At 60.8% G+C, this 57,150-nt stretch carries 47 protein-coding genes and 3 tRNA genes; 28 read left to right on the top strand and 22 right to left on the bottom strand.

Annotation, left to right across the window (positions count from 1 at the left end; translation table 11 throughout):
- The first annotated feature begins 294 nt into the window (after positions 1-294).
- The 6 genes from NW806_RS09475 to gatA all read left to right on the top strand — a co-directional run bounded on the left by NW806_RS09475 (position 295) and on the right by gatA (position 3,761).
- Positions 295-594: a ferredoxin gene (locus NW806_RS09475; protein WP_414395897.1), complete on the top strand. Its 300-nt coding sequence runs from the start codon at positions 295-297 to the stop codon at positions 592-594.
- Positions 595-731: 137 nt separating this feature from the next.
- A complete protein-coding gene (locus tag NW806_RS09470) occupies positions 732-1,007 on the top strand; it encodes a hypothetical protein (RefSeq protein WP_414410912.1) in 276 nt (91 codons plus the stop codon).
- Between the two features lie 70 nt (positions 1,008-1,077).
- Positions 1,078-1,716 (top strand): Uma2 family endonuclease, encoded by a 639-nt coding sequence (locus NW806_RS09465; RefSeq protein ID WP_414410911.1) that lies wholly within the window; start codon positions 1,078-1,080, stop codon positions 1,714-1,716.
- Positions 1,707-1,779 (top strand) — tRNA-Ala (locus NW806_RS09460). Before NW806_RS09465 ends, NW806_RS09460 begins: the two co-directional genes overlap by 10 nt.
- A gap of 76 nt (positions 1,780-1,855) precedes the next feature.
- Complete coding sequence (locus tag NW806_RS09455; protein WP_414410910.1) at positions 1,856-2,215, top strand: hypothetical protein; 360 nt, start codon at positions 1,856-1,858, stop codon at positions 2,213-2,215.
- Positions 2,216-2,261: 46 nt separating this feature from the next.
- Complete coding sequence (gene gatA / locus NW806_RS09450) at positions 2,262-3,761, top strand: Asp-tRNA(Asn)/Glu-tRNA(Gln) amidotransferase subunit GatA (protein WP_414410909.1); 1,500 nt, start codon at positions 2,262-2,264, stop codon at positions 3,759-3,761.
- Here the strand turns inward: gatA and psb28 are convergent.
- From psb28 to gyrA, 4 genes are all read right to left on the bottom strand, one after another.
- Positions 3,758-4,072 (bottom strand): photosystem II reaction center protein Psb28, encoded by a 315-nt coding sequence (gene psb28 / locus NW806_RS09445; protein ID WP_414395904.1) that lies wholly within the window; start codon positions 4,070-4,072, stop codon positions 3,758-3,760. The genes gatA and psb28 overlap by 4 nt on opposite strands.
- Positions 4,073-4,098: 26 nt before the next feature.
- Positions 4,099-5,271 carry a glycerate kinase gene (locus NW806_RS09440; RefSeq protein ID WP_414410908.1) on the bottom strand — a complete coding sequence of 391 codons (1,173 nt, stop codon included), beginning with the start codon at positions 5,269-5,271 and terminating at the stop codon, positions 4,099-4,101.
- A gap of 44 nt (positions 5,272-5,315) precedes the next feature.
- A complete protein-coding gene (locus tag NW806_RS09435; RefSeq protein ID WP_414395907.1) occupies positions 5,316-5,711 on the bottom strand; it encodes a DUF760 domain-containing protein in 396 nt (131 codons plus the stop codon).
- A gap of 166 nt (positions 5,712-5,877) precedes the next feature.
- Positions 5,878-8,409, bottom strand: a complete 2,532-nt coding sequence (gyrA, locus tag NW806_RS09430; RefSeq protein ID WP_414410907.1) for a DNA gyrase subunit A — start codon at positions 8,407-8,409, stop codon at positions 5,878-5,880.
- Positions 8,410-8,606: 197 nt separating this feature from the next.
- Here gyrA and NW806_RS09425 point away from each other — a divergent pair, with 197 nt between their 5' ends.
- Both NW806_RS09425 and NW806_RS09420 read left to right on the top strand, forming a co-directional pair.
- On the top strand, positions 8,607-10,298 hold the full coding sequence (locus NW806_RS09425) for a SulP family inorganic anion transporter (protein WP_414410906.1): 1,692 nt from the start codon (positions 8,607-8,609) through the stop codon (positions 10,296-10,298).
- A gap of 52 nt (positions 10,299-10,350) precedes the next feature.
- Positions 10,351-11,025 carry a DUF6671 family protein gene (locus tag NW806_RS09420; RefSeq protein ID WP_414410905.1) on the top strand — a complete coding sequence of 225 codons (675 nt, stop codon included), beginning with the start codon at positions 10,351-10,353 and terminating at the stop codon, positions 11,023-11,025.
- A gap of 626 nt (positions 11,026-11,651) precedes the next feature.
- On the opposite strand, the gene NW806_RS09415 is transcribed toward NW806_RS09420, so the two are convergent.
- The 6 genes from NW806_RS09415 to groES all read right to left on the bottom strand — a co-directional run bounded on the left by NW806_RS09415 (position 11,652) and on the right by groES (position 17,825).
- The gene (locus NW806_RS09415) at positions 11,652-13,232 is read right to left on the bottom strand and encodes an iron uptake porin (protein ID WP_414410904.1); all 1,581 of its coding nucleotides are present in this window, start codon (positions 13,230-13,232) and stop codon (positions 11,652-11,654) included.
- 285 nt (positions 13,233-13,517) lie between these two features.
- Positions 13,518-13,589 (bottom strand) — tRNA-Val (locus NW806_RS09410).
- Between the two features lie 38 nt (positions 13,590-13,627).
- Entirely contained in the window at positions 13,628-14,791 is a 1,164-nt protein-coding gene (locus NW806_RS09405; protein ID WP_414410903.1) for a GuaB3 family IMP dehydrogenase-related protein, read from the bottom strand.
- 27 nt (positions 14,792-14,818) lie between these two features.
- Positions 14,819-15,655, bottom strand: a complete 837-nt coding sequence (locus tag NW806_RS09400; protein ID WP_414410902.1) for a DUF429 domain-containing protein — start codon at positions 15,653-15,655, stop codon at positions 14,819-14,821.
- A 136-nt stretch (positions 15,656-15,791) separates the two neighbouring features.
- On the bottom strand, positions 15,792-17,423 hold the full coding sequence (gene groL / locus NW806_RS09395) for a chaperonin GroEL (protein ID WP_414410901.1): 1,632 nt from the start codon (positions 17,421-17,423) through the stop codon (positions 15,792-15,794).
- Positions 17,424-17,513: 90 nt separating this feature from the next.
- Positions 17,514-17,825 (bottom strand): co-chaperone GroES, encoded by a 312-nt coding sequence (groES, locus tag NW806_RS09390; protein WP_414393818.1) that lies wholly within the window; start codon positions 17,823-17,825, stop codon positions 17,514-17,516.
- Between the two features lie 210 nt (positions 17,826-18,035).
- Between groES and NW806_RS09385 the strand changes: the two genes are divergently transcribed.
- On the top strand, positions 18,036-18,848 hold the full coding sequence (locus tag NW806_RS09385) for a PhzF family phenazine biosynthesis protein (protein WP_414410900.1): 813 nt from the start codon (positions 18,036-18,038) through the stop codon (positions 18,846-18,848).
- A gap of 52 nt (positions 18,849-18,900) precedes the next feature.
- Here the strand turns inward: NW806_RS09385 and NW806_RS09380 are convergent, their stop codons facing one another.
- Positions 18,901-19,884 (bottom strand): apocytochrome f, encoded by a 984-nt coding sequence (locus tag NW806_RS09380; protein ID WP_414393822.1) that lies wholly within the window; start codon positions 19,882-19,884, stop codon positions 18,901-18,903.
- 153 nt (positions 19,885-20,037) lie between these two features.
- Complete coding sequence (locus NW806_RS09375; protein WP_414394364.1) at positions 20,038-20,556, bottom strand: cytochrome b6-f complex iron-sulfur subunit; 519 nt, start codon at positions 20,554-20,556, stop codon at positions 20,038-20,040.
- A 138-nt stretch (positions 20,557-20,694) separates the two neighbouring features.
- Here NW806_RS09375 and NW806_RS09370 point away from each other — a divergent pair, with 138 nt between their 5' ends.
- Positions 20,695-21,012: a DUF3067 family protein gene (locus tag NW806_RS09370; protein WP_414405649.1), complete on the top strand. Its 318-nt coding sequence runs from the start codon at positions 20,695-20,697 to the stop codon at positions 21,010-21,012.
- A 63-nt stretch (positions 21,013-21,075) separates the two neighbouring features.
- On the opposite strand, the gene NW806_RS09365 is transcribed toward NW806_RS09370, so the two are convergent.
- A complete protein-coding gene (locus NW806_RS09365; protein WP_414410899.1) occupies positions 21,076-22,317 on the bottom strand; it encodes an ATP-binding protein in 1,242 nt (413 codons plus the stop codon).
- Positions 22,318-22,566: 249 nt separating this feature from the next.
- Between NW806_RS09365 and lepA the strand changes: the two genes are divergently transcribed.
- The 5 genes from lepA (at position 22,567) to NW806_RS09340 (ending at position 27,101) form a co-directional block, all read left to right on the top strand.
- A complete protein-coding gene (gene lepA, locus NW806_RS09360) occupies positions 22,567-24,378 on the top strand; it encodes a translation elongation factor 4 (RefSeq protein ID WP_414393826.1) in 1,812 nt (603 codons plus the stop codon).
- On the top strand, positions 24,371-25,012 hold the full coding sequence (gene yqeK / locus NW806_RS09355) for a bis(5'-nucleosyl)-tetraphosphatase (symmetrical) YqeK (protein WP_414405651.1): 642 nt from the start codon (positions 24,371-24,373) through the stop codon (positions 25,010-25,012). The genes lepA and yqeK overlap by 8 nt, the downstream gene beginning before the upstream one ends.
- Positions 25,013-25,024: 12 nt before the next feature.
- The gene (gene rsfS, locus NW806_RS09350; protein WP_414393830.1) at positions 25,025-25,396 is read left to right on the top strand and encodes a ribosome silencing factor; all 372 of its coding nucleotides are present in this window, start codon (positions 25,025-25,027) and stop codon (positions 25,394-25,396) included.
- A gap of 435 nt (positions 25,397-25,831) precedes the next feature.
- Positions 25,832-26,152, top strand: coding sequence for a hypothetical protein (locus NW806_RS09345; protein WP_414393832.1), 321 nt, complete (start codon positions 25,832-25,834; stop codon positions 26,150-26,152).
- A 37-nt stretch (positions 26,153-26,189) separates the two neighbouring features.
- A complete protein-coding gene (locus NW806_RS09340; RefSeq protein ID WP_414410898.1) occupies positions 26,190-27,101 on the top strand; it encodes a histone deacetylase in 912 nt (303 codons plus the stop codon).
- Here NW806_RS09340 and NW806_RS09335 read toward each other — a convergent pair.
- The 5 genes from NW806_RS09335 to sppA form a co-directional block, all read right to left on the bottom strand.
- Positions 27,098-28,249: an NAD-dependent epimerase/dehydratase family protein gene (locus NW806_RS09335; protein WP_414393836.1), complete on the bottom strand. Its 1,152-nt coding sequence runs from the start codon at positions 28,247-28,249 to the stop codon at positions 27,098-27,100. The genes NW806_RS09340 and NW806_RS09335 overlap by 4 nt on opposite strands.
- Before the next feature lie 86 nt (positions 28,250-28,335).
- Positions 28,336-29,274, bottom strand: coding sequence for a spermidine synthase (locus NW806_RS09330; protein ID WP_414410897.1), 939 nt, complete (start codon positions 29,272-29,274; stop codon positions 28,336-28,338).
- A gap of 27 nt (positions 29,275-29,301) precedes the next feature.
- On the bottom strand, positions 29,302-29,760 hold the full coding sequence (speD, locus tag NW806_RS09325; RefSeq protein ID WP_414393840.1) for an adenosylmethionine decarboxylase: 459 nt from the start codon (positions 29,758-29,760) through the stop codon (positions 29,302-29,304).
- 225 nt (positions 29,761-29,985) lie between these two features.
- Positions 29,986-31,209 carry an alanine racemase gene (gene alr / locus NW806_RS09320; RefSeq protein WP_414410896.1) on the bottom strand — a complete coding sequence of 408 codons (1,224 nt, stop codon included), beginning with the start codon at positions 31,207-31,209 and terminating at the stop codon, positions 29,986-29,988.
- Positions 31,210-31,240: 31 nt separating this feature from the next.
- The gene (sppA, locus tag NW806_RS09315) at positions 31,241-32,248 is read right to left on the bottom strand and encodes a signal peptide peptidase SppA (RefSeq protein ID WP_414410895.1); all 1,008 of its coding nucleotides are present in this window, start codon (positions 32,246-32,248) and stop codon (positions 31,241-31,243) included.
- Positions 32,249-32,634: 386 nt separating this feature from the next.
- Here sppA and NW806_RS09310 point away from each other — a divergent pair.
- The 4 genes from NW806_RS09310 to NW806_RS09295 all read left to right on the top strand — a co-directional run bounded on the left by NW806_RS09310 (position 32,635) and on the right by NW806_RS09295 (position 37,740).
- A tRNA-Ala gene (locus NW806_RS09310) sits at positions 32,635-32,707 on the top strand.
- A 174-nt stretch (positions 32,708-32,881) separates the two neighbouring features.
- Positions 32,882-34,069: a hypothetical protein gene (locus NW806_RS09305; RefSeq protein WP_414410894.1), complete on the top strand. Its 1,188-nt coding sequence runs from the start codon at positions 32,882-32,884 to the stop codon at positions 34,067-34,069.
- Positions 34,070-34,080: 11 nt separating this feature from the next.
- Complete coding sequence (gene priA, locus NW806_RS09300) at positions 34,081-36,504, top strand: primosomal protein N' (protein ID WP_414410893.1); 2,424 nt, start codon at positions 34,081-34,083, stop codon at positions 36,502-36,504.
- A gap of 153 nt (positions 36,505-36,657) precedes the next feature.
- A complete protein-coding gene (locus NW806_RS09295) occupies positions 36,658-37,740 on the top strand; it encodes an isocitrate/isopropylmalate dehydrogenase family protein (RefSeq protein ID WP_414410892.1) in 1,083 nt (360 codons plus the stop codon).
- A 24-nt stretch (positions 37,741-37,764) separates the two neighbouring features.
- Here NW806_RS09295 and NW806_RS09290 read toward each other — a convergent pair whose 3' ends face one another.
- A complete protein-coding gene (locus NW806_RS09290) occupies positions 37,765-38,691 on the bottom strand; it encodes a D-isomer specific 2-hydroxyacid dehydrogenase family protein (RefSeq protein ID WP_414410891.1) in 927 nt (308 codons plus the stop codon).
- 408 nt (positions 38,692-39,099) lie between these two features.
- On the opposite strand from NW806_RS09290, the gene pheT reads away from it, so the two are divergent.
- The 3 genes from pheT to NW806_RS09275 all read left to right on the top strand — a co-directional run bounded on the left by pheT (position 39,100) and on the right by NW806_RS09275 (position 44,573).
- On the top strand, positions 39,100-41,571 hold the full coding sequence (gene pheT, locus NW806_RS09285) for a phenylalanine--tRNA ligase subunit beta (protein ID WP_414410890.1): 2,472 nt from the start codon (positions 39,100-39,102) through the stop codon (positions 41,569-41,571).
- A gap of 100 nt (positions 41,572-41,671) precedes the next feature.
- Positions 41,672-42,568 (top strand): acetylglutamate kinase, encoded by an 897-nt coding sequence (gene argB, locus NW806_RS09280; RefSeq protein ID WP_414410915.1) that lies wholly within the window; start codon positions 41,672-41,674, stop codon positions 42,566-42,568.
- A gap of 160 nt (positions 42,569-42,728) precedes the next feature.
- Entirely contained in the window at positions 42,729-44,573 is a 1,845-nt protein-coding gene (locus NW806_RS09275) for an ABC transporter ATP-binding protein (protein WP_414410889.1), read from the top strand.
- Here the strand turns inward: NW806_RS09275 and NW806_RS09270 are convergent.
- Complete coding sequence (locus tag NW806_RS09270) at positions 44,570-44,776, bottom strand: hypothetical protein (RefSeq protein ID WP_414393856.1); 207 nt, start codon at positions 44,774-44,776, stop codon at positions 44,570-44,572. The genes NW806_RS09275 and NW806_RS09270 overlap by 4 nt on opposite strands.
- A 171-nt stretch (positions 44,777-44,947) precedes the next feature.
- On the opposite strand from NW806_RS09270, the gene NW806_RS09265 reads away from it, so the two are divergent.
- The 3 genes from NW806_RS09265 (at position 44,948) to NW806_RS09255 (ending at position 47,371) form a co-directional block, all read left to right on the top strand.
- Positions 44,948-45,319 carry a hypothetical protein gene (locus tag NW806_RS09265; RefSeq protein WP_414393858.1) on the top strand — a complete coding sequence of 124 codons (372 nt, stop codon included), beginning with the start codon at positions 44,948-44,950 and terminating at the stop codon, positions 45,317-45,319.
- 70 nt (positions 45,320-45,389) lie between these two features.
- On the top strand, positions 45,390-46,901 hold the full coding sequence (locus NW806_RS09260) for an AAA family ATPase (protein WP_414410888.1): 1,512 nt from the start codon (positions 45,390-45,392) through the stop codon (positions 46,899-46,901).
- Positions 46,902-47,020: 119 nt separating this feature from the next.
- Positions 47,021-47,371, top strand: coding sequence for a DUF1257 domain-containing protein (locus NW806_RS09255; protein WP_414360780.1), 351 nt, complete (start codon positions 47,021-47,023; stop codon positions 47,369-47,371).
- A gap of 93 nt (positions 47,372-47,464) precedes the next feature.
- On the opposite strand, the gene NW806_RS09250 is transcribed toward NW806_RS09255, so the two are convergent.
- Complete coding sequence (locus tag NW806_RS09250) at positions 47,465-48,703, bottom strand: phosphoglycerate kinase (protein WP_414410887.1); 1,239 nt, start codon at positions 48,701-48,703, stop codon at positions 47,465-47,467.
- Positions 48,704-48,838: 135 nt separating this feature from the next.
- Here NW806_RS09250 and pds point away from each other — a divergent pair, with 135 nt between their 5' ends.
- From pds to NW806_RS09235, 3 genes are all read left to right on the top strand, one after another.
- A complete protein-coding gene (pds, locus tag NW806_RS09245) occupies positions 48,839-50,251 on the top strand; it encodes a 15-cis-phytoene desaturase (RefSeq protein ID WP_414410914.1) in 1,413 nt (470 codons plus the stop codon).
- Between the two features lie 74 nt (positions 50,252-50,325).
- Positions 50,326-51,213 (top strand): phytoene synthase, encoded by an 888-nt coding sequence (locus NW806_RS09240; RefSeq protein ID WP_414410886.1) that lies wholly within the window; start codon positions 50,326-50,328, stop codon positions 51,211-51,213.
- A gap of 50 nt (positions 51,214-51,263) precedes the next feature.
- Entirely contained in the window at positions 51,264-52,079 is an 816-nt protein-coding gene (locus tag NW806_RS09235) for an ABC transporter permease (protein ID WP_414410885.1), read from the top strand.
- On the opposite strand, the gene NW806_RS09230 is transcribed toward NW806_RS09235, so the two are convergent.
- On the bottom strand, positions 52,076-57,127 hold the full coding sequence (locus NW806_RS09230; protein ID WP_414410884.1) for a DEAD/DEAH box helicase: 5,052 nt from the start codon (positions 57,125-57,127) through the stop codon (positions 52,076-52,078). The genes NW806_RS09235 and NW806_RS09230 overlap by 4 nt on opposite strands.
- Between the last annotated feature and the right edge of the window lie 23 nt (positions 57,128-57,150).

The raw sequence follows: 57,150 nt of genomic DNA, 5'->3' as shown, positions 1-57,150 counted from the left end.
TGGGAGACGCATACACGCCTGTTCGGCGCTTGCTCTAGCTACTCCGTAAATCATACCGTCAGATCTGCCCAACTTGGCAAGTCTTGCCCTTTTTTTCTGGGATCCCTGAGGGCCTGGCCAAGGCCGAGCCCTGCCCCCACAGAGTGGCCCTGCCGAAGGAAGGCTCTGGAGGGGCGGGTGATCCCTTTGTAAAAAATCCGAAGATCTGCCTACTTCCTTACCAAATAGTGCTTGATCCGGGGCAGAAGGGTGGCAGGATGAGGAGTGGACGTTTTTTCTGGAGACCCAAGCAGGATGGCTGTCTACAAAGTTCGGTTGATCAACGAAGAGCGGGGCCTGGACGTCACCATCGATGTGCCGGACGACGAGTACATTCTGGACGTGGCGGAGGAACAAGGGATCGACCTGCCCTACTCCTGCCGCGCCGGAGCCTGCTCGACCTGTGCTGGCAAGCTGGTGAGCGGCACCGTGGATCAAAGCGATCAATCCTTCCTGGATGACGACCAGATCGCCCAGGGCTATGTGCTGACCTGCGTAGCTTACCCTACTTCTGACTGCACCATCATCACCCACCAAGAAGAAGCCCTTTACTGATCGAGCTTGAGTTTCCGTCCCTACCCTTGGCCCCTCTTCCTAAGGAAGGGGGGTTTTGCTTTGAGCAGCCCCTCTCCCAGAGCGAGAGGTTTAGGGCGGTATGATTTCTGTAGCACCTCAACACCCGCTAGCGATCGATGACACCTGAGCAAGAGCAGTGGCTAATTTGTGCCGTCCAAGAGTTGCAAGCTGCCCAGCAAAACCAGCAGGTTTTGATTCAAGAGCTGCGGGAAGGTCAGGCGATGCTGGCGCAGTTTTTCCGCGAGGCCCTCGACCGGTTTGACGAACGCACTCGCGCCATTGAACGCCGCACTGAGGCTTTGGAGCGCCGCACTGACGAGATGGCGAAAGAGATGAGAGAGATGCGGCAAGAGATCCGGGATCTGCGCCGCGACTTTTTGGAACGGCGGTAGCCCAAGCGACCTCTAGCCCTTCTTCCTAAGGGGTTTTATTTTGGAAGTCTAGGATGACAACAGAGAAGTTATGGCTCTGGCCATGGGATCCGTTTCCGCACCCCCAACAGCTCGCCTGAGCTTGGCGGAATACCTTGCTTATTCAGATGGCAGCGACAGCCGCTATGAGCTGGTGGCGGGGGAGTTGGTTCCTATGGCCCTTCCAACCGGACGGCATAGTCAGATCGTAGATTTCCTCAACACGGCTTTTCGAACCGAGATTCAGCGGCAAGGTTTGCCTTGGACATCGCAGCAGATGGCCATTGGGATCCAGTCGCCGCGGGGCAACCGCTGGGATACGGTGCGGATCCCGGATGTGGTGGTGCTGCCTTTGCAGCAGTGGCAGGAGATGGGATCCCGAGAGGCGTTGATTCGTCTAGAAGACCCGCCGCCGCTATTGGTGGTGGAGGTGGTGAGCGAGTCCAGCCGGGCAGCAGACTACCGGGCCAAGCGGGCGGAGTACTGCGTCTTGGGGATTGGTGAGTACTGGATTGTGGACCCTTTGGAAGAGAAAGTAAGCCTGCTGCTGCTCTATGAAGGCTGGTACGACCTGCTGGAGCTAAAGGGATCCGAGCGGGTGCCCTCAAAGGTTTTTGTAGAGCTAGAGTTGCAGGCGGGGGGGATCTTGGCTGCCGATTCAGGTTATCCTAGTAAAGGCACGGGGAGTTAGCTCAGTTGGTAGAGCGCTGCGATCGCACCGCAGAGGTCAGGGATTCGAGTTCCCTACTCTCCATCGCCCTCACCCCTGGCCCCTCTCCCAGCAAGAGAGGGGTGGTAGGATTTCCTTATTCCGTAGTGCTTCAGTAACCATGACACCTGAGCAAGAACAGTGGCTGATTCAAGCCATCCAAGAGTTGCAAGCCTCCCAAAGAGAGCTGCAAGCCTCCCAAAAAGAGTTGCAAGCTGCCCAGCGGGAGCTGCGCCTTGTCCAGCAGAACCAGCAGGTTTTGATTCAAGAGCTGCGGGAAGGACAGGCGATGCTGGCCCAGTTTTTTCGCGAGTCAATGGATCGCTTTGACGAGCGCACCCGGGCTATTGAGCGCCGCACCGAGGCCCTGGAGCGCCGCACGGAAGCGCTAGAGCGCCGCACTGACGAGATGGCGAAAGAGATGAGAGAGATGCGGCAAGAGATCCGAGATCTGCGCCGCGACTTTTTGGAACGGCGGTAGCCCAAGCCCTCCAATTGGCATTTGCCCTTCCTTTACGAGTTGGTCCATGTCTGTCATCCGCACCCTCCACCGCCAGTTGGTAGCCAAAGAGCGCTCTGCCGAGGAGATTGCCCGCGAATACCTAGATCGCCTGCACCAACTGGAGCCGCAGCTTAAGAGCTTCATTACCGTCACGGAGGAGCTGGCCCTGCAACAAGCTAGAGCCGTGGACGCCCGCATCCGCGCCGGGGAGGAGATCGGCCCTTTGGCCGGGATCCCCTTGGCTGTCAAGGACAACCTCTGTACCCAAGGGATCCGCACCACCTGCGCTTCCAGGATCCTGGAGGGGTTCATTCCACCCTACGAGTCGACGGTGACGGCGCGGCTGGCAGCAGCCGGCATGGTGATGGTCGGCAAGACCAATCTGGACGAGTTTGCCATGGGCAGCTCCACGGAAAACTCGGCCTTTCAGCGCACGGCCAACCCCTGGGATCTGACGCGGGTGCCGGGGGGATCCTCGGGGGGGTCGGCAGCAGCGGTGGCGGCAGACCAAGCGGTGGTGGCCTTGGGGTCCGATACGGGGGGATCGATCCGCCAGCCGGCAGCTTTTTGTGGCGTGGTCGGCCTTAAGCCTACCTATGGGCTGGTCTCCCGCTATGGGCTAGTGGCCTTTGCCTCGTCTTTGGATCAGGTGGGGCCCTTTGGGCGCACGGTGGAGGACGTGGCCCTGCTGCTGCAGGGGATTGCTGGCCACGACCCTCTGGACTCCACTAGCCTTAGGGTGGAGATCCCGGACTATAGCCAGGCCCTGATCCCCGAGATCAAAGGCTTCAAGATCGGAGTCATCCGCGACCTGCTGGGAGAAGGGTGTGGGGAAGAGACGCGCGCTGCCGTGCAAGCGGCCATCCAACACCTAGAGGAGCTGGGGGCCGAGATCCTGGAGATCGACTGTCCTAGCTTTCGCTATGGCCTGGCTACCTATTACATCATTGCCCCTTCGGAAGCTTCTTCCAATCTGGCCCGCTACGACGGGGTCAAGTACGGCCTGCGGGAGCCTGCCGACTCCCTCTTGGCTATGTATGGCAAGACGCGCGCCCGTGGCTTTGGGCCGGAGGTGAAGCGGCGCATTATGCTTGGCACCTATGCCCTCTCAGCCGGCTACTACGACGCCTATTACCTAAAAGCTCAAAAGGTGCGCACCCTAATCAAGCAGGATTTCCTCAGGGCTTTTGAGAAGGTGGACGTATTGGTCAGCCCCACCACCCCCACGCCAGCCTTCAAAGCGGGGGAGCGGGCGGATCCTTTGAGCATGTACCTGTGCGACCTGATGACAATCCCCGTCAATTTGGCGGGCTTGCCAGCGCTAAGCTTGCCCTGTGGCTTTGCCGACGGCCTGCCCATTGGCCTGCAGATCATCGGCAACGTCTTGCAAGAGAGCAAGGTGCTGCGGGTGGCCTATGCCTACGAGCAGAGCACTGACTGGCACAAGCGCCGCCCCCCGCTAGCGCGGCCCTCGGTTGAAGAGGCGAAGGGATTCAAAGCCCAACACCAGCCCAGCAGAATTTAGGCCCTGCCCATCTGGTGAGTTGCCGAGAAGCGCTCCATAAAGCGCAGGAAGCGCTCCCACTCGGCTTCGGTTTCCATGTCGTAGACTACCTCCAGGGCTTTGAATTCCCCGTTGAGGAACTTGGCCGTGATGTTGCGGGTAGTTAGCTCCCCCTCTTCGTCAATCATCCGCATGCCGAGGATGTTTTGCGTATCTGTCTTCAACTCCTCGAAGCGAAAAATGGCAGATCCCCGGCTGCCAGTTTTGGATTTCAGCAGCCGTACCTGGGTGGGTACTTCCTCGATGCCGGGAGAAAACTCAATTCTGGCCATGGCTTCCTAGAGTTACGATTCAAGCATTATAGCTGGCAAAAGGCCCGCAACTCTTGAGCAGCCAGCTGCTCTAGGTAATGGCTGGCCTGGCGCTGGGCTTCAGCTACATCCGGGATCCAGTCACAGAGAGCGCCTACCCGGATGGGGTGGGACTGGACTGCCAAGTTGGCTCGGGCGGCAAGGGAGGCCTGGCCACAGAGAATCAAGAGAGGCTTCTGGGCTGCCCTAGCCTGCTGCAGCACCACCCCTACCACTTTGCCCATGGTGCTTTGTTCGTCAAAGCGGCCCTCGCCGGTGACCACGAGATCAGAGCGGCGGATGCGCTCCGCCAGGTTCAACTGCTGAGCCAAAAGCTGGATCCCGGACTCGAGGGTGGCCCCCAAAAAGGCCACCAGCCCTGCTCCTAACCCACCGGCAGCGCCAGCACCAGGGATCCCCTCCACCGCTCGACCCAGGTCGCGCTTGACCACTTCAGCCCAGCGCTGTAGCGCTTGCTCCAATTGCTGCACCTGCTGGGGGGTGGCTCCCTTCTGGGGGGCAAAGACGGCGGCTGCCCCCAGCGGGCCGGTGAGGGGATTTTGCACGTCGCAGAGGCCGCGGATGCGCTTGCCCTGCCAGACCGGCTGCTCAGGTGGCTCGATGCGTGCCAGCCGGGCCAACTCTCCCCCGCCCCAGGCAAGAGGATCCCCCGCTTCATCCAAGAGGCGATAGCCCAAGGCCTGGGCCATGCCTGCTCCTGCATCCACGGTGGCGGATCCCCCCAGGCCTATCCAGATCTCGGCAACGGGCTCCCGACAGGCAACCCGCACCAGCTCCCCCAGACCGTAGGTGGTGGTGCGGGTAGGATCCCGCCGCTCGGGAGGCAGTAAGGTTAGGCCCGCCACCTGGGCTATTTCCAGCAGCGCCCGCTTCCCTGCCACCCCGTACTCGGCCCAGACGGGATCCCCTAGGGGGCCAGTAACCCATAGGCCTTTCTTCTCGCCCCCTAGCGCCGCTAGCCATACTTCCAGCGTGCCCTCTCCCCCATCGGCTAAGGGGAGCAGCTCCACCTCCGCCTCGGGCAAGACCTGGCGGAGGCCCCGGGAGATGCTCTCTGCGGCGGCCTTAGCCGTCAGGGATCCCTTGAAGCTATCCGGGCAGACTAAAATTCGCCGCAGCGGGCGGCTGAGCTGGGATACCTTGACTGTCCTTGGTGGCACCAGAGGGTGGACTGGGCTGCAGGCCGACAAAGCCTAGCCCCCGGCTACTGAGCGCTTTCGCCTTCTGCTGGCGAAGGTTGATCCGCGCTGGAGGCCTGGGAGGCGTCGATGGCAGCGGGTGAGTTGCCCAAAGACTGCTCCAGGGCCAGGCGCTGCTCCATCACCCGCAGAAAATAGCCCCCCATCATCGCTCCAGAGAGCATCTTTGCCAAACTTTCACGGTTGGTAACGATTTGAACGCCAAATTGGTCGGACGGCAGACTGCCCAGCAGGCTGCGGATGTTATAGCCCAAGATCTCTAGCACTTCTGGAGAAGAATTGCGGGCAATATCCTGAAAAACGCTGGGATCCTGCGCCTGCAGGTATTGCCAGAGCCGGTTGTTGGGGCTAGGCGTTGGCACAGCCTCAAAGCCAGGAATGAAGTTGATTGGGCTGGACATGGAGTTACCAAGCTCCCCAAACACAGCAACTAAAGCCCAACGGGATGGCTTGCCTGATCCGTCAGGCTCTTGCCGCTCCCCCAATTTGGGCTACGCCCAGCTTACCACCTACACCTTGCCGCCCTCGGTACGGGATCCCACCCTTTTGAGGCGGCAAATGCCGTACCTAAGAGCAGCCGGAGCTTAAGGGCGAGGGATCCCCGACAAATGAGGCCGGCACCACGGTTACCCCGACGATGTTGTCCTCGGGATCCAGGCGCTGAACCAGCACACCCGTTGCCTCGCGCGACTGGGCAGGAATGGCCTTGGCCAGCTGGCGCATGACCATGCCCCTGGCAGTAACCAAGAGGATCTCGTCCTCGGCATTGACGATGCGCAGAGCCGCCAGCTCATCCGACGCCTGGCGGAACTTGGTGGCGATCACCCCCTTGCCGCCACGGTTTTGCTGGCGGAAATGGTCAATGGCCAAGCGCTTGCCCCGACCTTCCTTGGTGATGACCAGCACCCAGGGATTGGCTAGCCGCTCTCCCTCTTGCTCAGCAGCCCTCACCGACTCGGCAGAGAGAATATCCATGCTGACGATGGCGTCGCCGGCGTTGAGGGTAATGGCCCGCACACCGCGAGCCGGCCGCCCCAGGGGACGCAGTTGCTCGTCGTCAGCCCGGAAGCGAATGCCCATGCCCTGGCGAGTTGCCATGACCACGTCGTCAGCCGGGCGGGCACGGCGCACCCAGCACAACTCGTCACCTTCTTCAAGAGAAATGGCAATCAGGCCATTGGAGCGAACGTTGGCAAAGGCGCTGAGGGCCGTTTTTTTGATGTACCCCCTGCGCGTGAGCATCACCAGGTATTCGTCCTCGCTAAACTCGCCTACGGGCACCATCGAGGTAACCCGCTCTTCCCGGCTCAGCGGCAGCAACTGGACAATGGCACTGCCACGGGCGGTGCGGCTCCCTTGGGGGATCTGGTAGGCGGGCAGAGTATAGGCCACCCCCCGATTGGTGAAAAAGAGAAGGGTGTCGTGGCTGCAACAGGCAAAAAATTGGGCAATGGCATCGTCTTCTTTGATGCGGGCGCCAGCCTTGCCGCGGGTGGCTCGTCCTTGCACCCGAAACTCTTCGAGATCCATGCGCTTGATGTAGCCCTGTTCCGTGAGGAAGATGACCGTCTCGCGGTTTTCGATGAGATCGGCCACCTCCAGCTCACCGTCCTCCAGGCAAAAGCGGGAGCGGCGCGGGCTCCCAAAGCGGGCTTTGAGCTGCAACAGCTCCTCGCGGATAATCTGCATCACCCGTTCCCGCCGGGTGAGAATGTCCCGCAAATCGGCAATTTGCCGCAGCAAGTCCTCGTGTTCGGCCTGGATCTTCTCGGCTTCCAGGGCCGTGAGGCGGCGCAGTTGCATTTGGAGGATGCCTTCGGCCTGCACTTCACTTAGCCCCAGTTGGCTCTGCAGCTCGGCGCGGGCGGTGGCAGGATCAGCTGCTTCCCGAATGAGAGCAATGACCCGATCCAGCTGCCCCAAAGCCACAAGGTACCCCTGCAACAGGTGAGCTCGCTCCTCGGCTTTCTGCAGCTCGTGGCGGGTGCGCCGCTCGATGAGCTCTACCCGAAAGTCCAGAAAAGTCTGGAGCGCGTCCCGCAACGTCAAGGTGCAGGGCCTGCCGTTGAGGATGGCCAGCATGTTGACCCCAAAGCTGGTCTGCAGGGGGGTCTGTTTGTAGAGGTTGTTGAGCACCACCTGGGGCTGGGCATCCCGCTTCAGCTCAATGACTACCCGCATGCCCCTGCGGTCGCTCTCGTCGCGGATGTCGGCAATGCCCTCCAGTTTTTTCTCATTAACCAACTCGGCAATTTTTTCAATCATGGCTGCCTTGTTGGTCTGGTAGGGCAGCTCGGTGATGACAATGGCCTCTCGCGCTGGCCGGCCCGGCTGCTCGAGGGTTTCGATGGTGGCCACGCCGCGCAGCGTGATGGAGCCGTGCCCGGTGGCGTAGGCTTCGCGGATGCCCTCCTGGCCCAGGATCAGCCCGCCCGTGGGAAAATCTGGCCCGGGGATCCACTGCATTAACTCCAGGCTGCTCAGGTTGGGGTTTTCGATGAGGGCAATCAGGCCGTCCACCAGCTCTCCCAGGTTGTGGGGGGGAATGTTGGTGGCCATGCCCACGGCAATACCGGAAGAGCCGTTCAGCAGCAACTGCGGGATCCGCGCCGGCAGCACCAGTGGCTCCTGCTGGGATCCGTCATAGTTGTCGACAAAGTCAACGGTGTTGGCGTCGAGGTCCTGCAGCAGGGCTTCTTGGGCAAAGGCCGTGAGGCGGCACTCGGTGTAGCGCATGGCCGCTGGCGGATCGTTGTCAATGGAGCCGAAGTTGCCGTGTCCATCCACCAGGCGCTCCCGCATGGAGAAATCCTGGGCCATGCGCACCAGGGCCTCGTAAACCGCCTGATCCCCGTGGGGATGGTATTTCCCGATTACATCCCCCACCACCCGAGCGCACTTGCGAAAGGGCCGATCCGCCGTCAGGCCCAACTCGTACATGGCATAGAGGATGCGACGATGCACCGGCTTGAGGCCATCCCGCGCGTCTGGCAAAGCCCTCCCGACAATAACGCTCATGGCGTATTCCAGGTAGGACTGCGTCATCTCCCGCTGCAGGTCAGTGGAGATGATGCGCGCGGCCAACTCGTTGTCGCTCATGGGGTGGGAAGAATGCCAGTTAGCTTGACGCAGGCAAGGTAGCCCTACTCTCAGTCTACCATCGGCCTTGTGAGGAGCTTCCCGCCGGGGCTGCTCGGGGATCCCTGAAGAAGTTCATAGGTAAAAGTCTATTCTCTAACTTAGCCTTAGGGTAACCCTCAATGATAGGCTGCCTATAGCGTTGAGAGTGGCAAGGTATGGTACAGGCTGGCGGAGGCAATCTTCTAAGGGGCTGGCGTCAGCGTCTAAGTCTAGAAAACTGGCGCGGGGATCTCTTCGGTGGCCTGACGACGGCAATTGTGTCCTTGCCAATGGCCCTAGCCTTTGGAGTGGCTTCCGGGGCGGGGCCAGTGGCAGGTCTTTACGGGGCGGTGTGTGTGGGCTTTTTTGCGGCCCTGTTCGGCGGTACCCCCACCCTCATCTCCGAGCCCACCGGGCCGATGACGGTGATGATGACAGCAGTCATTGCCAAGGTTACCGCCCGCTATCCCGAGCAGGGGCTGGCGCCGGCCTTCACGGTGGTCATGCTGGGGGGCCTGTTTCAGATCTTGTTTGGATCCCTGAAGCTGGGCAAATACATTACCCTCATGCCCTATAGCGTTATCTCTGGCTTTATGTCGGGGATTGGCTGGATCATGATTTTGCTGCAGATCCCGCCGCTGTTGGGCCACGCTAGCCAGGGGGGAGTCATTGGGGCCGTGCGGAACCTGCCGACCTACCTGCTCAACCTCAAGGTGCCGGAACTGGGGTTAGGTCTGCTAACGCTGGCAATCCTTTTTGGCTATCCCAAGCCTTGGCGGCGGGCGGTGCCGCCCCAGCTGGTGGCCCTGGTGTTGGGAACGTTGGTGGCCAGCTTGTTCATGGCGGATTGGGATTTGCGGCGCATTGGCCCCATCCCCACCGGCTTGCCGCAGGTGCAATGGCCCCAGCTGCCCTTTGCTGCCTTGGCCAGCCTGGTGTTGGACGGGGTGGTGCTGGGCATGCTGGGCTGCATCGATACCCTCTTGACGGCGGTGATTGCCGACAACCTCACGCGCACCCGCCACGACTCTGACCAAGAGCTGATTGGGCAGGGAATTGCCAACCTGGTCTCTGGCTTCCTGGGGGGCTTGCCGGGGGCCGGCGCCACCATGGGCACGGTGGTAAATATCCAGTCGGGGGGACGTACTCCCTTGGCCGGTATCCTCCGCGCCCTCATCCTTTTGATGGTGGTGCTGTTTGCCGCTCCCCTGACCCAAGGGATCCCGATGGCCGTGCTGGCGGGGATTGCTTTCAAGGTGGGGGTGGACATCCTCGACTGGAGCTTCCTGAAGCGGGCCCACCGCCTCTCCCTCAAAGGGGCAGCCATTATGTACGGGGTGATGTTCATGACCGTGTTTGTGGATCTCATCGCCGCCGTGGGAGTGGGGGTGTTCGTGGCCAACTTGCTCACCATCCAGCGCCTGAGCGAGCTTCAGTCGGAAGAGGTGAAAGCCATTACCGATGCGGACGATGCCGTAGACCTCACCCCGCGGGAAAAGGAATTGCTGCGCCAGGGCCGCGGCCAGGTGCTGTTGTTTTACTTGAGCGGCCCGATGATCTTCGGGGTTTCCCAGGCCATTTCCCGCCAATATCAGGCGGTAGCCTCCTGCCAGGCTTTGGTGGTGGACCTATCAGATGTGCCGATGCTGGGGGTTTCGGCGACCCTCTCCCTGGAAAATGCCATTCGCGAGGCCCTAGATCGCGGCAAACAGGTGTGGATTGTCGGCGCCAGAGGCCGCATCCGGCAGCGCTTGGAAAGCCTACGTTTGCCCCTGCCGGCGGAGCGGTTTGTGGAAAGCCGAGAGGCCGCTTTGGCCGAGGCCGTCGCCCACTTGGGCTTGGCGGCAAAACCCAGCCCCCTAGTTTGAGCCATCTCGACTTGCCCAAGGACAAAAGCTGTAGGCTTTTTGCAGCACCTCTATGGACTGGAAGGTTCGGATTGCCTACTTGGCAACCCTGCATCGCAAAGAGGAGGTGACTGCCCCTCTCTTGGCCGAGCATCTGGGGATCCAGGTGCAGGTGATACCTCTAGACACCGACCAATTCGGCACCTTCTCGCGGGAGCGCCCCCGGCCAGGGGATCCCCTTCACACCCTACGTCTAAAGATCGAGAGAGCCCGCCAAGCTTACCCTGCCCCCTTGGTTTTGGCCAGCGAGGGATCCTTCGGCCCCCATCCCCAGATCCCTTGGATGCCTTGGAACCAGGAATGGGTCATGCTCAAGGTTTTTGAATCCGGCGCGGATCCCTTGGAGCTGGTGGGCTATGCAGAAAGTACCCCAACCAATTTCAGCCATCGCTGGGTGCAAAGTTTTGCGGAAGCGCTTGACTTTGCCCAAAAAGTCGGTTTCCCCGAGCATGCCCTGATCGCCCTCGACCAGCCGGAAAACCCCCAAGTTATCCACAAAGGGATCCAAGACGAAGCAACCCTGAGGCAGGTGGTGGAGGAGCTGCTGGCCCGGCAGCAGGGGCTGCACCTGGAAACCGACATGCGGGCCCTGTACAACCCAACCCGCCTGCAGGTCATCGCGGCAGCCACCCAAAACCTCATTGCCAAAGCCCAAAGCCTCTGCCCAGCCTGCGGCACTCCCGGCTAGGCGCATCCGCCCCCTGGCAGGCTTGCCCTGCGGCCAGTGTGGCGCTCCTACCCCTGTAACCAAGGCATGGGTGTATGGCTGTGCTCGCTGTTCCCACACCCACACCGAGCCTGTGGCAGAGACCTGGGCAGATCCGGCTTAGTGCCCTTTTTGTAACCCCTAGCTTCCCGGCGCCCCCTCCAACTTCCTCAATGGATCCCAGGGCGAGGGCTCTCCTCTAGTCCTTGATTCACTGGACAATCAGCCACTTTGTGGCATGACCAACCTCCTGCCTTGACGGAGATGGGCTGAGCTAGTAGGCTTGCGAGTACATCTTTTCTGGTAGGCACTTTGCCTAGGCTAAAGTTGGCTCCGTCTTTAGCCGGTGTGCCTTATGGGGGCAAGGAGCACCTACCTGCAGCTCGCGGGGAAGTGACGCCTGTGGAGATCCCTCTGGCGGGGTGGTAGGGGTAAACTCTGCCACTAGCTACGGGTCGTGGAAGCAGGAAGAAAGCGTCAACCTGGAGCAAAAGTCCGCTTTTGTCCAGCGTTGTATAAGTCTTTCAGAGCGGCAAGGCTTGGGAAGCAAAAAAGGGATCCGCCACTGCGGATCCCTAAATTTTTAACCTAGGCAGGACAGCAAGGGGTTAGAAGGTAAACACTGCCCGCAGAGCGCCCACACCAATGGTTGGGTCGTTGTCTCCTGGCCTGCCGCCGTTGGGGTTGCTTACAAAATAGGCAGCAGGTGTCAAGGTAATGTACTCATTGACCGGGAAGCTGTAGTAGACGTCCACTACGAAGGGGCGGGTATCCCAGACGCCAGAATTGTCAGTGGTCACGATTGGCTGGCCGAAGACCACACCACCTTTGGCACCCTCCACGAACAGATCCGGGAAGACAAAGCCAAACAGCCAGCCGTTGAAGCTTTCGTCACCTGGATCGATAGTGCCAGCTGGTACCACATTAGGCAGGTTGTAATCGACATTGCCAGCGGTGAACCAGCCGGACACCGTAATCCGTGGACTTACATCCCACTTAGCGGCCACCGTAAAGGCATTGACCCGCGCAGAGGTGGTTACCTCATTCCGGCGCAGCGGCCCTCGGAAGAGGTTACTGCCGGTGGCCAAGAAGCTGGGGCCTTTTGTAGCATCCTGCAGATAGGTGGTAGCAAACTGCAGGTAGAACTCCAGCTCTTTTGTAGGCAAAAAGCCCAGCTCCACCGTGTGAGCGCTGTCGTTGCCCGTCAAACCGCTGTCACCAAAGCCTCTGCCTAAGTCCTGGGCGCCGCGAGTGCTGTAGGCGTAGGCTAAGCGAAGCTGGTCGCTGAGACGAGAGCGGAAGCCAAACAGCGTTCCACTGGGCACATCTCCCGTGGATTTGGGAAGGTCGGCAAAGTCAGAAAGGGCCTCGAAGGGAACGCTGTATTGAAGGACGCTGGACACCCCTGTGCCCGTGATGCCGGCGTAGATGGTGGCAGCGCGGTTAAAGGCAGGGAACTGATAGACCAACTGGGCCAGGGTGAAAGTGCCACCGCCACCACCGCCAAAGCCAACGCCTGGATCCCCAGAGAAGAAGGCGGTTACCGCATCGCGAGCCTGCAGGCGGATGCGCAAACGGTCGCGGCCAGCAAAGGAGGCGTCGAAGTTCAGCCGCACCCGATAGGGCAGGGTCATGTTGGCTTGGTTCTGCTCAGCCACAACCCTTCCCCCAACAACCCGATCTTCTGTCAGGGCGCTGCCCAGAATAGCTGTAATCACCTCGGCATTCAACTTGGTAACCGGGTTGAAGACCTTGCCTTTGAGGTCGTTAATATCAGCCTCTGCTGCCTCTACCCGCCCCCGTAGAGCCGCCAGCTCAGCCGCAAACTCCTCCTGCAGCCGCTGCAGCGTAGCCAAGTCCTCTTTGGAAACCTTGTCGGCTAGCCCAGCAGCGATCAGCTCGTTGATGCGATCCAAGCAGGCGTTCATCCCAGCGGCAAACTCATAGCGGGTCATGGCCCGGTTGCCGCGGAAGGTGCGGTCGGGGTAGCCGGCAATACAGCCGTAACGCTCGACCAGAGATTGCAGCGCCTGGAAAGCCCAGTCAGTAGGCTGCACATCCGAAAGTTCAGAGATGGAGGTGACAGGCCCCGTCGCTTGGGCATAGGCCACCCCAGGGGTCAAGACTGCCGCTGCACCTAGAGTCCCAGCCAGCAGCGTTTTCCAGTAGTTCGCGTGTTTTGCGGGCATGTTTCTCTCCTTGTTCTCTGTCCTCACACCTATCTTGGCTGTAGCAGTGCCTTCTAAAAGTAACAGGCCGTCTACCTCGAGAGCGAGCCTGACAATTGCGGACTTTAGAAGAACAACATAGTACAGCCCCAGTCCATACCGTCTACCACTTTACACACTTTTTGAGCCAGACTCAATGCGAGATCCCCAGGGCTAGATAATTCAGGCTCCACACCCATTACTCTACCCCAGGGATCTGGCCCTGGCTAGCGGGTGTATCCCCCAAACTGCCAGCCTGGATGAGGATGGGCGGTACCGGACTCGAACCAGTGACATCCTGCTTGTAAGGCAGGCGCTCTACCGCTGAGCTAACCGCCCTTGGGGATCCCGGCTACTGAGTTTAGCATTGGCGGGCGCTATCTCCCCATGCCCAGGCTCTGGGCTTTCTGGTACACCTTGCCCTCGGTGAGCAGGGAAGGGGCAATGCAGATCTCCACCTGCTGCATTTCCTTGAGGTTGGCAGCGCCCAGGGTAGCCATGCTGGTGCGCAGAGCACCCCAGAGGTTGTGGGTGCCGTCATCGAGGCGGGCGGGGCCGCACAAGATTTCTTCCAGGGTGCCGGTGCATCCCACGCGGATGCGGGTGCCGCGGGGCAAGACGGGGCTGGGAGTGGCCATGCCCCAGTGAAAGCCGCGACCGGGGGCCTCATAGGCGCGGGCCAAAGGGGATCCGATCATCACTGCATCGGCCCCACAGGCAATGGCCTTGCAAATGTCGCCACCGGTCACCAGGCCGCCGTCGGCGATGATGGGAACGTAGGTGCCGGTTTCGGCCAGGAACTGGTCGCGGGCGGCAGCACAGTCGGCAATCGCGGTAGCCTGTGGCACCCCCACCCCCAGCACGCCGCGGGAGGTGCAAGCGGCCCCCGGGCCGATGCCCACCAGGACCCCCGCTGCTCCTGCTTGCATTAGCTCTAGGGCCACCTCGTAGGTGACGCAGTTGCCCACCACTACGGGAATGGGCATGGAGCGGCAGAACTGGGCCAAATCGAGCTTTTGCATACCCTCAGGCACTTTGTGGTGGACGGAAACCACAGTGGCCTGGACGAAAAACAGATCCCCCCCCGCTTCCGCGACCAGGGGACCGTATTGGGCAGCGTGGGCGGGCACACAGCTAGCGGCAGCAATGGCGCCGGCAGCTTTGATCTGGCGAATGCGCTCTTGGATTAGCTCTGGCTTGACCGGCTCGCTGTAGAGGCGCTGCATCAGGGGGACGAACTCGTCTTTGCCAACTGCGGCAATCTGCTCCAGCACCTCGTCGGGATCCGCGTAGCGAGTTTGGATCCCGTCTAGGTTCAGCACTCCAAAAGCCCCCAGCTTGGAGAGCAAAATCGCCATCTTGACGTCCACCACGCCATCCATGGCGCTGGCAATGATGGGGATGGGTCGTTGGATCCCTCCTATAGTGAAGTGGGTATCCACCAGGCTGGGATCCAGGGTTCGCCTGCCCGGCACCAGCGCAATCTCATCCAGTCCGTATGCTCGTCTTGCCTGTCGATTGCGGCCCAGTTGGACGTTCATTTCTTTCCTCTTTAGCAAGAGGATCCCTTAATTAATCATGCCGCCAAGGAGGTCTCTAAAGCCAGAGAAAGTTTTGGGGTCGACTAGCCTCTTGGGCAGGGGTGTGAAGATGTGCCCTTCCTGCAGACTTCCGAAGCTGTGGCAGCGCTGGGATCCCCAGCGGAAGCCGTAGAGGGCGATGTAGGCGCACATCAAGGCATCGACTTGGTCTTCGTAGTTTTTGAGCTGGCGGCCTCTAAGGGATCCCACCTCCACTTGGAGCAGGGGCTCGTGGCCCTGCAGAGAGGGATCGGTGCTGGCCAAGGCGCGCAGATGTTGCTGGTACAGCCGCCAGGCCTGTTCTCGCTCCTGCCAGCTGCGGCGGGGACGCGCCTTGTAGGGGAGGCTGCGGCTAAGGCCAAACAGGCTCACGATGGCACTGTGGGGGAAGACTTCAGTAACTTGACGGGCCAAGCGCCCCTGCTCGATGCTGGCCTGCTCCTGAAAGCCATAGCGGGCGAGGGCTTGCACCAGCGCTTCTCCTCGCACCTGGCCATTTCTTTCTAGAAGCCGGCGGTTGGCCGGGTGAGCGCCAGCAGCGTAGGGTCGAAACACACGGTTGAGCTCGGCTTCTGCCTGCCGCTGGCCCCTCAAGTTAGGAACGCGCAAGGGGGCATCCACTGCCACCAGGCAGGGATCCCCTCCCGCTTGGGCTTGGATGTAGTCCACAATTTCCTCATTGGTCCCCAGGAGGCGGCTGTCCAGCAGGCAGCCTGTCAGGTTTTGAATGGCGGGATCCAGAATCTCCACCTCCAGCGTCGCCACCCCCGAAGGGTTGCGGGCTGACCAGGCCAGATCTAGGCCAATGCAGACTAACCGTGCCACGCCGCCTTCTCCTCTGCGCCCCCTGGGATAAGGAAAAGGGATCCCACCTGGGATCCCAAAAGCAGTCAGCTTTGCCCTGGCAAGGCAGCAGACTCTCTGCTACCTGGAGAAGCCGTTGCCTCTTCGTGCCAGAGGATTAGTAGTCGTAGTCATCCGCGCCGCCGCCACCAGCCGGCTTGTTGTTCTTAGGCTCGGGCTTGTCCACCACAATAGCTTCGGTGGTGAGCACCATGCCGGCAATCGAGGCAGCGTTTTGCAGGGCAGAGCGGGTGACTTTGGCCGGGTCAACGATACCCGCTTCGAACATATCCACATAGGCGTCGTTCTGGGCATCGTAACCCACCGTGAAGGGCTTCTCTTTCACCCGCTCCAGCACAATCGAGCCGTTCTGGCCGGCGTTCTCGGCAATGCGGCGCAGCGGAGCGCCCAGAGCACGGGCCACCAGCATAGCCCCCACCAGCTCATCGCCAGACAGGTTGGCCTGCGCCCACTCCGTAACCACCGGAATCAGGTGGGCCAAGGTGGTGCCGCCGCCGGGGACGATCCCCTCTTCTACTGCCGCCTTGGTGGCGTTGATGGCATCTTCCAGGCGCAGCTTGCGATCCTTCATTTCCGTTTCGGTGGCCGCGCCCACTTTAATCACCGCCACACCGCCAGCTAGCTTGGCCAAGCGCTCTTGCAGTTTTTCTTTGTCGTAGGTGGAGTCAGTCTCTTCAATTTGGCGACGGATTTGCTCGCAACGGGCTTTCACCGCCGCTTCGTTGCCCTCCGCCACGATGGTGGTGTGGTCCTTGGTTACCGTGACGCGGCGAGCCGAGCCAAAGGACTCAAGACGCGCGTTCTCCAGCTTCAGGCCGCGCTCCTCGCTAATCACTTCGCCGCCGGTGAGGATGGCGATGTCCTCCAGCATGGCTTTGCGGCGATCCCCAAAGCCAGGCGCTTTCACCGCCACCACGCTCAGCACGCCCCGCAGCTTGTTCACTACCAAGGTGGCCAGGGCTTCCTTCTCAATGTCTTCGGCAATGATCAGCAGCGGACGACCAGCGCGGGCCACTTGCTCCAGAACCGGCACCAGGTCTTGCACCAGGGTAATCTTCTTGTCGGTGATTAGGACGTAGGGGTTCTCCAGAACCGCCTCCATCCGCTCCGTGTCAGTGACGAAGTAGGGGGAGATGTAGCCTTTGTCAAAGCGCATCCCCTCCGTCACTTCCAGCTCGGTGGTCATGGACTTGCCTTCTTCTAGGGAGATCACCCCCTCGCGGCCCACTTTTTCCATGGCCTCGGCAATCATGCGGCCCACTTCCTCATCGTTGCCAGCAGAAATGGCCGCCACCTGGGCAATGGCTTTGGAGTCTTCTACTGGGCGGGCGTGTTCGGCAATTTTGTCCACTAGGAACTTCACTGCCTTGTCAATGCCGCGCTTGAGGGCGATGGGGTTGGCGCCAGCAGCCACGTTCTTGAGCCCTTCTTTCACCATGGCGTGGGCCAAGACCGTAGCTGTAGTGGTGCCGTCGCCAGCGATGTCATTGGTCTTAGAGGCAGCTTGACGGATGAGAGAAACTCCCGTGTTTTCAATGTGGTCTTCCAGCTCAATTTCTTTGGCAATGGTTACCCCATCGTTAACAATCTGGGGTGCGCCAAATTTTTTCTCCAGCACCACGTTGCGCCCTTTGGGGCCAAGGGTAACGGCTACGGCCTCTGCCAAAATGTCCATGCCGTGTTCAAGAGCGCGACGGGCTTCTTCGCTGAAAATAATCGACTTAGCCATAGTCAACCTCCAACGGTCAGCCAACGAAGGATAAGCTAGAAGCTAGCAGCAGTTGATCTCTTTTACAGCACTTGCCGCCTCTTGCTAGAACTACTGAACAATGGCGAGGATGTCCCGCTCAGCTAGCAGCACATACTCCTCGGTACCCAGCTTCACCTCCGTGCCGGCGTACTTGGAGTAGAGCACTCTGTCGCCTACTTTCAGCTCTATTGGAATAACCTTGCCATCGTCATTGCGCTTGCCAGGACCGACCGCAACCACTTCCCCTACTTGGGGTTTCTCTTTGGCAGTGTCAGGCAAAAAGATCCCGCCTGCGGTTTTCTCATCCTGCTGGGCAACTTTCACCAGCACACGGTCGCCCAGCGGTTTCAGCGTAGAGACGTTCAGCGTTACTGCAGCCATACTAAGTGTCCTCCGTGATGCCTATGGCAGGAAGTCAAAGGGTGATTGAGGAGTCAACTAAACTTGCATCCGTTGAGGCTTTAGCACTCTCGGCTTCCGAGTGCTAGTTTATCAGCCAGCTCTGCAGCCTGACAATAGCTGCAACGACAGACGAGGCGGTTGGGTGTGGATCTCCCGACTTCCTCTGCGCCTTTTGGGGGAGGAGAGGCGGTGCGAATTCCCTTGTTTCAGGTGGATGCCTTTACGGCAGTGCCCTTTAGGGGCAATCCGGCAGCGGTTTGCTTGCTGTCCCAGGAGCTGCCGCAGGAGCTGTTGCAGGCAATTGCGGCAGAGAACAATCTGTCGGAAACAGCTTTTTTGCTGCCCCAGGGATCCTGGGATGGCCTCCCCCACTACAGCCTGCGCTGGTTTACCCCCACAACGGAAGTGGATCTCTGTGGGCACGCCACCCTAGCTGCTGCCCATGTGCTCTTGAGCGAAGTTCACCCAGAAGCTCAGGAGGTGGCCTTCTCCACCCGCAGTGGCCAGGTGTTGGTGCGGCAGCAAGGAAAGCGGCTAGCGATGGATTTCCCCTCCCAGACTCCCCAACCTTGGCTGGAAGCGCAAGAACAGGTGGCGGCGGCCTTGGGGATCCCTCCTCTAGAGTTGTACCGCGGCAGCATGGGGGTAGCGGTGCTGGCTTCGGCGCAGCAGGTGCGGCAAGTCCAGCCGAATTGGGCTCAGGTGGAGGCGCTCTCTGTCTCCGGGTTAATCGTCACCGCTGCCGGAGCAGATTTGGAGGAGGGAGCGGATTTTGTTTGCCGCGTTTTCGCCCCCCGCTTGGGGATCTCGGAGGATCCCGTAACCGGCTCTGCCCAGTGTCTGTTGGCGCCCTATTGGTCGGAGCGGCTGGGTCGAACTGAGCTCAGGGTGCGGCAGCTCTCGAGGCGGGGGGGTGAGCTCTGGTGTCGCTATCTCGGCGCTCGGGTGGAGATTGCCGGGCAGGCAGTGCTGGTGATGGTGGGAGAGCTGAGGATTCCTTAGAAAAAACACCCCGGCTGGTTCCGGGGTGCTGGGAATGATGGGAAGGGTGGGGCTAGCCCAAAAGTTCTGCCGCCTGAATAAGTTCCACTTGCTTTTTCTTGAGTACCAAGAGGAGCTGAGTGATAGCCACTGCCGCCAGGAAGGCCACCATCCACTTCACCCGATCCGGGCTCTGCAGCACCAGATCCCGCTCCACTTGGCCAAAGCCGCCCACGTTGGGGTTGTTGGTAACCGGATCCCCTTCTTTGACGCTGTCGCCAATGTTAACCACCAACTCCGGCCCCGGCGGCACCACCAGATGCTGGATACCGTTCTCAGTTTCGAAGCTGAGCACTCGCGTGCCCGGCAACTCGTATTCGGGTGGCACCAGGGCGGCCAGCTCTGCCGGCAGGTCGCTAAGATCCGACTCGATAGTGGCGATGCTGGTCAGGCGGCCGGTGGCGGGAGCGCGGAAGACGTTGTTGTTGCTGAGGCTGCCATCGGGGTTGATCTGGCCACGGCCCCGGTTGGCGCCAATGTAAACCCGATATTTCATGAAAGCCACTGAGGGATCCTCTTTCGGGTCAGGGGCTACCACCGGGAAGACGATTTCCTGGTGCTGCTCACCGGGCAACGGCCCCACCAGGAGGATGTTGGGCTTCTGGTCACTGTAGGGAGTGATGTAGGTCTCAGCGGTCTCCTGCCGCTGCTTTTCGGTCATTTCCTCCTCAGTGGCCAGGCGGAAGCCCTCTGGCAAGATCACCACCGCGCCAACATTCAAGCCGCCCTTGCTGCCATCTGCTAGCACCTGCTGCTTGCTTAGGTCGTAGGGAATCCCAACTTTAATGGTGAACACCTGACCGGGGGTAACCGCCTGCGGCACTTCAGCCCGGACAGGCATGGCGTTCAGGTGGCAGTTGGCGCAGACAATTTTCCCCGTTGCCTCGCGGGGGTTATCGTAGGCCATCTGGGCATAGTAGGGGTAGGCTGCTGCTGGCGGAGATGCTACGACCATTAGCAGCAGCGCACACAAGGCCAAGAAAAAAATTCGCTTCATAAGCTCAACTCAAAATTGCAATTCCAATCTGCAAAAGCTCTGCAAAAGCTTTTTGCGCCCTCTCCTCGAGAGCCTGTGGACGCTCTGGCTAAGACCAACGCCGTGCCCTCTTCAGGCTTTCCTCTCGCCACCGCCAGCCCTGCAATGGCGCGTTTAGGCCTCGCGGAAATCGGGGCCCTGCCAAGGGCTAAAGCGAATGTTGTCGCCGTCCACCGTGGCGCTGACTAGCTCTAGCGAGCGGGGAGCCGGTCCCCGAATCACCTTGCCATTGGCTGCATATTGGGATCCGTGACAGGGGCACTTGAAGAGGTTTTCTCCTGCATTCCAGGGCACCACGCAGCCGAGGTGGGTGCAGACGGCGTTGAGGCCGTAGTTAGCCACCGCTCCATTGTCGATCACGATGTAGGTGGGATCCCCTTTCAAGCCCTGGGCCAGAACGCGGTCCGTAGCCGCGTGGGTAGCTAGCAGCTCGCTGACGCGAATTGGCCTGCCGAGGGCATCTTGGGCAATCACTCCCTCCCCTGTCCCACCGGCAGAGGGAGGAATGAAATACTTCACCACCGGGTAGAGGGCACCCACGACCACCACCCCCACCGAGCCGCTGAGAAGGGCGTTCAAGAGAACCCGCCGGCTCATGGGGGGCGCCTCAAAGTTGCTCATCGCTTCGGTCATAATGGTCAGGAAAGCCTGAGAAGTTTTAACGTTCGTTGACAAACGACACCATCCTAACCGAGCCCCCTAGCCAATTTCATTAAGAAATGCAAAGCTAGGAGCAGCTCGAGGGGGAGGCCGATGCATCCAAGCCAACCTATGAGGGGATCCGAGTTGCAAGCTTTGCTGCGGGAGAAGTGGGGCTGCTCCTACGACGTGCAGCTGCGCCGCTTGGGGGGTAGGGTGGTGTTGTTGGTGATGTGGCGCTACCTAGAGCAGCCCTCTTTCCCCTTGACGGAAGCCGAGTATCTGGCTCGCCTGGAGTCGGTGATGGCCCATCTGCAGGCTTGGGGTGTGTGGGAAACGGTGCGGCGAGAAATTGAGGCTACCCGCCAGAAACCTCGCATAGGCAAGGCGGTGGCCATTCCTCTGAATTTGCAAGGGGTGGGAGAGCGGGCCTGCGAGTGGCTGCTGTAGCCCGGATCTTCCTTGCAGGGCAGTTTGCCATCGCGGCAACGGAAAAAATCCACCGGCTTGGGGCTATCCAACTTCCACCAGGCCGGCCTGCAGGGCCTGCAAAAACTGGCGGGCGGTGCGACCGGAGAAGCCGTTCTGCTGCTGAGCCCAGATCAGCGCTTGGCGGCGCAAGGTATCTAAAGGCTGAGAGAGGCCCAGCCGCTGCGCCAAGTGTTCCACCGTAGCCAGATAGTCGGCTTGGCTAAAAGGGGCAAAGGTAAGGGTAAGGCCAAAGCGATCCCGCAGCGACAGCTTTTCCTGCACCGTATCCCAGGCGTGGATCTCTTGATCTTGGGGGTTGGGACGATCGCCAAAAAACTCGCGGATAAGGTGGCGGCGGTTGCTGGTGGCATAGAGGCGCACATTGGGCGGCGGTGGGACGAGATCTCCCTCTAGGAGCACCTTGAGCTGCTTAAACTCCGTTTCGTCCGCCTCAAAGGAGAGGTCGTCTACAAATAGGACAAAGGGCAGCGCCTGCTGTCGCAGCTCCGCCAAGATCTCCGGCAACTGCATCAAGTCTCTGGGTCTTAGCTCCAGTAGGCGCAGTCCCTGCGGGCCGTAGCGGCGCAACAACGCCTTCACCAGCGAAGACTTGCCGGTGCCCCGCGCTCCGTAGAGCAACACATGCAAAGCCGGATCCCCCCGCAGCAGCGCTTCGGTGTTGGCGGCCAGCTGCTGTTTCTGCTGTTCGTAGCCGTAAATCTCTTCCCATTCGGGCAAGTCGGGAGCAGGGATCCCTTCTAGCCCTGCTGGCCCCCAGCGAAAGGCCCAATAGCGGCCACAGAGCCCTGCCCCTGCTTGGCGGTAGTGGGCAATCAAGGCCTCCAGGCTCTGGCCCCAATCGGCCAAGGGGCGAGGATCCCAGCTAGAGCTGCTGCTGTTTTCATCTGGCCAGGAGATCCCTAGGCCCAGCGCCTGCATTTGCTCGGCGATCGTCTCCTGGCTATTGGCTATGAGCTGCAGGCAACGGAGATCGTGGCGGGCCGCTTGCAGAAGGGGTGCTGGGATCCCTTGCGGTTGCAGCGCCGCCCGCGAGAAAGGGTTATCGGCCCAGCGGATCTCCCGGATCAGCCACTCCCGCCAACTCAAGCCCTGCTGGGCCAGAAGCTCAAACCAACGCCCATAGGCTCTCCAGCAGGGCAAGGGATCCCCGCTCATCAACTGCTGAATGAGCTCCTGCCAGGCTAGGGCCAGGGGATGGGCGCAGATGTCCCGAAACACCAGCAGCCTAGCCGCCGCTTCCGCCGCTTCTTCTAGGGGAGTCATTACGGCCCGCTACCCCAAGCCTTGCGCAAAGAGGGCTGCCTCCAAGTAGCGCGAAGGGGCACCCTACTACCTACTATGCAACAAACCTTAACCCTGGTTTGTCAGCTAGCCTTCACCCCCACCCAGGTGGCTAAGCCCTGCTTGCGCCAGGAGTGCGGGCCACGGTGGTCAACCGCTGAATAAGCTTGGCTTAGCTAGAGGGACAAACAAGCTAGCATTGTAAAAAATCTTTGCCCTGACTTGGTTTCTATGACTGACGTCCCCGTCTCCCGCATTCGCAACTTTTCCATCATTGCCCACATTGATCACGGCAAGTCTACCCTTGCCGACCGGCTGCTGGAGGCAACCGGCACCGTCTCAGCCCGCGAGATGAAGCCGCAGCTTCTAGACAGCATGGAACTGGAGCGGGAGCGGGGCATCACCATCAAGCTACAGGCGGCCCGCATGAACTACCGTGCCCAAGACGGCCAGGACTATGTCCTCAACCTCATCGATACGCCAGGGCATGTGGATTTTTCCTACGAGGTCTCCCGCTCGCTGGCTGCCTGTGAAGGGGCGCTGTTGGTGGTGGATGCTTCTCAAGGTGTGGAAGCCCAAACCCTGGCCAATGTTTACCTGGCTTTGGAGAACAACCTGGAAATTATCCCCGTCATTAACAAAATTGACTTGCCTAGCGCCGACCCCGAGCGAGTCATTGCCGAGATCGAGCAGGTGATTGGCCTTGACTGCAGCGGGGCGATCCTAGCCTCTGCCAAAGTGGGCCTCGGTATCTCAGAGATTCTCGAGGCTATTGTGCAGCGGGTACCGCCACCGCAGGATACGGTAGCGGATCCCTTGCGGGCTTTGATCTTCGATAGCTACTACGATCCCTACCGGGGTGTGATTGTCTATGTGCGCATTGTGGATGGGGAGGTGAAAAGGGGGGACAAGATTTGCTTCATGGCCTCTGGCCGGGAGTACGAGGTTACTGAGCTGGGAGTGATGCGCCCCCACCAAGAGCCGGTTGAGTCTCTCCACGCCGGGGAAGTGGGCTACATTGCCGCTGCCATTAAAAGCGTTGAGCACGCCCGCGTGGGGGACACCATCACCCTCGTTCATCGCAGGGCTCCTGAGCCTCTGCCCGGCTACAAAGAAGCCAAGCCAATGGTGTTCTGTGGACTTTTTCCCAGCAACTCGGATCAGTACGCCGAACTCAAAGAGGCCTTGGAAAAGCTGAAGCTCAACGATGCCGCTCTCCACTTTGAGCCGGAAGTCTCCCCTGCCATGGGCTTTGGCTTCCGCTGTGGTTTCTTGGGCCTCCTCCATATGGAGGTGGTTCAGGAGCGGCTAGAGCGGGAGTACGACCTGGACCTGGTGATTACAGCCCCAACGGTGGTTTATCAAGTTACCCTCAACAATGGCTCGGTGCTCCGGGTTGATAACCCCAGCAAGCTGCCTCCTCCCAACGAGCGCCTTAGCATTGAGGAGCCCATTGTCCGCGTGGAGATGATTTTGCCGGAGGAATTCGTTGGCGCGGTGATGGAGCTGTGCGAGACTAAGCGCGGCATCTTTAAGGATATGAGGTATCTGGCTCAGGGCCGCACGACGCTGGTGTACGAATTGCCTCTGGCGGAAGTGATCACTGACTTTTTTGACCAGTTGAAATCTCGCACCCGCGGCTACGCCAGCATGGACTACCAAATGGTGGGCTATCGGGCTGACGATCTGGTGCGCCTGGATATCCTCATCAATGGCGAGCCGGTGGACGCTCTCTCCACGATTGTGCATCGGGACAAAGCCTTTCAGGTGGGCCGGTCTCTAGTGGCTAAGTTGCGCGAGCTGATCCCACGCCACCAGTTTGAGGTGCCCATCCAAGCGGCGATTGGCTCGCGCGTCATTGCCCGCGAAACTATCCCTGCGCTGCGCAAAAATGTTTTGGCCAAGTGCTACGGGGGAGACGTAACTCGCAAGCGCAAGCTGCTGGAAAAGCAAAAAGAAGGGAAAAAGCGCATGAAGGCACTGGGAACAGTGGATGTGCCCCAAGAGGCGTTTATGGCAGTGTTGAAGTTGCAAAATGACTAACCTAGCCTTGCGGCGCGAGGAGGTGTTGGCCTGGCTGCAGGAGCGGGTGCCTCCTCCCCGCCTGCGCCACATCTTGGGAGTCGAGGCAATGGCCCGGCAACTGGCGGCTCACTACGGATTGGATGAGGAGAAAGCCGCTTGGGCAGGTCTGATGCACGACTTAGCTAAGTCTTTCCCGGCGGAGCAACTGTTGCAGCGGGTAGCTCGGGAGCGGGAGCTAGACGAGATTGAACGGGCTGAGCCCCACATCCTCCACGCCGAGGTGGGCTCCCTGTTGGCGCGGGAACAGTTTCAGGTGCAGGATGCGGAGATCTTGGCGGCCATCGCCAACCACACCCTAGGCCAGCCCGGCATGGGTCCGCTTAGTTGTGTGGTTTTTGTAGCCGATGCTCTGGAACCCAACCGCGGCAGCAGCCCAGAGCTGGAGCAGTTGCGGCGCCTGGCTTTTGTAGATTTATCTAAAGCTGTGGTGGGGGTTTGCGATCTAAGCCTGAGATTTTTGCTAAACCGGAATCAGGTGGTTCATCCACGCACCCTCATGACTCGCAATTATTTCCTGCTCCATCCTTTGGATCAAAAGGATTTCCAGAGGTCTGCGTCTCCAGTTCTTTCCGTCGTTTCAGGAGGGTCTTAGTTGCTACAGCTCATGCCTGCCCGTGCCAGGGATCCCGTCTATCGCATGGCGCTGAGTGCAGCTCGCGCAGCGGAAGAAAAAAAAGGTGGCGACATTGTCCTGCTGGATGTATCTCGGGTTTCCACACTGGCAGACTACTTTCTTCTAGTCAGTGGCTACTCGCTGACGCAAGTGCGCGCCATTGCCCAGGCAATTGAGGAAAGGCTTTGGGAGGAGTGGCAACGGACACCGCAGCGCATTGAAGGTCAAGACTCAGGCTCGTGGATCCTCATTGACTACGCCGATCTCATCGTCCACGTGATGATGCAAAACGAAAGGGAGTACTACGACCTGGAGTCTTTTTGGATCCAAGCCGAACGGGTTGAGTTGCCTTTAGCCGGCTAGATCCCTAGCTCTGCGGGTCGACCTTTCAGACTGGGGCTTTGCCGGTTTTCCCCAGTCGGCTGTCAAGAAATATGTGAAGCACGTGAAGTTTTTAATAGTTCCACAGTTTCTTACATAGTTGCGTGCTAGCATAAACGCCGAGGAGTAGTAAGACCCTTGTTTCCAGGTGCAGAAGAGTTTCTATAGTCTTTGTTAAAGTTCCCACTCTGCACTTTCCAAAACGCCGATAATTTCCCGCTGGCGGTAATGCCAGCAGGAGCACAAGGTTAATAATTGACGACAGCTTCCTGCTAGTGAGGGAGTTGATCTACTTTGGCTTGAATGTCAAGCCTTTAGAGGAAAGTCCAGTGGCAAGAGCAGAGGAGAAGTAGGAGCTAGCGCCCTTTGTTTAATGCTTGTTTAAAAGCGGCCGAGATTCTTAGGAGGGAAGTTCTGATGGAAAAAATGTTGGTGAATATCATCGAGTACCTGGCATTGGCAGAACTGGAAACTTTACTCTGCACCGAGCACCCCCACCAGCAAGTGTTTCATGACGCCAAGGAGCGGGAATCCCTGCTGCAGCAGATTCTCAACCGGGTTCCCCCTGCTTATAGGTTGCTGGCTGCCGATGAATGCCCTAGCCGCGACCAGCTTAGCCCCTCAGAACTGGAGTTGCTCCGCTCGGTGGTGCGGGATGTGGTCAAGCAGAAGCTGCAACAGGACTCTTTTGAAGATCCCTACGTGGGAGCAGCGATGTCGGAGGTGTTCTACGGGTAGAAGGAGGGTTAGCTACACTGCGAAGGCGCTGCCTTAAATGCTGCCCGTTTACTATTCTGAAACTTTTCTTAGCCACAATACGGGTCCCTTTCATCCGGAACGCCCGGCCCGCCTGCAAGCTATTTCCAAAGCCCTGCGCAAGGCCCCTTTTGCCAACCAACTGGAGTGGCGGGATCCCCCCTTGGCTGAGCTGGGGGAGCTGGAGCGGGTCCACTCGCCTAGGCATATCCAACAGGTGGCCGAGCTGGCGGCAGCAGGTGGGGGTTACCTTGATGCCGATACAGTTGTCTCTCCAGGCAGCTTTGAAGCAGCGCGGCGGGCAGTGGGCGGCTGGATTGCTGCAGCGGCCTCGGCTTTGGCCACAGGACAGCCAGCTTTGGTGCTGTGTCGTCCGCCTGGGCATCACGCTGAGCCGGAGCGGGCAATGGGGTTTTGCCTCTTCAGTAACGCCGCCATCGCCGCCCTGTGGGCACTAGAGCAGTCAGGAGTCAGGCAGGTAGCCATTTTTGATTGGGACGTACACCACGGCAACGGCACCCAGGCGGTGGTGGAGCGCCATCCCCAACTGGCCTATGCCTCCATCCACCAGTTTCCTCTCTACCCCGGCACAGGACTGGCCGAGGAAACCGGGATCCACGGCAACCTCTGCAACGTACCTCTGCCTGCAGGATCCGACTGGTCGGCTTACGAAAAAGCTTTGCAGGAGAAGGTTCTGCCTTTCCTAAAAGCCTTTCAGCCCGATTTGCTGCTGGTGAGTGCCGGCTTCGACTGTGCCAAAGGGGATCCCTTGGCCGATATGCTGCTAGAGCCGGAAGACTTTGGTCGCATGACCCGTCTTTGCTTGAAAGAGGTAACCTCTAAGGCTGTCTTTGGCCTAGAAGGGGGGTATAACCTGGAAAACTTGGCCCGCGGCTGGCTAAGTGTAGCCCAGGCCTGTCTAGAAGGCTAGCCTCTCCATTTCACCTTAGGTAGAATCTGCCGCACGTCCACCCGGTCCTTGTACTTGAGGGCGAAGTTGAGCAGCGAATCCAGCAGCGAATCCGACAGGTAGTGAGGCTGAAGGCCCAGATCTAGAAGCTTGGTGTTCTTGGCGTTGTAGTAGTGCTCTTCCAGCTCAACGCGGGGGTTCTCCAGGTGTTGGATTTCCACCTTCAAGCCCATGGCAGCCGCAGCCTTTTGCACCATCACTGCTAGCTGCTCCACACTAAATTGTTCAGTGAACTGGTTCATCACCCGGAACTGGCCTGGCTCAGGAGGATTGGCGATGGCCAGCTCCACACAACGCACGGTGTCGCGAATATCCAAGAAGCCGCGCGTCTGGCCTCCTTTGCCGTAGACTGTTAGCGGATGGCCGACTGCTGCCTGAACACAGAAGCGGTTGAGGGCCGTGCCAAACACGCCATCGTAGTCGAGGCGGTTGATCAGGACCTCGTCCATGCCTGTTTCTTCCGTGAGCACGCCATACACCACCCCTTGGTTCAGGTCGGTAGCCCGCAGGCCCCAGACGCGGCAGGCAAAGTGAATGTTGTGGCTGTCATGGACCTTGGAGAGGTGGTACATGGATCCCGGCTGCTTGGGATAGGGCAGGGTATCCTTGCGGCCGTTGTGCTCGATGGTGATGTATCCCTCCTCGATGTCAATGTTGGGAGTGCCGTACTCACCCATGGTGCCCAGCTTCACCAGGTGGCAGTCGGGAAATTCCTCCTTGATGGCATAGAGGATGTTGAGGGTGCCCACCACATTGTTGACCTGGGTCATCACCGCATGTTCGCGGCTAATCATCGAGAAGGGAGCAGAGCGCTGCTCGCCAAAGTGCACAATAGCCTCTGGCTCAAAGCGGCGCATGCAGGAAATTAGGGCTTGGTAGTTAGTAACATCGCAAACAAAGATGGGAATATCCTTGCCAGTCAGCCCCTTCCAGCGATCCACCCGCTGCTCAAGCTGGGCAATGGGTGTCAGACTAGAAACTCCCAGTTGCAGATCCCAAAGCCGGCGGATATACGAGTCGAGGATGGCCACCTCGTAGCCCCTGTTGGATAGGTACAGGGCCGTTGCCCAGCCACAGTATCCGTCACCACCAATAACTAAAACTCTCATTGGGGAAGCGGAATTCGCCTGTTCACGAATCTACCAAGTTATGGCACCAAAGACAAATACCTCAGGAGCCCATTTTTACCAGCGACTTAGTCGACCTGAGGAGGGTTGTCTAGGGTGTAGACGGTGGTCTCAGCGGCAATGGCGCGGCGCACATAGACAGGAACCTGGTAAAGGCCCAGGAGGGCAGTGCCATCGAGGAAGCGCAGTTCCCCTCGACTGGGATCCAAGTGCTGAGCCAGAAGCTGGTCGATCTGTTCCGGCTCCGGCCTGGAGGGGATAGGAGCCTGAGCTGCTAGGGCAAATCCAAGAGGCCCGCCGTAGGTGGTGGCGTAGATGGCGTAGGGCTGCACAGCAGCAAACACGGTTTTGAGGGTGTGAACGATGCGGGTGTGCTGCTCCAACTCCAAGGGGCTTGTCGGCCCAGCCTGGAGGGCAAAAGCTCCACCGGGCTGCAACTTGGAGCGGATCTGGCAGAAAAACTCCTGGGTAAAGAGGCGGGCGGCAGGGCCAGCTTCCACGGGATCCGAAAGATCGGAGAGGATGACATCCCAAACCGGCTCTGTCTGCTGGAGGAAGTCGAAAGCGTCGGCAATCACTACCTGTGCCCGCGGGTCCTCAAAGGCCCCCTGGTGCATTTCTGGCAAGTGTTCCCGACAGGCCTCCACCACCTCTCCGTCGATGTCCACCATCACCGCCTGCTCCACCGAGCGCCAGCGCAGCACCTCCCGCAGCGTTGCCCCTTCCGCTCCCCCCAGTACAAGCACGCGCCGAGGGATCCCACCCCCCTGGACAACTTGGAGAAGGGCGGGATGGACGAGCGCCTCATGGTAAAGGAACTCGTCCAGCGTGGTGGACTGCCAATGCCCATCCAGCATCAAGCCCTTGCCATAGGCCCCCATCTCAGCAATCAGCATTTCCTGAAAGGGGGTCTTTCGGTAGGCCAGGATGCGTGTAATAGCAAAGGCAGTGTAGCTCCAGGGGGTAAAGTACTCCTGGGCCCAGAAGAAGTTCCTTGGCAGGTTCATGGGTAGCTTGGCAAAGGTGGTGCAATCTCAGCGCCTTCGTCTAGCTGTTTCACAACTAACTGCCTCAGGCAAGGGCGTCACTTCCTCAAGGGACGCCGGCTCCGTGGTTCGGCGAGGCAGCTTGCGCAGCGAATGCCGTCGCGCTTGAAAGACCTCAATCAAATATTCACAGGCTGCTTCAGGCCGCGTATGGCGCCCGCAGGTAAACACATCCACCGCTGCATAACCCACTTCAGGCCAGGTGTGGATGGAGATGTGGGATTCTCCTAAGAGGGCCAGCGCCGTGATTCCCTGCGGCTCAAAGGGATGGTAAAGCTCACCCAAAAGGGTGGAGTTGGAGCGTCTTGCCGCCTCCCGCAAGGCTTGCTGCACCAGGGAGACATCATCCAAGAGGTGGGCCGGGCAGTCGTACAGCTCTAGGATGCAGTGGATCCCGATTAGAGCCAGAGACCTATCCCCTAATTGGCCAGATAGCGTGTGTACCATACTATCCCCTAATTGGCCAGATAGACGACAAGAGCCGTGCAAGCAAAAGCACAGTTTTCTGATTGTCTCACAAATTGAGGCAGATTACAAGGAGCAGCGGCTTTCTTCTGGCCTTTCGAGCAAGGGGCGTGAGTTCTTCAAGCCAGAGGAAAAGAAGCAAGCTCAGGAAAAAGCCCCAGGGGACGGGAATTCTCTAACTGGTGGGAGCTTGCGCCAGTGGCAGGCTCAGGCGTTGACTAGCACCCTTGGCAGGCGAGCAGAAAGCCCGCAAAGCAACTCGTAGGGGATAGTGCCCAACTGATCGGCCCAGTTTTGGATCGATAAGCCCATGCTTCCCAGATGGGGGCCCAACAGCTCCACCACGTCTCCCACCTGGATATCCGGCCTCTCGGTAACGTCCCACATGCACTGATCCATGGTGATGGTGCCCACCTGCTGGATCAGGCCGCCACGCACCCACCCTCGCAGCCAGCCGGAAAGCCGCCTTGGGATCCCATCGGCATAGCCAATGGCCAGAGTGGCAATGCGGCTGGGACGGCGGGTGATGTAGCGATGGCCGTAGCTGACACCCGTGTGGGCAGGCACCGTTTGAATGTGGGTCAGCCGCGCTTTAAGGCGCAGGATGGGTCTAAGCCCAGGCACCTGCAGGTGAGGAGCAGGAGACAAGCCGTAGAGGACTAGCCCCAGCCGCACGCGGGAGTAGTGAAGGCAGGTGAGGGCGGCGGCGGAGTTATCCAGATGCAACGGCGGCAAGGGATCCCCGGCCTGGCGGATCTGCTCTACCAACTGGGCAAAACGGGCCTCTTGCTGGGCCATTGCCGGCGAGTTGGGCTCGTCTGCGGTTGCAAAGTGGGAGAATAGGCTACAGATCTCTAGCTCAGGGATCCGGCAGATCTGCCTCCAGACGGCGGCAGCCTCCTGCCAAGGGATCCCCAGGCGGGTCATGCCGGTATCGACATTAACGTGGACTGGAACGGGCCGCCCGGCCCAGGAGGCCACCTGGCGCAGCAGGGGGATTTGCTCGGCGCGGGTAAGGCTAATCTCCAGCCGCGCTGCCATGGCCTGCTGGAGCTCCGCCCAGGTATTCAAAGCGCCCAGGATCAGGATCGGCGCCTGTAGGCCTGTCTGGCGCAGCTCGATCCCTTCGGCCAGCGTGGCCACGCATAGCCCCTTGGCCCCTGCAGCCACCAGCAGAGGAGCCACTAGCTGAGCTCCATGGCCGTAGGCATTGGCCTTGACCACCGCCCAGATCTCGACGTTTGGGCCTAGGCGGGCTTGCAACAGCCTTAGGTTTTCTCGCAACTGGGCTGCGTCAATTTCCACCCACGCGCGGCTGGTTAGCAGCTCTAGCTCCGGGTTAAACGCCGTCCAGGAGTCTGTCCTTGCTCCCGGCACCGCAACCGCAGTCAAAGTAGAAGCGTCGTCCAACGTGGACACTTCTTGATCCACAACTCACCCTCACACCCGGCCAAGGTTAGATTTAGCGCAAAGTCCAGGCCGGCGCCATCCACAACAGCGGCAGCTCTGGGATCCCGCCAGCCTCCTCGTCTCCCAGCAGTTGACCCAGCCAGAAGCTTTGCCCTGCTGGAGGCAGCCCTTGGCTCAATAGCCGCCGCAGGGCGCGTTGGAACGGGTCTCTGGTTGCCGGCGACAGAGAGGGATCCCCGGTCATCCGCCGCAGATCCTCCACGGCTTCGGTATACCCCCCCAAGGCGTCCACTAGGCCCAGCTCCACCGCCTGCGCTCCGGTGAAGAGGCGCCCATCGGCCAACTGGCGCAGTCGCACCTCATCCAAACTCTGCCGCCGCGCAATCATCTCCGCATCCAGCACCTCTTCCGCCCCTTTTTCCGGCAAGTGCTGGCGCCCGCGGGCCACATCGCGAATAAACTGGTCGAGGGTATTCTCCACCAGCTCTTGCAGCAGGCGCCGCTCTTGGGGAGTGGCAGGGCGAAAGGGGGAGAGCATGTCCTTGTACTCGCCGGTTTTGAAGGTCTGCGGCTCTATGCCGTAAGTGTCGAGCAGCTTGCTAAAGTTAAGGCCTCTGATGAGTACCCCTAGGCTGCCAGTCAGGGTGCCGGGGTTGGCGTAGATTTTGTCGGCAGCACTGGCCACGTAGTAACCGCCACTGGTGGCAATGTCCTCCAAGACGGCCACCACAGGCTTGCCGGCTTCGCGCAGGGCGGTAACGGCACGGTAGAGTTCCTGGCTGGATCCCACGGCCCCGCCTGGGCTGTTGATGCGCAGCAGGACGGCTTTGACAGCGCTATCGTCAACCGCTTCCCGCAACTGCTCCAAAGGGGAGGTGGGCAAGCCCACCAAGCTTGAGCGGCGCAAGCCGCCGATAGGACCCTCGAGAGCGACCACCTCGATGCGACTTGCCCCTTGAGGAGCTCCCCCTCGAGCCAACTCGGCTGCAGGGCGTCTACTGCCGACAAGGGCCGCAATTAGGCAAACCACCAGCAAAGCAGCCGCCAAAATGCGGTTCAACTGGCTTTCCTGAGTCACAACCCCCCCGTTGTCACTGACTTTGTTCTATCACCCAGCAGGCTTTTGTAGCGACTGCATCCCCACTGCTCTGCAGGCGAGCGAGGGGAAGGGCAGTGCAGACGGGGGAGGGTTGTAGTATACTGGCAGTTGTCACCCAGGTAGCCTACGGCAGGGTATTGCCAGGGCTCGAGCCTGGAGAAGTACGGGCGGCTAAGGGCCCCCACTGCGGACTAGGGGACTACGTAAAGTCCTTGCCAGGCGTGGGGTAGAGATCTTCCAAAGCTGGAGAGAGGTCAAAAGTAGCTGGTACCTTTGGTCAGCAAGGCCGCTTCTTTTAAAATTAGGAGTAAGGCTGTTGTCCACACTTCTAGCTTCTAGTGGGACTTGGGGCTTTAGCTCAGTTGGTAGAGCACTTCAATGGCATTGAAGGGGTCAGCGGTTCGAGTCCGCTAAGCTCCATGACAGTAGTTAGGCTGGGGAGTGAGGGAGTTGAGAGGAGCAGAAAGCTAGGGCAGCTGCTTTGCCTAGCTGGGGGCCGGAGGGCATGGAGCTCTGCTCGCTAGCTTGAACCCCCTAGAAAATCTCCCTATACTTCAAGAAGCCTCGTCATTACCTCCACTGCTTCCTCTCCCTATGCAGGTTCCCTCCTCAGGCAAGCTGGACCCTACCCTTCCCGAGGCACAGGCTGGCCGTTCGGTCAAGGACTCTGTCTCGGAACCGGATCCCAAGTCAGAGCAGGCTTTGGCTCTGCAGCAGCAGTTGGAGGCCCGGCTGCTCAAAGCTGAAGCGGAACTGCAAGAGCGGCGCACCCTTCAGGAAAACCTGCAGGCTGAGGTACAAGCCCTGCGCACTCAGCTGCAGGAGCGGGAGCGCGCCCTGCACCAGCTCCAGCAAACCTTGGCAGAGCAAAAGGTTCTGCTCACGGAGCAAGAAGCTCAGCTGGCAGCACGACAACGACTCAACGAGCGGCAGCGCCAAGATATTGAGGCCCTGCAGGAGCAGCTTGAGCAGCTGCGGTTGGCCCATGCCCAGGAGCGCCGTCAGTGGGAACACCGTCAGCAGGAGCTCCAAGCCTCGCTGGTAGAAGCCCAGGACCTGGCTCAAAAACGGGTGGAGATGTTACAGCGTTTCAAGGCCGAGCTTTCTTTAGCCCGCACCCAACTGGCGGAAACGCAGGCAGAGCTGAGCAGACTGCGGGCTCTCTACACCGAGCAGCAGGCAGCTTGGCAGGGAGAGCGGGAGCGCCTTGAGGCGCGGCTAGCGGGCTATGCGGAGACGGAAGCGGAAGCGCAGCAGCGCTGGCAAGAACAACGACAGGAATTGGAGGCAGCCCTCTCCCAAGCCCAGGCAGAAATTGCCCACTGGCAGGAACAGTACGCCCAAGCTCAGCAGCGCATCGAGGCGTTGGAGCAGCAGCTTCAGGCGGCTTTGGATGAGCTTGCCGAGCAATCTGCCAAGCAATCGCAGCTGCGCTCTGCCCAGGTGGCCATTGCCCATTTGCAGGAACAAGCCGAAGCCTTGGAGGCGCAGGTGAAGGCTTTGCAGGCAGAGCGAGAGGCTCTTTTAGAAGAGAACCGATCCCTGAAAGAGAAGTGCGAGCAGCAACAGATGCATGTGCTTAGCCTCAAGGCGGCCCTGGAGCGCAGGGGTCTAGAGATCCCAGCTCGGGTTGATGGGGTTGCCAAAGGGGCTGACACACCCAAGGGAGCGGAGTCTCCTGCTTCCCTCCAAGCCGCCAAGCCCGCGCTTCAGCCGCGACCCCTGCTGGCTCGGGCCGGGAAGCGGGCGGTAGATCTGCCGCGGTTTTTGTCCCGTCCGTGAGGGATCCCGTTTTGCAGTCCGCTCCTCCCCGCTGGTTGGAGGTGTGGGTGGATCATCCTCGTTTGGGGGGGTGCTTCATCTACCGTGTGCCGGAGGGATGGGAGCCAGAGGCCGGCGACCTCCTCAGCGTCCCCTTTGGCCAGCAGGTAGCGGGGGCAGTAGCCCTGGGCTGGCGTGCCGAGTTGCCGGCAGGGGTAGAGCCCCAGTCGGTGCGGACAATTGAGGCAGTGGTGGCCAAAGGGATCCTGCCCAAGGAGTTCTGGCCCCTGCTGCAGCGAGTAGCCGATTACTATCTCACCCCCCTGGCGCAGGTGGTGCGCACGGTCTTGCCCCCTGGCTTGCTTAGCCGCTCCCAGCGACGGATCCGCCTGGTTCGATCCCCCCAAGGGGAATGTTCGCCGGCCGCCCAGGCTTTGCTGCGGCTGCTCCAGGAAAAAGGGGGGGAGCTGTCTTGGCGCTACCTCCAGCAGCAGGTGCCCGGCGCCGAGCTGGCCCTGCGGGAGCTGCAGCGGCGGGGTTGGGTGGAAAGTTTCTGGCAGGAGCAGCAGGGGGGTAGGGTAAAAACCCAGCAGGCAGCCACCTTGGTGGAGGACTCGCTGGAGGGGCTGAGCTTGCCCCAGCAGAAAGCGCTGCAGATCCTCAAGCAAAAAGGGGGGGAGCTGCTGCTAGTCGAGTGGGAGCGTCTGGCGGGGGTGAGTCGGTCGGTGTTGCAGAGCCTGGCCCGCAAAGGCCGGGTGCACCTCTACGAGCGGCCCCTGCTGCGGCTGGGGGAGGCCGACCGGCCTGTGGAGCAAGATCGGCCCAAGCCTCTGACGCCAGCCCAGGCCGAGGCAGTGGCGGCCATTGGCCAAGCTCTGGGGCGAAACCAACGCTTTCTGCTGCACGGGGTCACCGGCTCGGGCAAGACGGAGGTGTACCTGCAGGTCATTGCCCAGGTGCTGCAGCAGGGACGGTCGGCCTTGGTGCTGGTGCCGGAGATTGGCCTTACTCCGCAACTGACGGACCGCTTTCGGGCGCGGCTGGGATCCCGCGTGTGGACCTACCACAGCGGCCTCTCGGCAGGGGAGCGCTACGACCTCTGGCGGCAGATGGTGATCTCTGTTCCCCAGGTGGTCATTGGCACGCGCTCGGCGGTGTTTGCCCCCTTGGCCAATCTTGGCCTGATTGTCTTGGACGAGGAGCACGACGACAGCTTCAAGCAGGATCAGCCCCAGCCCTGTTACCACGCTCGACAAGTGGCGGAGTGGCGGGCTGAGCTGGCCAACTGTCCCCTGGTCTTGGGCAGCGCCACACCCGCAGTGGAAACCTACGCCGCCCACCTCCAGAATCCGCAGCGCTGGGTTCGTCTGGCCCTGCCCCAGCGCATTCCCCAGGCGGGGATCCCGGCCACCCTGCCCCAGGTGGAGCTGGTGGACATGCGCCAAGAGCTGCAGGCGGGTAACCGCAGCATTCTTAGCCGTCGCCTGCAACAAGCCTTGCACGAGACTTTGAAGAGGGGGGAACAGGCCATCCTCTTTGTCCCCCGCCGCGGCTACAGCACCTTTGTTTTGTGCCGCAGTTGCGGCTTTGTCCTCACCTGCGCCCACTGCGACGTCTCCCTTACCGTTCACCTAGAGGGCAGGCAGGAGCTGCGCTGCCACTACTGCAGCGCCCGCCAACCCCATCCCCAGCGCTGCCCTGCCTGTGGTTCGCCCTACCTAAAGCACTTTGGTACCGGCACCCAGAAGGTGGTGGAGGTGCTGCAGCAGCACTGGCCGCAGCTAGGGATCCTGCGCTACGACAGCGATGCCACCCGCCGCAAGGGATCCCACCGCAACTTGCTGGAGCAGTTTCGCAGCGGCAAGGCTCAGGTACTGGTGGGCACCCAGATGCTCACCAAGGGGCTGGATATTCCCCAGGTGACGCTGGTGGGGGTAGTGGCTGCCGACGGACTATTGCACCAGCCTGACTACCGCGCTGGTGAACGCACCTTTCAACTGCTCACCCAAGTGGCGGGCCGAGCAGGACGGGGATCCCTGCCGGGCCAGGCCATTATCCAGACCTATTTGCCAGAGCACCCCATCTTGCAAGCGGTGCTGGCCCACGACTACGAGGGCTTTGTCCAGGCCGAGCTGCGCCAACGCCAAGAGGGGGGCTACCCTCCCTACCGAGCCCTGATCTTGATCCGCCTAAGCAGCACCTGCTTGGAGGCACTGGAGCGCTATTGCCAGCGCGTGGGCGAACGCCTGCAAGGGATCCCAGCTGAAGTGCTAGGCCCAGGGCCAGCCCAAGTGGAACGGGTTGCCGGCCGCTACCGCTGGCAGATCCTGCTCAAACAGCTTCCCGGTCAGCCCTGGGATCGCGCCCAGATCGATGCCCACTTGCGCAGCGCCCTTGGACATATCCCCCAGGGGATCCGCGTCAGCCTCGATGTGGATCCGCTGCGGATCCTCTAGTTCTGTCCAGATTGGGAGGCTAAGGGTTAGCGGGGCAACATTCTCGGCCCCAATCTGTTCTATAGTCGTTTAAGCTTCGTTTAAGCTCAGGGGATCCCTGGCCGATTGCGGCCAAGGGGGCTCTTGTGGGGTGTCAACCAAGGAGAAGCACTTGTGGCCTATCGGGTAACGTTGATTCCCGGCGATGGCATTGGCCCGGAAGTAACCAAGGCGATGACCACGGTCTTGGAGGCCACCGGGGTGGAACTGGAGTGGATCCAGGTGGAAGCAGGGGTAGAGGTGATTGAGAAATACGGCACGCCTTTGCCGCCGCAGGTGTTGGAGTCCATCCGAGAAACCAAAGTGGCCATCAAAGGGCCCATTGGCACCCCTGTAGGCACGGGCTTTCGCTCCGTCAATGTAGCCATCCGCAAAGAGCTAGACCTCTACGCCAACCTGCGCCCGGCCAAATCTATCCCTGGCATCAAAAGCCCTTTTCAAAACATCGACCTAGTGGTGGTGCGGGAAAACACTGAAGATCTCTACGCCGGGATCGAGTTTGAAAGGGGGACCCCCGAAGCTGTGCAGGCGCGAGAGGAGATGATGCGCCTTTCCGGCAAGTTCATCCGCGAGGGATCGGCCATTGCCATCAAGCCCATCTCAGAGTTTGGCAGCCGCCGCATCGTCAAGTTTGCTTTCGAATATGCCCGCCAAAATGGCCGCAAAAAGGTAACGGCCGTTCACAAAGCCAACATCATGAAGTTTACCGACGGGCTGTTTTTGCAGGTGGCGCGGGAGGTGGCCCAGGAGTACCCCGACATCGAGTTTGAGGATCGCATCGTGGACAACATGTGCATGCAACTGATGCAAAAGCCGCAGCTCTACGATGTGCTGGTGCTCACCAACCTCTACGGGGACATCATCTCGGATCTGTGCGCTGGCATGATTGGCGGGCTAGGGGTGGCGCCGGGGGCCAACATTGGCGATGGCATCGCTGTCTTTGAGGCCATCCACGGCTCAGCACCCAAATATGCTGGTCAGAACAAGGTCAACCCCTCTGCCCTCATCCTCTCCGGGGCCATGATGCTGCGCTACCTAGGCGAGCGGGAAGCCGCCGCGAGGGTAGAAGCGGCAGTGCAGTCGGTCATTGCCGAAGGCAAATACGTCACCTATGACCTGGCCCAAGGGGAGCCTGTGGGCACTCAGGAGATGGCCGAGGCCATCGCCGCCCGCGTCCAGGAGCTCGCTCGCGTCTAAAGCCGCAGCTTCAAGCAACCCCGCTCAATAGCCCAGAACTGGATCCACCACTCCCAACAAAGGCTCCCCCAGCCGAAAGCGGCGCACGTTTTCCCGCACCCGCTCAGACAAAGCGGGGACAATCATGGCATCGGTAACAGCTGTGTGGGGGGTAACTAGGCAATTGGGCAAGCTCCAGAGGGGATGTCCAGGGGGCAGCGGCTCCGGGTCTGTAACATCCAGGGCGGCGCCCCGGATGATTCCTTCTTGCAAAGCAGCCACCAGGTCGGGAGTCACGATGTGTTTGCCGCGCGCCACATTGACCAGCCAGCAGCCGGATCCCATCTGCTCCAGCTCTGGCCGGGCGATGATCCCCTCGGTCTCGGGGGTAAGGGCCAAGGCCAGGATCACCACATCCGCCCCCGCCAGCACCGACTGCCGCTCTGCCAGCGTCACCACTCGGCCGGCTCCCGGCAAGGGATCCGCCCTGCGCCGCACTACATCGATGGCGCACTGAAAGGGCTGCAGCAGCTGGATCAGGGCCTGGGCAATGCCCCCTGCCCCAAAGATCACCACCCGCTTGCCCCAGAGGCTGGTGCCGGATCCCGGCTGCCAAGTCTGGGCCAAAGCGCGGATCTTCAGATCCCGTAGGCCGGCCAGGGTGAGGGCCAGGGCATGCTCGGCCACTGCCTGGGCGTACACCCCCTTGCCGCAGGTCCACACGTAAGCGGGATGCAAGATCCCCGCTTGGGCAAAAGGCTCCACGCCCGCCCAGGGCAACTGCACCCAGCGGATCCCTTGGCCCTCTGCCAAGCAACGCCTTAAACCTGGCACGTCGAAACCATCGGTCCAGACCAAGGCTTCTGCTTCTGAGAGGGGCACAATTTCGCCGCCCCCCGCCAGGACTGCTGCTTTCAGCCAGGGGCGAAGATCCGCAGGCTCGACGGCAATGCGCTTGCCTTGAATGCCCATTGCGGCTGTCGGAGAAGTTCTTTACCTCTTTTTGCCATCCTCCCCGCCCTAGAGGGTGGGAACTCTCGATGCCCTGCCCTAGGCTGCCTTGGTTGCCTACGGCCTGCCAAAGTACCCAGCAGGAGGGCAAAGCTTGTTGCGATTGGGGTCAGGACCTTGCTAGCCGGAAGAGATCCCAAACCGAGGGAGGAAAGGCAACTGGAAGAGTCTAGCCTGAAAAGTGATGCCTCTGCTTACCTCTGGCCTATGACGCTTTCCGAGTTCCTGCTCCTGATAGCCCTGCTCTTTCCAGGCATCTTGCTGTCATTGATCCTCATGGCCACCTTTGCTGCCGGGGGATAGGGAGTCTCTTGCCGGTTTTGGAGGGGGATCTGATAATGGGTGCGGCGTTGGCACCCTGGAGTAGCGATGCGCATCTCCTTGAAGTGGCTGCGGGAACTGGTGGATTTTGAGCTTTCCCCGGAAGAACTGGCGGAAGCCCTCACCATGGTGGGCTTTGAAGTAGAGGAGATTGAGGATCGCCGACGTTGGGCAGAGGGAGTGGTTCTGGGCAAGATCCTGGCTGCCGAGCCCCATCCCAATGCCGATAGGCTGCGGGTCTGTCAGGTGGATTTGGGAGGCGAACGGCCGGCCACGATTGTCTGCGGAGCTGCCAACGCCCGTCCTGGCCTGCTGGTTCCTGTGGCTACACCAGGCACCCATTTGCCGGCGGTGAACCTGACCATCGCCAAAGCGGAAAAGCGAGGGGTGCTCTCGGAAGGCATGATCTGTTCTCTGGCTGAGCTGGGCCTGGAGAAAGCTTCGGCGGGGATCCACGAATTTCCCCCCGATTTGGACCTCAAGGCTCATCCGCTGGGCTCTGATGTGCGCCCCCTGCTGGGCCTGGACGATGTGGTGCTGGATCTCACCTCCACCGCCAACCGGGCCGACGCTCTAAGCATGGTGGGGATTGCCCGCGAGGTGGCCGCTCTTACCCGCAACCCGCTACGCCTGCCACCCGTCCAGCCCCTGCAGGCTCTGCCCATCCCCAACTTCCAGTTGCGCATTGCCAATGCCAAAGCTTGTCCCGCCTACAGCGGCGTGCTGATTGAGGGGGTGAAGGTTGGCCCTTCCCCCGACTGGCTCAAACACCGGCTGGCCGCCGCCGGCATGCGCTCCATCAACAATGTTGTGGATGTTACCAACTTGATCCTGCTGGAATGGGGCCAGCCCCTGCACGCTTTCGATTGGGATCGCCTACTGCAGGTCATGGGCAAGGAGGAACCCACCATCGAAGTGCGCTTTGCCCAGCCGGGAGAAACCCTGAAAACTCTGGACGGCCAAATCCGTACTTTGCACGCTGAAAACCACCTCATCGTTGCCGGCAGCCGACCGGTGGCCCTGGCTGGCGTCATGGGAGGGGAGGAGACGGAAGTAGACGCAGCCACCACCAAGGTTTTTCTGGAGGCAGCCCTCTTTGACCCCGTGGTCACGCGCCGCTCGTCCCGCTTGCAGGGGCTGCGCACCGAAGCCTCGGCCCGCTATGAGCGAGGGGTTAACTTGGCTACCCTTGAGCTGGCGCGGGATCGGGCGGTGCAGTTAATCTTGGAGCTGGCTGGAGGCGCGGTGGTGGGCCTGACCACGTTTGACCAGCGGCCACCCTTGGAGCGGACGCTCCAGCTGCGGCTGTCGCGGCTTATTGACGTGCTGGGGGACGAGGTGCGTCCAGAGGAGGTGGAGGAAATCCTGTCGGCGTTGGGCTTTCAGCTTTCCCGCTCTCAGGCAGTTGCCCCCAAGGCCGACCCCGCTACCGCGACGGCCAGCGTGGCTAGCTGCGTTTGGCAGGTATCTGTTCCCCCCCATCGCTTGCGGGATGTCGAGCGAGAGATCGACCTGATTGAGGAGTTTGCCCGCCTCTACGGCTACAACCGCTTCTCCGAAACCCTGCCCACGGAGCCGCTGGTGGGATCCCTCTCGACACGGGAGACTTTGACGCGGCAAATTCGCGAGGTGATGCGGGGCATTGGCCTGACGGAGGTGTACCACATCTCCCTTTGTCCAGCGGACGAGGACAGCTCCCTGGTCAAAATCGCCAATCCGCTTTCCCCCGAGTACTCCGCTGTGCGCAAGGCGCTGCTGCCTGGCTTGGTGGAGGCCTTCCGCTACAACTGGGCCCAGGGGAATGGCCCCCTGCAGGCTTTTGAAATTGGCCACGTCTTTGCCTATGCCCCTCCCTCCAGTCCTGAGCCCTATCAAGAGGCGGAGCACTTGGGGGGCATTCTGGGCGGGGATCTCAACCCCAATGACTGGCGGCACCACAACCGGCCCATGGACTGGTTCGAGGCCAAGGGGCTCTTGGTCTCGGCACTGGAGCGGCTGGGGTTTACCCCGGAATTTCGCCCGGATCCCCCTGAGGCGCAATCGCCGCTGTTGCACCCGGGTCGACAGGCTGGCATCTGGATTGAGGGATCCCGCCTTGGCCTATTCGGGCAGCTTCACCCCCGCCTTTGCCAGGAGAAAGATTTGCCGGAGGAGGTCTATGGGTTTGAGCTGGAGTTGGATCCCTTGCTAGCCAGCCTAGAGAGGCGGGGCCGGGTGCAATTTTCCCCCTTTTCCCCTTTCCCCGCCTCGGCCCGGGACATTGCCTTCTTTGCGCCGCTGGAGCTATCGGTGGCGGAAATCGAGGAGGTCATCCGCCAGGCGGCAGGCCCTCTGTTGCAGTCGGTGCAGCTTTTTGACGAGTACCGCGGCCAAGGGGTACCGCCAGGGCAGCGCAGTCTGGCCTTCCGGCTGGTCTATCGCGCTCTGGATCGCACGCTCACCGATGCCGAAGTGGAAGCTGCGCAAAACCAGGTGAGGGCACAGCTAGAAAAGCGCTTTCCGGTTACCTTGCGCAGCTAGCCGTCTGCTAGTTTCTAGTACGATCTTCGGGAAGTTTTACACGAGACTTTTGGCCGTGCAGAGCAACGCCTCTCTTTCGGCAGCAACCAGCTCTCAGGCTGTGGCCTGTGATCCCCTAACACGGGCGCAGATTCTCCTCGAAGCCCTGCCCTACATCCAGCAGTACCAGGGGCGCATCATGGTCATCAAATACGGCGGCGCCGCCATGGTGCAGCAGGAGCGCCGAGCTGAGGTGCTGCGGGATATTGTTTTTCTTGCCTGTGTCGGCATTCGGCCGGTGCTGGTGCATGGCGGGGGGCCGGAAATCAACAGTTGGCTCCAGAAGCTGGACATCCCTTTCAAGTTTGTCGACGGCCTACGGGTAACCGATGCCGCCACCATGGAGGTGGTGGAGATGGTGCTGGTGGGCAAAGTCAACAAACAGATTGTCCAGCTCATTAGCCTGGCTGGCGGATCGGCGGTGGGGCTGTGTGGCCGGGATGGCAACCTCATTAGAGCTCGCTCCCAGGGTCGAGCGGAAATTGGCTTTGTGGGGGAGGTGAGCAGCGTCAACCCGCGGGTGCTGCACACTCTGCTAGAGGGCAACCAGATCCCGGTCATTGCCAGTGTGGCCGCTGACGAGACCGGCCAAGCCTACAACATCAACGCCGACACCGTGGCCGGGGAGCTGGCAGCCTCTTTAGGGGCAGAGAAGTTAATCCTCCTCACCGATACCCCAGGCATTCTCAGGGATCCTGAGGATCCCAGCTCCCTGATTACGCTCCTGGATATCGAGACGGCCCGCCAGTTGATCCGGACAGGGGTGGTCAGAGGGGGAATGATCCCCAAGGTGCAGTGCTGCATTCGCGCCTTGGCCCAAGGGGTGCGCGCTGCCCACATCCTGGATGGCGGCTCCCCTCACTCCCTGCTCCTGGAGCTGCTGACCGATGCCGGTGTGGGCACCAAGATGGTCCCTTCTCAGTTCTCTGCCCAGGTGGGGAACGGAGCTTCCCTCTAGTCTTCGTTCGCGACAGCGGTGCGGCAATGGGATTTGCGCCCATGGCTGAGACATTGAACCACGGCTTGGCGGACCCTTGTCGGGTTTAGCTGTGCCCCAGCTCCTTGCTGGCGCGCGCCAATCTCCACGAGGTGTCATCAGCGTTCTTGGGTAGAAGTCCGTGAGCCTTCCTACCTCTTCCTCCGAGGCCGCTTCCTCCAGGGATCCCCGAAGCGATTGGCGGCTGCTGCGGCTGCTCTGGCCCTACGCCCGGCGGCACCTGAAGCTGTTGTTGGCTGCCTTGGCCTTCCTGCCCCCCCTGGCCTTGGCGGATGCGGTGCAGCCCTTGATCCTGCAGCGGGCTCTGGATGGCCCCATCGCCCAAGCCTTTGCCCAGGGGGATAGTAGGCCCCTTGCCGGCCTCTGGCCCTACTTGGGCCTGTTGCTGCTCACGCTGCTTGTCCGCTGGGTTTTTCAAGCCTTGGAAGGGTATACCAGCCAGAAGCTGGGGCAGTTGATAACCCGCGACATCCGCAACGATCTCTTTGCCCACGTTCTGGCCCTGCCGGCTCAGTTTTTTGACCGCACCCCCGTGGGCAAGCTGATTACCCGCATCACCAGCGACGTGGAAGCGTTGGGGGACGTGTTTTCCACCGGTGCGGTTGGCATTGTCAGCGACCTGTTTACCCTGCTGGTCGTTGCCACGGTGATGCTCAGCCAGCGCTGGGATCTGGGCCTGCTGCTCATCCTCCTCGTCCTGCCTATCAGCGCTTTGGTCGTCGAGCTGCAGCGCCGCTTTCGCCTTGCCGACTTTCGCGCCCGGGAAGAGCTCTCCAAGCTCAACGCCTGGATCCAGGAAAACCTCTTGGGCATTGCCGTGGTGCAACTGTTTTGCCGGGAGCGGCTCAACAGCAAGATGTTTCAAACCATCAATCGGCGCCATATCCAAGAGGTGGATCAGACCATCTTCTACGACGCTGCCCTTTCTGCCGTTTTGGAGTGGGTTGCGTGGTTGGCAGTGGCTGCTCTCCTCTGGGTAGGCGGGCAGCAGGTCATCGCCGCTAGTAAGAGCAACTGGAGAGGATCCCTGCCCCTGCTTACGGAGCCCCTGACCTTGGGCAGCCTCTACGCCTTTATCCTCTTTTCCCAGCGCTTTTTTAACCCGCTGCGCCAGTTGGCAGAAAAGTTCACTGCCCTCCAGTCAGGGTTCACCGCTGTGGAACGCATCGACCACATCCTCAGCCTGCCGGTGACCCTTCGGGATCCCGCCCAGCCGCGCCACCTGCCCCCCACGGCCAGAGGGGAGGTGCAGTTCGAGCACGTCTGGTTTGCCTACAACCCTGGCGAGTGGGTGCTCAAAGACCTCAGCTTCACCATCCGCCCCGGCGAAAAGGTAGCGCTCGTGGGGCCCACCGGTGCCGGCAAAAGCTCCATCATCCGCCTCCTTTGCCGCCTCTACGACGTCAGCCGCGGCTGCATTCGCATCGACGGGGTGGACATTCGCGACCTGCCCCAGGCTGAGCTGCACCGTCACCTAGGGGTCCTCCTGCAGGAGGGCTTCCTGTTTTCCGGGGATATCCAGCAAAACATCACCCTAGGTGAGCAAGGGGATCTGGCCGAGGTAGAGCGGGTTGCCCGCCAACTCCACCTGCACGAGTTCATCGGTAGCCTGCCCCAGGGCTATGCCACCCCTGTGCGGGAGCGGGGCAGTAACCTTTCCAGCGGCCAGAAGCAGCTCATCAGCTTCCTGCGGGTCATGTGGCGGGATCCCAAGATCCTGGTCTTGGATGAGGCTACCGCTAGCCTGGATGTGGGCACCGAGGCCCTCCTCCAATCCGCCCTGCAAACTCTGCTGCGGGATCGCACTGCCCTCATCGTCGCCCACCGTCTCTCCGCCATCCGCGATGTGGATCGCATCCTGGTGCTGCAGCGGGGGGAGCTGAAAGAAGAGGGATCCCATGCCGAGCTCCTGGCCCGCAACGGTCTCTATGCCAAGCTCTATCGGCTGCAAGGTCTGGGTAGCTAGCGGGTCGAGCCGAAGCGAGAGCGAATTGCCCTTAGAGTGGTGAAGCTGGCATCCGCCAAAGCAATGCGCGCCCTACAGAGGAGCAGGTTGCCGCTGTCTAGGGCCGTATCTTTCAGGCTGGCCAAACCGTCGCCGGCTTGCACCAGGAAACGACGGCCCCACGTGAAGAAGCTTTTGCTGAAGGTGGCAATGAGGCGTTCCATGGGGAATGAACTTCTGCATCTCCTACTCAGCCTACTCTGCCAGCAGGGGATCTCCACAAGCCAGGAAAGCCCCCAAGAAGATCGTTACAGATTGTTAAGATTTTGCCGTCAAGACGTCAGGCTGGCTATGATGGCTTGCAAGCCCGGCGCGTAACGAGAAAACAGCTAGCCATGAGTCAGCGGCCAGAGGTTGGGGAAGGCCCAGAGGCCAAGCAAAAGGTAACGCTATATCTCTCGCCTGAACTGCACCGCAGGCTGAAGATCCGGGCTGCCGTGGAGAGGGAGCCGATGTCAGCGGTGGCCGAAAAGGCGCTTAGCTTCTACTTGCTCCACCCAGAGATCATCGAGGGAGTTCAGGGCAGTACCTACCGAGTTCACCGCTGTCCCGAGTGCAGTCACCCGTTTGTCATTCGCAACGGGGAGGTGGTCTCTCTCCGCCAACAGTCTGCCGCTGAAGCCATCCTGGAAGCGGTGGAGCCAGGATATTGGGAGGCTGCCACAGGTTCAGGGGAAGAGCGCCAGGACGCGCTGGTGCCCTGCTAGGCCGCTTCCCAGTTAGCGCCCACTTGCCTCAGCCTTTTTCCCGTTTCCCTCCGCGCAGTTGGTGTTTTCCATGCAAGAGCTCAGCATCCTCATCCAAGCTCAATACCCACTGCTTTACCTGGTTACCTCAGAGGAGGAGCGGGCGGAGGCAACCCTGGCGGCGATTGCCCGTACTCTTAGGCCGCAGCGGCGCTTGTTTACCTGGACAGTTACTCACGGCATTGTTGAATACGGCAACCCCCGCAGCCTAACCCAGCACAACACCCAGTCTCCGCAGCCCGCTATCCAGTGGGTGATGGAGCACAAAGATCCTGCCATCTTTGTTTTCAAGGATCTGCACGACTTTCTGGACAACCCTGAGGTCAAGCGCTGGCTGCGGGATGCTGTCGCCAGCCTCAAGGGATCCCACAAAACGCTTCTCCTCATGTCGCCGGTGCAGGTAATCCCAGTTGAGCTGGAAAAGGATATCTGCGTGGTGGACTTCCCCCTTCCCGACATGGCCACGCTAGAGCGCATCCTCAACCGGCAGCTGGAGCAGCTTCCGCGCGGGGGATCCCTGAGCTCCGAAACCCGAGAAAAGTTGGTCAAGGCGGCCCTAGGGCTGACGCAGGACGAGGCGGAAAAAGTTTACCGCAAGGCGGTGGTGATGCATGGCCGCCTCAGCGAGGCGGAGGTGGACATCATCCTTTCCGAGAAAAAGCAAATCATCCGCCGCAATGGCATCCTTGAGTTCATCGAAGAGGACGAGTCCATCGACGCGGTTGGCGGCCTCGAGGAGTTAAAGCGCTGGTTGCTGCAGCGTTCCGAGGCTTTTACCGAGCGAGCCCGCGCCTACGGGCTACCTGCCCCCAAGGGCTTGCTGATCCTGGGGGTGCCTGGCTGCGGCAAGTCCCTGATTGCCAAGACTACCGCTCGTCTCTGGGGCTTGCCCCTGCTGCGCCTAGACATGGGCCGCGTTTACGATGGCTCCATGGTGGGGAAATCAGAGGCCAACCTCCGCAGCGCCCTGCGCACCGCCGAATCGCTGGCGCCAGCCATCCTCTTCATCGACGAGCTGGATAAAGCCTTTGCAGGAGCAGCAGGCTCTAGCGACTCCGATGGGGGCACCTCCAGCCGCATTTTCGGTTCCTTCCTCACTTGGATGCAGGAGAAGCGCGCGCCGGTTTTCGTAATTGCCACTGCTAACCGCGTGGATCGCCTTCCTGGAGAGTTCCTGCGCAAGGGCCGTTTTGACGAGATCTTCTTTGTGGATCTGCCCAACATCAACGAGCGCATGGAAATCTTCCGGATCCACCTGCAGAAGCGGCGGCGCGATATCAGTCGCTTTGACCTGCGCCAGCTAGCCGCTGCCTGCGAAGGCTTCTCCGGCGCGGAGATCGAACAAGTTTTGATTGCTGCCATGTATGAAGCGTTTGCCCAAAACCGTGAGTTTACCCAGTTGGACATTTTGGCAGCAACGAAAGCAACTCAACCGCTATCCCGCACCATGACGGAGCAAGTGGTAGCGTTGAGGGAATGGGCCCAGCAGCGGGCTCGGCCAGCAGCAGCTGCTGTAGCCGAGTACCAACGGCTGGAGTTCTAGTAAAAGGTTGAGGCCCACATCACTGCCGCATAGGTAGAGATGGCCTCAACCCTTCGCTAGAAGTTGCCCGTTGTTTCTGTTGACGTTCCAACCCCTACACAAAGGAGGAGAGAAACACCATGTCCCATTTTAGCACTCTGCGCACCAAAATCACCGACGGCCAAATCCTGATCAACTCCCTGCGCGATCTTGGCTACACCGTTAAGCTGAACGCCGAGGTGCGTGGCTACAATGGCCAGCGTGTTCGCGCTGACATCGTGGCCCAGTTGGAGGGCGACTACGATCTGGGCTGGTCCAAGAACCCTGATGGTTCCTACGACCTGATTGCCGATCTGTGGGGCGTGGCCAAGAAGTACAACCAAACCGAGTTGATCAACTCCATCAACCAGAAGTACGCCATCAACAAGACCTTGGCTGAGGTGAAGCGTCCCGGCTTGAACAACGCCAACGTTAAGGTGGTGGTGCACTAAGCCGGATCCTCTGTCCTCATTGCTGCAGCGATCTTCAAAAAAGGGGGCTGGGCCCAGCCCCCACTTTTTTGCCTTTAAGGGGCTGCGCAGAACCTACGCTTCGCTGAGGGCAGCAATGCCAGGCAGCTCCTTGCCCTCAAGCAGTTCCAGGCTGGCGCCGCCACCCGTGGAAATGTGGGTCATCTTGTCCGCTAGGCCCGCTTTTTCCACAGCCGCCACCGAGTCGCCGCCGCCAATGATGGTGATGGCCCCGGCCTGGGTGAGGTCGGCCAGGGTGCGGGCAATGGCTTCTGTACCTGCGGCAAAGCGGTCAAATTCAAAGACGCCCATCGGCCCGTTCCAGACTACGGTCTTGCACCCCTGTAGGGCAGCCTGGAAGGCTTTGACCGATTCCGGGCCAATGTCCAAGCCCATCCAGTCTTCGGGGATGGCGTGGATGGAAACCGTTTGGGCGTTGGCTTCAGGGTCAAACTTATCGGCTACCACCACATCCACCGGCAGCAGCAGCTCGACGCCCCGGGCTTTGGCTTTCTCCATCAGCGAGCGGGCTAGATCCAGCTTGTCAGTTTCCACCAAGGACTTGCCAGTTTTAATCCCTTGGGCCTGGTAGAAGGTGAAAATCATGCCGCCACCCAGAAGGAGCTTATCCACTTTTTCCAAGAGCCGCTCGATGACGCCAATCTTAGTAGAGACCTTGGAGCCGCCGATGATGGCCGCCAGGGGCCGCTGCGGATTCTCGATGGCGCCGGAAAGAAACTGCAGCTCCTTTTCCAGGAGATAACCAGCTACAGCAGGCTGGAGGTAGGCGGTGACGCCAGCAGTAGAGGCATGGGCGCGGTGGGCGCTGCCAAAGGCATCGTTGACGAATAGATTGGCCAGCGAGGCCAGCTTGCGGGCAAATTCTGGGTCGTTGGCTTCCTCTTCGGGGTAAAAGCGAACGTTTTCCAAGAGGGCCACCTGGCCGTTTTCCAGGTTGTTCACCACCGCTTCGGCCTCAGGGCCAATGCAGTCGGGGGCAAAGGCCACCGGCTGGCCCAAAAGCTGGGCAAGGCGGACGGCTACAGGAGCTAGGCTGTTGCCCTCGCGGGTAATGTGAACAGCGCCGGTCTCTTTGTCTTTTTTGATGGGGCGGCCTAGGTGACTCGTGAGGATGACCTTGGCCCCTGCCTGGGCCAGGGCCTGGATGGTGGGCAGGGAGGCGCGGATGCGAGTGTCGTCAGTGATGTTGCCCTGAGGATCCAGAGGGACGTTGAAATCCACTCGCACCAGTACGCGCTTGCCTTTGAGATCAAAGCCAGATGACAACAGAGATCCCAGTGTTTGCTTGGCCATCTTTGTCGCTCCCCCTGGATTTTCTTCCGTATCCTACCAGGGATCGGATCCCGGCGGGAAAGCAGGGCTCTCGCAGCCGCCAGCAATTGTAACGGTTTGCAAATAGAATGGTAGTGTTGCTTGAGCGTCACCGTCATGCGCGTTGCCATTGCTGGGGGAGGGCTGGCAGGGCTGGCCTGTGCCAAGTACCTCTGCGATGCTGGGCATCAGCCGCTGCTTTTTGAGCGGCGGGATGTGCTGGGGGGGCTAGTGGCCGCCTGGAAGGATGCCGACGGCGACTGGATCGAGACGGGGCTGCACAACTTTTTCGGCGCCTACCCCAACACCTTGCAACTGTTCCGGGAGCTGGGCATCTCGGATCGCCTGCAGTGGAAGGAGCATAGCTTGATCTTCAACCAGCCAGACAAGCCGGGCACCTACTCCCGCTTTGACCTGCCGGACATTCCCGCCCCCTTCAACGCCATTGTGGCCATCCTGCGCAACAACGACATGCTCACCTGGAGCGAAAAGGTAAAGTTTGCCCTAGGGTTGGTGCCGGCCATGGTGCGCGGCCAGCGCTACGTGGAGCAGATGGATCGCTACACTCTGCTGGAGTGGCTGCGGCGGCAGGGCATTGACGAGCGGGTTAACACGGATATTTTCATCGCCGTCTCCAAGGCGCTGGCGTTTATCAACCCGGACGAGATCTCGGCCATGGTGCCCCTGACAGCCCTCAACCGCTTTTTGCGCCAGAAAGACGGCTCCAAGATTGCCTACCTGGACGGTGCCCCGCCGGAGCGGCTCTGCCAGCCGATGGTGGACTACATCGTAGCCCGCGGCGGCCAGGTGCACTTGAACGCGGCGCTGCAGGCGATTGACCTCAACCCTGACGGCAGCGTGGCCGGCTTTCGCGTCGTCACTCCTTCCGGACCCCTGCAGGTAACTGCCGATGCCTACGTCTCGGCCCTTTCGGTGGATGCGCTCAAGGAGCTGCTGCCAGCTCAGTGGTGGGGGATCCCCTTTTTCCAAAAGCTGCGCGAGCTGGAAGGGGTGCCGGTGATCAGCCTGCAGATTTGGTTTGACCGCAAGATTACTCACATTGACCACTCCCTGTTTTCCCGCTCGCCTCTTTTAAGCGTGTATGCCGACATGAGCAACACCTGCCGCGCCTATGCCGATCCCCACCGATCCATGCTGGAGCTGGTGCTGGCCCCGGCTGCCGAATGGATCGAGCGCAGCGACGAGGAGATCTTTGCCGCCACCCTGGAGGAGCTGAAAAAACTCTTTCCCCAGCATCTCACCGGCCCCAACCCGGCGCGGGTGCGCAAATGGGTGGTGGTGAAGACCCCGCGCTCGGTTTACAAGGCTACTCCAGGCCGGCAGCAGTACCGCCCCACCCAAGTTACCCCCATTCCCAACTTCTTCCTGGCCGGCAGCTACACCTTGCAGCCCTTCCTAGGCAGCATGGAGGGAGCCATCCTCTCCGGCAAGTGGGCGGCTGAGGCTATCCACAAAGGGATCCCCTCCCCAGCGGCTGCTTGCTCACGTTTGGCACCGGCAGGGGTCTAGTGCCCTATCTTCCCGTAGTGTTGAGATGTGCCTTCCTTTCTCCCTCTGGCCCTGCGCCTCTGGAGACGAGCCCAATGAGTCCGCTTGAGCAGTCCTTTGCCCTCTGCCGCCAGATCACGGCTAAGCACGCCAAGACGTTCTATTTGGGGTCCCTACTCCTGCCTCGACCCAAACGGCGGGCCATCTGGGCCATCTATGCTTGGCTGCGGCAAACGGACGAGCTGTTGGATGGGCTAGAGGCCAGCCAAGTAGAGGTGGAAGTCACCCGCCGCAAGCTGGAGCAGTGGGGAGCTCATCTGGAGTCCCTGTTCCAGGGGGGGGAGCCGCAAGTGCCCACTGACCCGGCTCTTATCCACACCATCCGCACCTACCGCCTCTCCATTGAGCCCTTCCGCGAGATGTTGCGGGGGCAGAGCATGGATCTGGACATTCGGCGCTATGCCACCTGGGAAGAGCTGCGGGTCTACTGCTACCGCGTGGCTGGGGTAGTGGGCCTGATGTGCTCCGAGATCATGGGGTTTGTGCCAGGGCGGGATGGCCGCGAGGAGGCGGTGGCCCTGGGGATTGCCATGCAACTGACCAACATTTTGCGGGATGTGGGGGAAGATGCCCGCCGGGGTCGGATCTACATTCCCCTTGAAGATCTGCGCCGCTTCAACTACTCGGAGCGGGATCTGTTTAACCATGTTATCGACGAGCGCTGGATGGCGCTCATGGACTACGAGATCCGGCGGGCTCGAGAGCTCTATGCCCAGGCGGAACGGGGGATCCCCACCCTGCAGCCGGACTCCCGCTGGCCGGTGGCGGCTTCGTTGATGCTCTACCGGCAGATTCTCAACGCCATCGAGCGCAACCACTACCAGGTGTTTCGCACCCGCGCCTATGTGTCCACGCTGGGCAAAGCCTTGGCGCTGCCGGTGGCCTGGTGGCGGTCGCGCCGCTCCAACTACTACGGCTATTAGCAAGCCGTTGGCAGTAGCGGCAGAAAACCAAGAAATAGAAAGGAAAACCTATGGTCAGCCGTGCCCTGAGCCTACCCTATCGGCAAATCTGGGAAGACAGTTTAACCATCTTCTGGCGCGACTGGCTGGATCTGCGCGGGCGGGTCTGGCAGGTGGTGGCCTCGGGGCTGGTAGCCCCCCTTATCTACATCGTTGCCTTTGGGGTGGGGCTGGGCGGATCCCTACGCTCAGAAGCCCTGGCCGATGTAGCGGGATCCACGGCGGCGGGCTCTTACCTGCGCTTTATTCTGCCGGGGATGGTGGCGCTTTCCGCCATGACCATTAGCTTTGCCGGCACCACCTTCTCCATCTGTGGAGCGCGGCTATTTACCAAAAGCTTTGAAGAGTTGCTGCTTTTGCCTGTGCATCCGCTGGCGCTGCACCTGGGCAAGGTGTTGGCCGGCATTGCCCGGGGTTTGCTGACGGCTTTGGGCGTCTTGGCGGTGGGGGTGCTAGGTACGGGGGCCTGGGGCCTGCTTCACCCCCTGGCGCTGTTGGTGCTGCTTTTGGATTGCGCCGTCTTTGCCGGCATTGGGGTCATCGCTGGCTTGAAGGTGCCCAGCCTGGAGAGCGTGGGCGTGCTCACCAACTTTTTAATTACACCCATGTCCTTCCTAGGGGCCACCTTTTTCGATCCCAGTCAGTTGCCCGCCTACCTGCAGGTTTTGGTCTACTGCCTGCCCCTTTCCTACGCCAGCATTGGCATGCGGGCGGCGGCCTACCAGCCCCTCTCCCAGTTCCCCTGGTACACGGTTGTGGTGCTAGCGGGCCTAGCGGCCATCCTAGCCCTGGTGGGAGCCTACCTGTTTTCCCACCAGCAAGACTAGTTGCCTTGGCCAAACACCTCGGGGTAGCGAGCCAGTTGCTCCCGCAGATCCTGGTCGTAGCGCAGGACAATTACCCGGTAGCCCCGCCCCAGGAGCTGAGCTCGAATCTGGTGATCCTGCTCCACTTGGGGAAGCTGGTCGTGCACAGCGCCATCACAGAAGATGCAGACGTTGGGATCATAGAAGAAGTCGACAACACAGCGGGGATCGGCAATGGCTTTCTGAGCGTCGTCGGGAAGGCGATAACCCCCTGCTGCGAGGGTCTCCAGAAAGCGGCGCTCCAGTTCCGAGCGGGGATCGATGAGCTGGCGCAGCCACTCCAGGTGCTCTTGACGGGAGCGGCCCAGGGAGCGCAGCTCGGTGCGGCTGTTGGCCAGCGCCCCCAAGAGATCCCGAATCCTGTACCGGTCGAGTTCCAACGCCTCCCTTTGGTTGGCATAGCTGAGCAGGCACTCGTAGCAGGCTGCCCGGCACTCCGGTTGCCGATCTTGGATCCCCTCTTCCGAAAGCTGGAAGTGGCAGATCTCCAGAGCCACTTGGGCCACCTCGGCAAGGGCATGGGGCTCTTCCACCAGCCGCCGCAGGACGCCAGCTCCCCCTTCGGCGGTCTCGTAGAGGAGGATGGCGCGATGGGATCCCTGGCCAATAGACTCGGCAGCTAGCTCCGTCTCCTCCAGCTCAAAGGTCTCCTCGATGCCCCGCTTGAGGGCATAGCGCAGGGTCGTTTCTAGGGCCTGCAGATTCCCCAGGCTGGGCTGAACCAGCCGCACCAGCAAGAGGTTTTGGGTAGCGCGCACTGCCAGGCGGATGGGCTGCAAGGACATCTGGCTAGACGAGCTAGCCCTATTGCCTCCAAGCTGATCTCGAGAAGGGACTTCGCCGTTGTCAAAGTTGACCAGGAAACCTCGCCCCCCACTGCCCCGCCAGCCGGAGTTGATGCGCAGCAGCGTGGCGGCTGGGGCATAGCGCAACTGCAGCAGGGGAGTTTCGCCCCTTAGCACGTCGGCTTCCTGGACGCGGTAGCCTGAACTTTCGGGAGCAAACTGAAAGAAAGTCTGCAGCTCGTATCCCTGTCGCCGCCGCTCTTCTTCGTCGGCAGTAATGCGATCCCGGCGCCGCATGCGCACATTAGGCATTTCCAGAAGCTGCGTTAAAAGGCTATTTTGCCCATCGAAGCGGGTACCGCAGACGGGGCAGCAATCCAAGGAGGGATCCCCAAAGGCCCCACAGCTAAAGCAGAGCTTGTGGCTGCTTTTGCGCTCCTCCAGGCCGCCGGGCGGAGCCTGAAAGGCCACCGATTCCCACTGGCAGCCCTCGTGGTAGAGGAAGTTGTGGGGGGCAAACTCGCGAATGGCCAAAAACCGGGGCCGGGCGATAAACTCCCCTTCGCTGCCGCGGGGCACCCAGGCCCGCACGGGCAAGGCAGGGAAGTTGTAGCCGGGCAGGAACCCTTCGCTGGCTAGGTAGCGGTAGGGGTAGAAGTCGCTTTCCTCCCGCTGGGTATCGATTTGCAACAGCAAGTTCCGCTGGCGCAGAGCCTCCTGCTGGCGGCGCCTGGCTTCCTGCTGGTCTTCCCGGCGGCGAGCCGTCTGCAGTTGCTGGTTGGCGGCTTCCAACTGTTGCGTGGCGGCCCGATAGAGCTCCCGCCAGCGGTCAAAAGCGCGGTCAAAGGCGCGGGGGGCTTCTTCAATAACCTGCTGGATCCAGCGCCGGCTAAACCAGCCGCTGCGCTCTAGCACTTCCCGGTCAGCAGCCAAGAGCGCCTCCACCCGCTCTGCCACCTCTTGGCGGGCTGCCTCCCCTAGCTGGATGGAGGCAACCACCTCTTCCCGCAGGGGCAACTCTGGCCGATCCAAGTTGAGGACCGTTTCGATGGAGTTGCCCAAGGGCAGGCGCACCTGGGCCAGCCAGACGGCGTGGATGTGGGCCCGCAGCAGCGACTCATTGGCCAGGTCCAGGCGGGGAGGTCGCACCCGTCCAGCCACCATTTCGGCCCGGCGGCGAAAGTAGTACTGGTCGTGGCTGTTGAAGGCGCCGCAGTAGCTGAGGATGAGCCCCGGCTGCCCCTGGCGACCGGCTCGACCGCTGCGCTGGGCGTAGTTGGCTGGCGTTGGGGGAACGTTGCGCAGGTGCACCAGATCCAGATCGGCAATGTCGACCCCCAGCTCTAGGGTGGGAGAGCAAATGAGGTAGGGAAGGCGGCGATCCCCGGGCTCATTGCGGAAGCGTCTCTCTCGCCGCTCCCGCTCCCCCGGCTGGACCACCTGGGCGGTGTGCTCTCTGGCCTCCAGGGATCCCAGCCCTGCTGCCCCGGCTCGGTAGAGCTCCTGAAAGAAGGGGTTGATGGGACGGCGGACAGAGGTGTAGCCCTCCTGCTGGGCGCGGCGGGAGTACAGAGGATCCGGTGGCGGCGGCAAGCCATCCCCCAGACACCAACGCAGACAGCCGGCGTCTAGCTGGTAGGCTACCTGGTCATTTTCCACGTGGCGCCGTAGCAGGCCCTGTCTGACCAGGAGAGACAGCAGGGACTCCAAAAACCTGTCGTAGGCTTCCTGGGTTAGATCAAGGCGCCTGCAGAGGAAGCGGCCAATGGCGCTGCGGGGGCCCAGGCTAAGCATTTGCCCGTTTTCCCGGGAAGGGTTCTGGCCAAAGCAGCTAGCCGTCCGCAACTCCTCATGCTCTTCCAGGCCCCAAAACTCATTGAGATATTGCTGGGCGCGCCGGCGCAGCCTTCTCTGGGGCTCTGCCTTGAGCACGGGCACATCGATGGCCAACTTGCGCCGAAACTGATCCAACAGAGCCCGCAGCAGTTGCTCTTGCTCCTCAAGGCTAGTTTGGGCAAACCAGGGGTGGAGGGAAGCCAGGGCTGAATTTTGGCAGAGCTCCCCGAGGCCGCGGTACTCGATTTTCAGCAGGCCCACCTGTTCCAAGTTGGGGTGGGTAACCCGCCAGCCGCGCCGCAGATCTTCATAGAGCCGGTATTCGGTTAGCTCGCTAAAGGTCTGCCACACTTCCTCGGCACTGGGCGAGTCGGGATCCAAAGCCGGGTTTTGGGCAATGTCGGCAAGCTCCAGGCCAGAAGCCCGCACCACTTCCTGGGCCACCTCGTCAAAGCCCAGCTCTTTTTTCTTGAGGAGGGCAGCATAGAGCGAGGCCCGCAGAAGGGCCACATGCACAAAATCGTTGAAGTGGCCGGCCTGCAGGGAGGCGTCCTGGCGGTTGTCGGTAAAAGTCAGCAGCTTGCTGCAAGCGGCCTGGGTTTGCTCGGCATGGCGCAGTAGGGAGGTGGCAAGGATGGTGGTGGCGCTGGAGCGGCCCTCGCTAGAGAGGGAAGCCAGCTTGACAAACTCCCGCTCGCGGCCCCTGTAGTACTCGCCGCAGGCCAGGCACAGGGAAAAGGGGTGGGGCTGCCACCACATCTTCTGCGCCTCCGCCTGGGGGTACTCGGAAAAGGATCCATCTGGGCGCACCCAGACCGCTTGGGGGACGCGCTTTCCCCAGTTGGGCCTGAGTCTGCCCTCAGGGGTGTACCAGTCTTCGGGGATCTGCTCCAGCGACCACTCGTTGTCAAGAGGATCCAAGCTCAGGTAACCGGCTTGCTGGTCTTCGTCCTGCTCTACCTCTTCTCCCACGGGATAGGGCAGGAACTGATCCCTGGACTTGAGGACGTGGTAGTAGTCCTGCCCACACTGGCGGCAGAACTTGACGGGGAAAAAGAGCTTGCCCTCCCCCGCCTGCATCTGCCCTTCTAGGGAAAATTGCCGCTTTTCCCGACTCTCCAGGGTGGCGTAGAGGGTGCGGCCTTGGGAGATAAACTGGTGCAGCTTGAAGGCCACTCCTCGGCTGTGGCCGTCTTTGAGGCTGCTGGCGTGGGCGAGGAACTGGCGCAGCGTTGCCGCACAGTTTTCGCTAGCGGTGCCGGTCAGTTGGGCCAGTTGGGCGGCCACCTCGGAGAGCTCCCTGGGCACGCGGCGCTTGAGGCTGCCGTCGGGACTTAACTCTAGGCCCAGCTCGTACTCCAACCAGCGCATCAAGGGGTGGCGGCGCAGGCTAGCTAGGTCGGTGGGCCAGGGGGGATCGAGGGCGGGCTTGAGCTCTTCAGGTGAAGGCGGGCCACCTTCGCTCAAAGGGGCCAGGGTCTCCTCGATAATCTGCTCCGGTGTGAAGGGATGGCCAAAGAAGCGGCTGGCGAAGTCGGCCACGGTCTGGCGGCGCTCCAGGGCACTGGCCTCGGGGCGGGAGATCATGGTGGCGCTGGTGCCAATGTGCACCAGGTTCTTGGCGGCGCAGCGTCCCTTGAGGCGGCGAACCAGCATGGCCACGTCGGCCCCCTGCCGGCCTCGGTAGGTGTGCAGCTCGTCAAAGACCAGAAAGCGCAGGCCGTTGGGGCTGAGGAAGCGCTGATCTTCGGGGCGCACCAACAGTAGCTCGGCCATCACGTAGTTGGTCAGCAGGAGCTGGGGTGGATCCCGCCGCAGGTTTTCCCGCTCGCTTTCCTCGGTTTCGCCGGTGTATTTGGCAAAGCGCAGCGGAAAGGGGCGACTGTAGCGGCGCTCATACCGCTGGCGGAGATCCTGTAAAGCCTGGTACTGGGAGTTCACCAGCGCGTTCATGGGATAGACCACTAGGGCCGTCACCTGGCCCACGGATCCCCCCTGGCGGATCCAGTTGTCGATGATGGGTAGGAAATAGCAGAGGCTTTTGCCGGAACCGGTGCCGCTGGTTACCACAAAGCTTTCCTTGGCCAAGGCTTCGGCGATGGCCTCCTCTTGGTGGCGGTAGAGACGAAAGGGTCTGCCGTCCTCAGAGCGGAAGATGCGGGCTGTTTCTTCAGTGATCCGCCCCGTTTCAGCCAACTCATCAACGGTTGGGCCGGCTACGTAGGCAGGGCTAAGCTGCACAAGCGGCTCTGGCCAGAGGTGGATCCCTTCTTCCAGAGCTTGGTCTACAAACGCCTGTGCCCGTGGGTCGGCAATGAGAAAAAAGGAGCGGACGAAATTGGCGTAGTCCTTTAGAACCCTCTCGTGCAGGTCAAAAATGGTGGCCATCCGGGCTGCTGCTCCCCAAAGCC

Origin of the sequence: Synechococcus sp. W65.1 (assembly GCF_047461615.1) — a bacterium.
Classification (GTDB): Bacteria; Cyanobacteriota; Cyanobacteriia; order Thermostichales; family Thermostichaceae; genus Thermostichus.
The sequence above is the reverse complement of the archived record's forward strand: the minus strand, read 5'-3'. Positions and strand labels throughout refer to the sequence as shown.

Coding starts and splice junctions, on each gene's coding strand:
- NW806_RS09475 (WP_414395897.1), top strand. CDS start 295: ATGGCTGTCTACAAAGTTCGGTTGATCAACGAAGAGCGGGGCCTGGAC.
- NW806_RS09470 (WP_414410912.1), top strand. CDS start 732: ATGACACCTGAGCAAGAGCAGTGGCTAATTTGTGCCGTCCAAGAGTTG.
- NW806_RS09465 (WP_414410911.1), top strand. CDS start 1,078: ATGGCTCTGGCCATGGGATCCGTTTCCGCACCCCCAACAGCTCGCCTG.
- NW806_RS09455 (WP_414410910.1), top strand. CDS start 1,856: ATGACACCTGAGCAAGAACAGTGGCTGATTCAAGCCATCCAAGAGTTG.
- gatA (WP_414410909.1), top strand. CDS start 2,262: ATGTCTGTCATCCGCACCCTCCACCGCCAGTTGGTAGCCAAAGAGCGC.
- psb28 (WP_414395904.1), bottom strand. CDS start 4,072: ATGGCCAGAATTGAGTTTTCTCCCGGCATCGAGGAAGTACCCACCCAG.
- NW806_RS09435 (WP_414395907.1), bottom strand. CDS start 5,711: ATGTCCAGCCCAATCAACTTCATTCCTGGCTTTGAGGCTGTGCCAACG.
- gyrA (WP_414410907.1), bottom strand. CDS start 8,409: ATGAGCGACAACGAGTTGGCCGCGCGCATCATCTCCACTGACCTGCAG.
- NW806_RS09425 (WP_414410906.1), top strand. CDS start 8,607: ATGGTACAGGCTGGCGGAGGCAATCTTCTAAGGGGCTGGCGTCAGCGT.
- NW806_RS09420 (WP_414410905.1), top strand. CDS start 10,351: ATGGACTGGAAGGTTCGGATTGCCTACTTGGCAACCCTGCATCGCAAA.
- NW806_RS09415 (WP_414410904.1), bottom strand. CDS start 13,232: ATGCCCGCAAAACACGCGAACTACTGGAAAACGCTGCTGGCTGGGACT.
- NW806_RS09405 (WP_414410903.1), bottom strand. CDS start 14,791: ATGAACGTCCAACTGGGCCGCAATCGACAGGCAAGACGAGCATACGGA.
- groL (WP_414410901.1), bottom strand. CDS start 17,423: ATGGCTAAGTCGATTATTTTCAGCGAAGAAGCCCGTCGCGCTCTTGAA.
- groES (WP_414393818.1), bottom strand. CDS start 17,825: ATGGCTGCAGTAACGCTGAACGTCTCTACGCTGAAACCGCTGGGCGAC.
- NW806_RS09380 (WP_414393822.1), bottom strand. CDS start 19,884: ATGAAGCGAATTTTTTTCTTGGCCTTGTGTGCGCTGCTGCTAATGGTC.
- NW806_RS09375 (WP_414394364.1), bottom strand. CDS start 20,556: ATGACCGAAGCGATGAGCAACTTTGAGGCGCCCCCCATGAGCCGGCGG.
- NW806_RS09370 (WP_414405649.1), top strand. CDS start 20,695: ATGAGGGGATCCGAGTTGCAAGCTTTGCTGCGGGAGAAGTGGGGCTGC.
- NW806_RS09365 (WP_414410899.1), bottom strand. CDS start 22,317: ATGACTCCCCTAGAAGAAGCGGCGGAAGCGGCGGCTAGGCTGCTGGTG.
- lepA (WP_414393826.1), top strand. CDS start 22,567: ATGACTGACGTCCCCGTCTCCCGCATTCGCAACTTTTCCATCATTGCC.
- yqeK (WP_414405651.1), top strand. CDS start 24,371: ATGACTAACCTAGCCTTGCGGCGCGAGGAGGTGTTGGCCTGGCTGCAG.
- rsfS (WP_414393830.1), top strand. CDS start 25,025: ATGCCTGCCCGTGCCAGGGATCCCGTCTATCGCATGGCGCTGAGTGCA.
- NW806_RS09345 (WP_414393832.1), top strand. CDS start 25,832: ATGGAAAAAATGTTGGTGAATATCATCGAGTACCTGGCATTGGCAGAA.
- NW806_RS09340 (WP_414410898.1), top strand. CDS start 26,190: ATGCTGCCCGTTTACTATTCTGAAACTTTTCTTAGCCACAATACGGGT.
- NW806_RS09335 (WP_414393836.1), bottom strand. CDS start 28,249: ATGAGAGTTTTAGTTATTGGTGGTGACGGATACTGTGGCTGGGCAACG.
- NW806_RS09330 (WP_414410897.1), bottom strand. CDS start 29,274: ATGAACCTGCCAAGGAACTTCTTCTGGGCCCAGGAGTACTTTACCCCC.
- speD (WP_414393840.1), bottom strand. CDS start 29,760: ATGGTACACACGCTATCTGGCCAATTAGGGGATAGGTCTCTGGCTCTA.
- NW806_RS09305 (WP_414410894.1), top strand. CDS start 32,882: ATGCAGGTTCCCTCCTCAGGCAAGCTGGACCCTACCCTTCCCGAGGCA.
- NW806_RS09290 (WP_414410891.1), bottom strand. CDS start 38,691: ATGGGCATTCAAGGCAAGCGCATTGCCGTCGAGCCTGCGGATCTTCGC.
- pheT (WP_414410890.1), top strand. CDS start 39,100: ATGCGCATCTCCTTGAAGTGGCTGCGGGAACTGGTGGATTTTGAGCTT.
- NW806_RS09270 (WP_414393856.1), bottom strand. CDS start 44,776: ATGGAACGCCTCATTGCCACCTTCAGCAAAAGCTTCTTCACGTGGGGC.
- NW806_RS09265 (WP_414393858.1), top strand. CDS start 44,948: ATGAGTCAGCGGCCAGAGGTTGGGGAAGGCCCAGAGGCCAAGCAAAAG.
- NW806_RS09260 (WP_414410888.1), top strand. CDS start 45,390: ATGCAAGAGCTCAGCATCCTCATCCAAGCTCAATACCCACTGCTTTAC.
- NW806_RS09255 (WP_414360780.1), top strand. CDS start 47,021: ATGTCCCATTTTAGCACTCTGCGCACCAAAATCACCGACGGCCAAATC.
- NW806_RS09250 (WP_414410887.1), bottom strand. CDS start 48,703: ATGGCCAAGCAAACACTGGGATCTCTGTTGTCATCTGGCTTTGATCTC.
- pds (WP_414410914.1), top strand. CDS start 48,839: ATGCGCGTTGCCATTGCTGGGGGAGGGCTGGCAGGGCTGGCCTGTGCC.
- NW806_RS09240 (WP_414410886.1), top strand. CDS start 50,326: ATGAGTCCGCTTGAGCAGTCCTTTGCCCTCTGCCGCCAGATCACGGCT.
- NW806_RS09235 (WP_414410885.1), top strand. CDS start 51,264: ATGGTCAGCCGTGCCCTGAGCCTACCCTATCGGCAAATCTGGGAAGAC.
- NW806_RS09230 (WP_414410884.1), bottom strand. CDS start 57,127: ATGGCCACCATTTTTGACCTGCACGAGAGGGTTCTAAAGGACTACGCC.